The sequence below is a fragment of the Comamonas resistens genome (assembly GCF_030064165.1).
Taxonomy (GTDB): domain Bacteria; phylum Pseudomonadota; class Gammaproteobacteria; order Burkholderiales; family Burkholderiaceae_C; genus Comamonas; species Comamonas resistens.
In genome coordinates, this window is record NZ_CP125947.1 from 3,755,828 (window position 1) to 3,813,271 (window position 57,444).

Annotated in this window: 48 protein-coding genes and 1 tRNA gene (2 of these 49 only partly in view); 25 read left to right on the plus strand and 24 right to left on the minus strand. The window is 62.6% G+C overall.

Translation table 11 applies throughout. The annotated features are described in order from the left end of the window. The 3 genes in view from QMY55_RS17480 to QMY55_RS17490 are tightly spaced (each overlapping or abutting the next) and all read right to left on the minus strand, a layout consistent with a single transcriptional unit that may run on beyond the window. On the minus strand, positions 1-592 hold the 5' portion of the coding sequence (locus tag QMY55_RS17480; protein WP_283485421.1) for an efflux RND transporter permease subunit. 2,597 nt of this gene lie to the left of the window's left edge; the window shows 592 of its 3,189 coding nt (coding positions 1-592); it begins with the start codon at positions 590-592; its stop codon lies off the left edge, out of view. After that, positions 589-3,801 (minus strand): MdtB/MuxB family multidrug efflux RND transporter permease subunit, encoded by a 3,213-nt coding sequence (locus QMY55_RS17485; RefSeq protein WP_283489002.1) that lies wholly within the window; start codon positions 3,799-3,801, stop codon positions 589-591. Before QMY55_RS17485 ends, QMY55_RS17480 begins: the two co-directional genes overlap by 4 nt. Beyond that, a complete protein-coding gene (locus QMY55_RS17490; RefSeq protein WP_283485422.1) occupies positions 3,798-5,552 on the minus strand; it encodes an MdtA/MuxA family multidrug efflux RND transporter periplasmic adaptor subunit in 1,755 nt (584 codons plus the stop codon). The genes QMY55_RS17485 and QMY55_RS17490 overlap by 4 nt, the downstream gene beginning before the upstream one ends. 348 nt (positions 5,553-5,900) lie before the next feature. Here QMY55_RS17490 and QMY55_RS17495 point away from each other — a divergent pair, with 348 nt between their 5' ends. Continuing rightward, positions 5,901-6,284, plus strand: coding sequence for a nuclear transport factor 2 family protein (locus QMY55_RS17495; RefSeq protein ID WP_283485423.1), 384 nt, complete (start codon positions 5,901-5,903; stop codon positions 6,282-6,284). A gap of 220 nt (positions 6,285-6,504) precedes the next feature. Here QMY55_RS17495 and QMY55_RS17500 read toward each other — a convergent pair whose 3' ends face one another. The 6 genes from QMY55_RS17500 to QMY55_RS17525 form a co-directional block, all read right to left on the minus strand. Next, positions 6,505-7,164 (minus strand): CoxG family protein, encoded by a 660-nt coding sequence (locus QMY55_RS17500; RefSeq protein ID WP_283485424.1) that lies wholly within the window; start codon positions 7,162-7,164, stop codon positions 6,505-6,507. Positions 7,165-7,274: 110 nt separating this feature from the next. Next, on the minus strand, positions 7,275-8,504 hold the full coding sequence (locus QMY55_RS17505) for a vWA domain-containing protein (RefSeq protein ID WP_283485425.1): 1,230 nt from the start codon (positions 8,502-8,504) through the stop codon (positions 7,275-7,277). Beyond that, complete coding sequence (locus QMY55_RS17510) at positions 8,491-9,504, minus strand: AAA family ATPase (RefSeq protein ID WP_283485426.1); 1,014 nt, start codon at positions 9,502-9,504, stop codon at positions 8,491-8,493. The genes QMY55_RS17505 and QMY55_RS17510 overlap by 14 nt, the downstream gene beginning before the upstream one ends. A 90-nt stretch (positions 9,505-9,594) precedes the next feature. Further along, positions 9,595-10,377, minus strand: coding sequence for an FAD binding domain-containing protein (locus tag QMY55_RS17515; RefSeq protein ID WP_283485427.1), 783 nt, complete (start codon positions 10,375-10,377; stop codon positions 9,595-9,597). Positions 10,378-10,407: 30 nt separating this feature from the next. Then, positions 10,408-12,795 carry a xanthine dehydrogenase family protein molybdopterin-binding subunit gene (locus QMY55_RS17520; RefSeq protein ID WP_283485428.1) on the minus strand — a complete coding sequence of 796 codons (2,388 nt, stop codon included), beginning with the start codon at positions 12,793-12,795 and terminating at the stop codon, positions 10,408-10,410. Between the two features lie 41 nt (positions 12,796-12,836). Next, positions 12,837-13,307 carry a (2Fe-2S)-binding protein gene (locus QMY55_RS17525; RefSeq protein WP_283485429.1) on the minus strand — a complete coding sequence of 157 codons (471 nt, stop codon included), beginning with the start codon at positions 13,305-13,307 and terminating at the stop codon, positions 12,837-12,839. A gap of 183 nt (positions 13,308-13,490) precedes the next feature. On the opposite strand from QMY55_RS17525, the gene QMY55_RS17530 reads away from it, so the two are divergent. The 3 genes from QMY55_RS17530 to QMY55_RS17540 all read left to right on the plus strand — a co-directional run bounded on the left by QMY55_RS17530 (position 13,491) and on the right by QMY55_RS17540 (position 17,493). Beyond that, positions 13,491-14,678: a helix-turn-helix domain-containing protein gene (locus QMY55_RS17530; RefSeq protein ID WP_283485430.1), complete on the plus strand. Its 1,188-nt coding sequence runs from the start codon at positions 13,491-13,493 to the stop codon at positions 14,676-14,678. Positions 14,679-14,997: 319 nt separating this feature from the next. Continuing rightward, on the plus strand, positions 14,998-15,618 hold the full coding sequence (locus tag QMY55_RS17535) for a TRAP transporter small permease subunit (RefSeq protein ID WP_283485432.1): 621 nt from the start codon (positions 14,998-15,000) through the stop codon (positions 15,616-15,618). A gap of 18 nt (positions 15,619-15,636) precedes the next feature. After that, the gene (locus tag QMY55_RS17540) at positions 15,637-17,493 is read left to right on the plus strand and encodes a TRAP transporter large permease (protein WP_283485433.1); all 1,857 of its coding nucleotides are present in this window, start codon (positions 15,637-15,639) and stop codon (positions 17,491-17,493) included. Positions 17,494-17,704: 211 nt separating this feature from the next. Here QMY55_RS17540 and QMY55_RS17545 read toward each other — a convergent pair whose 3' ends face one another. The 5 genes from QMY55_RS17545 to xseB form a co-directional block, all read right to left on the minus strand. Next, positions 17,705-18,787: a TRAP transporter substrate-binding protein gene (locus QMY55_RS17545; RefSeq protein ID WP_283485434.1), complete on the minus strand. Its 1,083-nt coding sequence runs from the start codon at positions 18,785-18,787 to the stop codon at positions 17,705-17,707. A 187-nt stretch (positions 18,788-18,974) separates the two neighbouring features. Next, positions 18,975-20,057 carry a type 2 periplasmic-binding domain-containing protein gene (locus QMY55_RS17550; protein ID WP_283485435.1) on the minus strand — a complete coding sequence of 361 codons (1,083 nt, stop codon included), beginning with the start codon at positions 20,055-20,057 and terminating at the stop codon, positions 18,975-18,977. Between the two features lie 186 nt (positions 20,058-20,243). Further along, entirely contained in the window at positions 20,244-22,109 is a 1,866-nt protein-coding gene (gene dxs / locus QMY55_RS17555) for a 1-deoxy-D-xylulose-5-phosphate synthase (RefSeq protein WP_283485436.1), read from the minus strand. 152 nt (positions 22,110-22,261) lie between these two features. Then, a complete protein-coding gene (locus tag QMY55_RS17560; protein WP_283485437.1) occupies positions 22,262-23,203 on the minus strand; it encodes a polyprenyl synthetase family protein in 942 nt (313 codons plus the stop codon). Between the two features lie 35 nt (positions 23,204-23,238). Further along, a complete protein-coding gene (xseB, locus tag QMY55_RS17565) occupies positions 23,239-23,478 on the minus strand; it encodes an exodeoxyribonuclease VII small subunit (protein ID WP_283485438.1) in 240 nt (79 codons plus the stop codon). Positions 23,479-23,872: 394 nt separating this feature from the next. On the opposite strand from xseB, the gene QMY55_RS17570 reads away from it, so the two are divergent. From QMY55_RS17570 to flhC, 5 genes are all read left to right on the plus strand, one after another. Further along, positions 23,873-25,012 (plus strand): aromatic ring-hydroxylating oxygenase subunit alpha, encoded by a 1,140-nt coding sequence (locus tag QMY55_RS17570; RefSeq protein ID WP_283485439.1) that lies wholly within the window; start codon positions 23,873-23,875, stop codon positions 25,010-25,012. Positions 25,013-25,098: 86 nt separating this feature from the next. Further along, entirely contained in the window at positions 25,099-26,013 is a 915-nt protein-coding gene (locus QMY55_RS17575; RefSeq protein ID WP_283485440.1) for a DMT family transporter, read from the plus strand. 183 nt (positions 26,014-26,196) lie between these two features. Continuing rightward, a complete protein-coding gene (locus tag QMY55_RS17580; RefSeq protein WP_283485441.1) occupies positions 26,197-27,120 on the plus strand; it encodes a sulfurtransferase in 924 nt (307 codons plus the stop codon). 386 nt (positions 27,121-27,506) lie between these two features. After that, on the plus strand, positions 27,507-27,833 hold the full coding sequence (gene flhD / locus QMY55_RS17585) for a flagellar transcriptional regulator FlhD (protein WP_283485442.1): 327 nt from the start codon (positions 27,507-27,509) through the stop codon (positions 27,831-27,833). Positions 27,834-27,870: 37 nt separating this feature from the next. Next, positions 27,871-28,422, plus strand: coding sequence for a flagellar transcriptional regulator FlhC (flhC, locus tag QMY55_RS17590; RefSeq protein WP_218240406.1), 552 nt, complete (start codon positions 27,871-27,873; stop codon positions 28,420-28,422). Positions 28,423-28,650: 228 nt separating this feature from the next. Here flhC and ppc read toward each other — a convergent pair whose 3' ends face one another. After that, entirely contained in the window at positions 28,651-31,500 is a 2,850-nt protein-coding gene (gene ppc, locus QMY55_RS17595; RefSeq protein ID WP_283485443.1) for a phosphoenolpyruvate carboxylase, read from the minus strand. Between the two features lie 79 nt (positions 31,501-31,579). Between ppc and hemC the strand changes: the two genes are divergently transcribed. From hemC to QMY55_RS17615, 4 genes are read left to right on the plus strand one after another with little or no spacing between them, the layout of a single operon-like run. Further along, on the plus strand, positions 31,580-32,533 hold the full coding sequence (gene hemC / locus QMY55_RS17600) for a hydroxymethylbilane synthase (protein ID WP_283485444.1): 954 nt from the start codon (positions 31,580-31,582) through the stop codon (positions 32,531-32,533). A gap of 12 nt (positions 32,534-32,545) precedes the next feature. Further along, positions 32,546-33,373 (plus strand): uroporphyrinogen-III synthase, encoded by an 828-nt coding sequence (locus QMY55_RS17605; RefSeq protein ID WP_283485445.1) that lies wholly within the window; start codon positions 32,546-32,548, stop codon positions 33,371-33,373. Further along, positions 33,370-34,470: a uroporphyrinogen-III C-methyltransferase gene (locus tag QMY55_RS17610; RefSeq protein WP_283485446.1), complete on the plus strand. Its 1,101-nt coding sequence runs from the start codon at positions 33,370-33,372 to the stop codon at positions 34,468-34,470. The genes QMY55_RS17605 and QMY55_RS17610 overlap by 4 nt, the downstream gene beginning before the upstream one ends. A gap of 17 nt (positions 34,471-34,487) precedes the next feature. Continuing rightward, positions 34,488-35,798 (plus strand): heme biosynthesis protein HemY, encoded by a 1,311-nt coding sequence (locus QMY55_RS17615; protein WP_283485447.1) that lies wholly within the window; start codon positions 34,488-34,490, stop codon positions 35,796-35,798. A 148-nt stretch (positions 35,799-35,946) separates the two neighbouring features. Here the strand turns inward: QMY55_RS17615 and QMY55_RS17620 are convergent, their stop codons facing one another. The 3 genes from QMY55_RS17620 to QMY55_RS17630 are packed head-to-tail and all read right to left on the minus strand — an operon-like array spanning position 35,947 to position 40,602. Beyond that, a complete protein-coding gene (locus tag QMY55_RS17620) occupies positions 35,947-37,233 on the minus strand; it encodes a cytochrome c (protein WP_283485448.1) in 1,287 nt (428 codons plus the stop codon). Beyond that, the gene (locus QMY55_RS17625) at positions 37,226-37,795 is read right to left on the minus strand and encodes a (2Fe-2S)-binding protein (protein ID WP_283485449.1); all 570 of its coding nucleotides are present in this window, start codon (positions 37,793-37,795) and stop codon (positions 37,226-37,228) included. Before QMY55_RS17625 ends, QMY55_RS17620 begins: the two co-directional genes overlap by 8 nt. Then, entirely contained in the window at positions 37,795-40,602 is a 2,808-nt protein-coding gene (locus tag QMY55_RS17630) for a xanthine dehydrogenase family protein molybdopterin-binding subunit (protein ID WP_283485450.1), read from the minus strand. Before QMY55_RS17630 ends, QMY55_RS17625 begins: the two co-directional genes overlap by 1 nt. Positions 40,603-41,114: 512 nt before the next feature. On the opposite strand from QMY55_RS17630, the gene QMY55_RS17635 reads away from it, so the two are divergent. The 6 genes from QMY55_RS17635 (at position 41,115) to galU (ending at position 47,908) form a co-directional block, all read left to right on the plus strand. Continuing rightward, positions 41,115-41,678 (plus strand): cytochrome b, encoded by a 564-nt coding sequence (locus QMY55_RS17635; protein ID WP_283485451.1) that lies wholly within the window; start codon positions 41,115-41,117, stop codon positions 41,676-41,678. 132 nt (positions 41,679-41,810) lie between these two features. Beyond that, positions 41,811-42,374, plus strand: a complete 564-nt coding sequence (locus QMY55_RS17640) for a YceI family protein (RefSeq protein WP_283485452.1) — start codon at positions 41,811-41,813, stop codon at positions 42,372-42,374. A gap of 84 nt (positions 42,375-42,458) precedes the next feature. Then, positions 42,459-43,034 carry a YceI family protein gene (locus QMY55_RS17645; protein WP_283485453.1) on the plus strand — a complete coding sequence of 192 codons (576 nt, stop codon included), beginning with the start codon at positions 42,459-42,461 and terminating at the stop codon, positions 43,032-43,034. Between the two features lie 173 nt (positions 43,035-43,207). Then, positions 43,208-43,855 carry a VOC family protein gene (locus QMY55_RS17650; RefSeq protein WP_283485454.1) on the plus strand — a complete coding sequence of 216 codons (648 nt, stop codon included), beginning with the start codon at positions 43,208-43,210 and terminating at the stop codon, positions 43,853-43,855. A gap of 190 nt (positions 43,856-44,045) precedes the next feature. Beyond that, entirely contained in the window at positions 44,046-46,949 is a 2,904-nt protein-coding gene (locus tag QMY55_RS17655) for a valine--tRNA ligase (RefSeq protein ID WP_283485456.1), read from the plus strand. Between the two features lie 71 nt (positions 46,950-47,020). After that, positions 47,021-47,908 carry a UTP--glucose-1-phosphate uridylyltransferase GalU gene (gene galU / locus QMY55_RS17660; RefSeq protein ID WP_283485457.1) on the plus strand — a complete coding sequence of 296 codons (888 nt, stop codon included), beginning with the start codon at positions 47,021-47,023 and terminating at the stop codon, positions 47,906-47,908. An 88-nt stretch (positions 47,909-47,996) separates the two neighbouring features. Here galU and QMY55_RS17665 read toward each other — a convergent pair whose 3' ends face one another. The 3 genes from QMY55_RS17665 to cysM form a co-directional block, all read right to left on the minus strand. Then, complete coding sequence (locus QMY55_RS17665) at positions 47,997-48,224, minus strand: sulfurtransferase TusA family protein (protein ID WP_099736099.1); 228 nt, start codon at positions 48,222-48,224, stop codon at positions 47,997-47,999. Positions 48,225-48,292: 68 nt separating this feature from the next. Next, positions 48,293-48,916 (minus strand): NUDIX domain-containing protein, encoded by a 624-nt coding sequence (locus QMY55_RS17670; RefSeq protein ID WP_283485458.1) that lies wholly within the window; start codon positions 48,914-48,916, stop codon positions 48,293-48,295. A gap of 197 nt (positions 48,917-49,113) precedes the next feature. Next, complete coding sequence (gene cysM, locus QMY55_RS17675; RefSeq protein WP_283485459.1) at positions 49,114-50,019, minus strand: cysteine synthase CysM; 906 nt, start codon at positions 50,017-50,019, stop codon at positions 49,114-49,116. Positions 50,020-50,058: 39 nt separating this feature from the next. On the opposite strand from cysM, the gene QMY55_RS17680 reads away from it, so the two are divergent. After that, positions 50,059-50,143, plus strand: a tRNA-Leu gene (locus QMY55_RS17680). 107 nt (positions 50,144-50,250) lie between these two features. On the opposite strand, the gene QMY55_RS17685 is transcribed toward QMY55_RS17680, so the two are convergent. Next, positions 50,251-50,469, minus strand: coding sequence for a hypothetical protein (locus tag QMY55_RS17685; protein WP_283485460.1), 219 nt, complete (start codon positions 50,467-50,469; stop codon positions 50,251-50,253). Positions 50,470-50,664: 195 nt separating this feature from the next. On the opposite strand from QMY55_RS17685, the gene QMY55_RS17690 reads away from it, so the two are divergent. Then, positions 50,665-51,048: a CidA/LrgA family protein gene (locus QMY55_RS17690; RefSeq protein ID WP_283485461.1), complete on the plus strand. Its 384-nt coding sequence runs from the start codon at positions 50,665-50,667 to the stop codon at positions 51,046-51,048. Further along, the gene (locus QMY55_RS17695) at positions 51,045-51,785 is read left to right on the plus strand and encodes an LrgB family protein (RefSeq protein WP_283485462.1); all 741 of its coding nucleotides are present in this window, start codon (positions 51,045-51,047) and stop codon (positions 51,783-51,785) included. Before QMY55_RS17690 ends, QMY55_RS17695 begins: the two co-directional genes overlap by 4 nt. A 52-nt stretch (positions 51,786-51,837) precedes the next feature. On the opposite strand, the gene QMY55_RS17700 is transcribed toward QMY55_RS17695, so the two are convergent. Beyond that, positions 51,838-52,761, minus strand: a complete 924-nt coding sequence (locus QMY55_RS17700; RefSeq protein WP_407650534.1) for a DMT family transporter — start codon at positions 52,759-52,761, stop codon at positions 51,838-51,840. 87 nt (positions 52,762-52,848) lie between these two features. Between QMY55_RS17700 and QMY55_RS17705 the strand changes: the two genes are divergently transcribed. Further along, the gene (locus QMY55_RS17705; RefSeq protein ID WP_283485463.1) at positions 52,849-53,802 is read left to right on the plus strand and encodes a LysR family transcriptional regulator; all 954 of its coding nucleotides are present in this window, start codon (positions 52,849-52,851) and stop codon (positions 53,800-53,802) included. Between the two features lie 370 nt (positions 53,803-54,172). On the opposite strand, the gene tenA is transcribed toward QMY55_RS17705, so the two are convergent. Next, on the minus strand, positions 54,173-54,844 hold the full coding sequence (tenA, locus tag QMY55_RS17710) for a thiaminase II (RefSeq protein ID WP_283485464.1): 672 nt from the start codon (positions 54,842-54,844) through the stop codon (positions 54,173-54,175). Positions 54,845-54,996: 152 nt separating this feature from the next. Between tenA and QMY55_RS17715 the strand changes: the two genes are divergently transcribed. Together QMY55_RS17715 and QMY55_RS17720 are read left to right on the plus strand one after the other, a co-directional pair. Then, the gene (locus QMY55_RS17715) at positions 54,997-56,514 is read left to right on the plus strand and encodes a DUF2779 domain-containing protein (RefSeq protein ID WP_283485465.1); all 1,518 of its coding nucleotides are present in this window, start codon (positions 54,997-54,999) and stop codon (positions 56,512-56,514) included. A gap of 72 nt (positions 56,515-56,586) precedes the next feature. Further along, on the plus strand, positions 56,587-57,444 hold the 5' portion of the coding sequence (locus QMY55_RS17720) for a helix-turn-helix transcriptional regulator (RefSeq protein WP_283485466.1). The gene runs 108 nt beyond the window's last position; only the first 858 of its 966 coding nucleotides appear in the window; the start codon lies at positions 56,587-56,589; its stop codon lies beyond the right edge, outside the window.

The window sequence follows — 57,444 nt, forward strand, 5'->3', positions numbered from 1 at the left end:
CATTCGCCGCCAGCCGCACCGGGTCCAGCTCCACGCGCACGGCCGGCAGAGCGCCGCCGTTGATCGTGGCCTGGCCCACGCCCTCGACCTGGGCCAGCTTCTGCGCCAGCACCGTGGAAGCCGCGTCGTACATCTGGCCGCGCGTGAGCGAGTCCGAGGTCAGCGCCAGCATCATGATGGGCGCGTCGGCCGGGTTGACCTTGCGATAGGTCGGGTTGCTGGGCATGCCAGAAGGCAGCAAGGTGCGCGCCGCATTGATGGCGGCCTGCACATCATGGGCCGCACTGTCCACCGTGCGTGTCAGGTCGAACTGCAAGGTGATGCGCGTGTTGCCCATGCTGGAGCTGGAGGTCATCTCGTTGACCCCGGCAATCGCACCCAGCGCCCGCTCCAGCGGCGTGGCCACGGTGGCGGCCATGGTGTCCGGCGCGGCGCCCGGCAGGCTGGCCGTGACGGAGATGGTCGGATAGTCCACCTGCGGCAGCGGCGCCACGGGCAGCAGAAAGTACGCCATGCCCCCCACCAGCGCCACGCCTATGGTCAGCAGCATGGTGGCAATGGGGCGGAAGATGAAAGGCGTGGAGATGCTCATGACTGGGCCTCACCAGGCCGATCCTCGCCCATGACCTCGGCTTCGGAATGCGGCATATGCTTGACCGCAGGCAGGCCGCGCCTGACACGCCAGCGCTCGGCCCAGTTCTCGAACGTCAGATAGATCACCGGCGTGGTGAACAGCGTCAGCAACTGGCTCAACAGCAGACCGCCCACCAGCGTCACGCCCAGCGGGTGGCGCAACTCGCTGCCCACTCCGCCGCCTATCATCAGCGGCAGCGCACCCAGCAGCGCGGCCAGCGTGGTCATGATGATGGGACGGAAGCGCAACAGGCAGGCCTGATGAATCGCTTCGCGCGCATTCATGCCTTCGTCGCGCTGGGCCTCCAGCGCAAAGTCGATCATCATGATGGCGTTCTTCTTGACGATGCCGATCAGCAGCACGATGCCGATGATGGCGATGATGTCCAGATCAAGCCCCGCCATCAGCAGCGCCAGCAAGGCGCCCACACCTGCCGACGGCAGGGTGGAGAGAATCGTGAGCGGGTGGATCGTGCTTTCATAGAGCACGCCCAGCACGATGTACATGGTGATGACGGCCGCCAGCACCAGCAGCAGCGTGTTGGACAGCGAAGCCTGGAAGGCCAGCGCCGCGCCCTGGAACTGCGAGTCCACCGATAGCGGAATTTGCCCCTCGTCGCGCAGTTGCTGAATGACTTGCTGAGCCGCATCCACCGCATGGCCCAACGACACGCCGGCAGCGGTGTTGAACGAGATGGTGGCCGCCGGCAGCTGGCCCACATGGTTGACGGCCAGCGCCATCGGGCGCTCGCTCACCGTGGCAATCGAGGACAGCGGCACCGGCGCACCATTGCTGGATGCGGCATAGACGCTTTGCAGCGCCTCAGGGCCGATCTTGAACTGCGGCGCCACCTCCAGCACCACGCGGTACTGGTTGGACTGGGTGAAGATGGTGGAGATCAGGCGCTGGCCGAAGGCGTTGTAGAGCGCCGAGTCCACCGAAGCCACCGTCACGCCCAGGCGGCTGGCCTGGGCGCGGTCGATCTGCACATAGGCCTGACGCCCCTGGTTCTGCAGATCGCTGCTGACGTCCAGCAACTGCGGCAGCTGCTGCAGGCGCTCCACCAGCGTCTTGGTGCTGGCCGTCAGCTGATTCATATCGGGCGAAGACAGCAGCAACTGGTACTGGGTACGGGCCTGACGGTCTTCGATCGTCAGATCCTGCACGGGCTGGGCATAAAGGCGTATGCCGGCCACCTTGTGCGCATCATCTGCCAGCCGGTTGAGCACCACATTGAGGGCGTCGCGCTGGCCATGGGGCTTGAGGTCGATCTGGATACGGCCGGTGTTCAGCGTGGTGTTGGTGCCATCGACGCCGATAAAGGACGAGATGGAGGCCACGGCGGGATCCTTGAGCAGTTGCTCGGCCAGCGCCTGCTGGCGTTCCGCCATGGCCGCGAACGAGATGGACTGATCGGCCTCCGTGGTCGCGGCAATCGTGCCCGTGTCCTGGTCGGGGAAAAAGCCCTTGGGAACGGCAAAGTACAGCAGCACCGTCACGGCCAGTGTGGCCAGAAACACCAGCCAGGTCAGCTTGCTGTGATCCAGCACCCAGGTCAGCATGCGGCCGTACCCGGCAATCACCTTGTCAAAAAAACGGGCGACCGCGGCCCCCACGCCCTTGGACTCGCGCAGCTCGCCCTCGGGATGGTGGCGCAGCAGGCGAGCACACAGCATGGGGGTCAGCGTGAGCGAAACCACGGCCGAAATCAGAATAGCCACCGTCATGGTGATGGCGAATTCGTGGAACAGACGGCCCACCACATCGCCCATGAACAGCAGCGGAATCAGCACCGCGACCAGGGAGATGGTCAGCGAGATGATGGTGAAGCCGATCTGCTTGGCACCCTTGAGCGCGGCCTGCAGCGGCGGCTCACCCTTTTCCACGTAGCGGGCGATGTTCTCGATCATCACGATGGCATCGTCCACCACAAAGCCCGTGGACACCGTCAGCGCCATCAGCGTGAGGTTGTTGATGGAAAAACCCGCCAGATACATGATGCCGAAGGTGCCCACCAACGACAGCGGCACGGCCACGCTGGGGATCAGCGTGGCAGAGGCGCTGCGCAGGAACAGGAAGATCACCATCACCACCAGTGCGATGGCCAGCGCCAGCTCGAACTGCATGTCCTTGACCGACTCGCGGATGGTGACCGTGCGATCGGTCAGCACCTGCACGTCGATCGAAGCGGGCAGGGTTTCCTGCAACTGGGGCAGCAGCGCCTTGATCGCGTCGACCGTTGCAATCACATTGGCGCCGGGTTGGCGGCGGATATTGAGAATCACCGCGGCCTTGGAACCCGTCTCCGGCGTGCCCGACCAGGCGGCCAGGCGCGTGTTTTCAGCGTCATCGACGGTCTGCGCCACATCGGACAGGCGCACGGGGTTGCCGTTCTTGAAGGCGATGATGAGGTCGCGGTACTCGGCCGCCGACTGCATCTGGTCATTGGCATCTATGGTGGAGGCCCGGTTCGGGCCGTCAAAGCCGCCCTTGGCGGTCTTGACGTTGGCAGCCGAGATGGCGGTGCGCACATCGTCCAGCGTCATGCCGAAGCTGGCCAGCGCGGCAGGATTGGCCTGAATGCGCACGGCCGGTCGGCGCGCACCGGCAATGGCGACCAGGCCCACACCCTTGACCTGGGACAGCTTGGGTGCGAGCCGGTTTTCCACCAGATCGTTGATCTTGATGACGGGCAGCGAGGGCGAGCTGATGGCCAGTGTCAGCACCGGCGCATCGGCCGGATTGACCTTGCTGTACAGCGGGGGCATGGGCAGGTCGCTGGGCAGCAGATTGCTGCCCGCGTTGATGGCGGCTTGCACCTGCTGCTCGGCCACGTCCATGGACATATCGAGCGAGAAGCGCAGGCTGATGACCGATGCCCCGCCCGAGCTGGTCGAGGACATCTGATCCAGCCCGGGCATCTGGCCGAACTGCCGCTCCAGCGGCGCCGTGACATTGGAGGTCATCACATCGGGGCTGGCGCCCGGATACAGCGTGGTGACCTGGATGGTGGGGTAGTCCACCTCGGGCAGGGCCGAGATGGGCAGCAATCGATAGGCAAGAATGCCCGAAATCAGCACCGCCACCATCAGCAAGCTGGTGGCGATGGGTCTGAGAATGAAGATACGGGAAAGATTCATGGTGGCCGCCGGCTTGAAGTTGCTCAGCGGCCCGCGCCGTTATTGCTGCTGTTATTGCCGCTACTGCTATCCGCACCACTTGCGCCCTCCGCACGTGCAGCACGCTCGGCACGCAGCTTCTGGAAGAAGGCTCGACGCTCTTCGGGCGACAGGGCTTCCAGCTTGGCGCGCTGCTCGGGCGTCAGCTGGGGCCTGTCGTCTCGGCCTTCTCCAGGCTCGCCGCGTGCTGAAGCTGCCTGCTCGGCCGCAGGCCCTGCCGCTGCAGCGCTCTTGCCCTGCTCCTGCTGGCCCTTGGTTTGGTCGCCCGCACCCGCTTTTTCCTGCTGCGCAGGTGCCGTAGCGGCGGCTCCATCTGTACCGGCGGCGCCTCCCTTGGCGCCACGCTCGGCACGCAACTTCTGGAAGAACTCCTTGCGCTCTTCCGGCGACATCTTGGCAATCTTCTCGCGCTGCTCTGGCGTGAGATTGCGCATGGCGCCGCGCGGCTGGCTGGCTGCGTCCTGCACGGCCTGATCGACCTTCTTGACCTTGTCCGAATCGACCACGTTGACCTGCGCGCCTTCGCGCAGACGGTCGATACCGTCGGTCACCACCTTGTCGCCGGGCTGCAGATCGCCACGCACGCTGACATAGTCGCCATCGGCCACGCCCACGGTGATCTTGCGCTGCGTCACCGTGTTGTCGGGCTTGACCAGATAGACATAGTTGTTCTGCACCGCGTTCGCTGGCACGACCAAGGCCTGGTCAATCTGCCGCACCTGCAGCTTCACATTGACGAACTGGTTGGCAAACAGATGGCCGTCGGCATTGTCGAAAGCGGCCTTGGCCTTGACGGTGCCCGTCGTCGTGTCGATGGTGTTGTCCAGCGCATTGAGCTTGCCCTTGGCCAGCATCTTCTTTTGTTCACGGTCCCACAGCTCCACCGGCATGGTCTGGCCCGCGCGCAGCTGTTCGGCCAGCGTGCCGACATGAACCTCTGGAATGGAGAAAGCCGCGTCAATGGGCCGCACCTGGGTGATGGTCACCAGGCCGTTGGCGTCCGAAGGGTTGACCACATTGCCCAGATCCGCTTGGCGCAAGCCCAGGCGCCCCGAGATGGGCGCCGTGACCTTGGTATAGCTCAGTTGCAGCTTGGCCGCATCGACCTGACCCTGGTCTGCCGCCACCGTGCCCTGCAGTTGGCGCACCAGCGCTTCCTGGGTATCGACCTGCTGGCTTGCGATGGAATCCTGCTTGAGCAGCTCACGATAACGCTGCAGGTCCAGCTGCGCATTCTTGAGCTGGGCCTGATCCCGGGCCAGAGAACCTTGCATCTGGGCCAGAGAAGCCGCAAAGCTGCGCGGGTCGATCTCGGCCAGCAACTGGCCTGCCTTGACCTCATCGCCTTCCTTGAAATGCAGCTTGAGCAACTCGCCCGAGACCTTGGCGCGCACCACGGCCGTGGCCCGTGCGCTCATGGTGCCGATGGCGCTGATGAGTACCCGCATGTCGCGCTGCTCCACCACTCCCACGGATACGGGCTGGGCCTGAGCCATGCCGCCCGGGCCTCCCGGCCCCATGCGGCCGCCACGACCACCGCGTCCACCCGGCGCCTGCGCTCCTGGTTTTGCAGCTGTTGACGTAGATGGGTCAACGGATGCAGCCTGTTTTTGCTGATACCACCAGGCTCCGCCACCGGCCACGGCCAGCAAGGCGATCACGCCCGCCAGAACGCCGGGCTTGACCTTGCCCCGCTGTAATGAATGGAAGAAGGGAGTCTGAGGAGTTGTTCTGGGCATGGTGATGGGCAGGATGTACGAGCCTGGACAGGACTTACACAAACAAGGATGTACAACGGGTATTTCTATCGACGAAACGCCATGCCTGATCCGAATTTGCGTAAGTCGTACTGGATTGCGCCCAATGGTAGCCATTTGCCCGATGCCTGCCGGTCGGCCCACATCGGCTTTGCCTGCATTTACCCTTGCTTTACCGATGGTTTACCTGCCCGCACGCGGGTCTAAACAGTGCTGACCCTCATAGCAGCAATACCCGTACACATACAAGGCATGCTCTGAAGCTATTGAACCTGCCCATGGTGGGCCTGCACCGCCATGGCTATGACTCTGGCTCCAAGGAGAATATTCATGACCACCGAACGCCTGACCAACCACCCCGAAGAAGCCGCAGTGCGTGTGCCACTGGAGCTGTATATGCGCGGCCATGCCGAAGACAATGCAGACCACATGCGCGCAGCCTTCATGCCTACGGCCCGTCTGGAGTCCGTGCGCGAAGGCCCTCTGACCTCCTGGGATGTGGATTTCTACTGCCAGCGCTTCAAGAACACGCCCGCCGCCGACGAAGCCACGCGCCGCCGCGTGATCGACTCGCTGGACATCGTGGGCACAGCCGCCATGGCCAAGGTCACGCTCTATCACGGTGCCGTGACCTTCACCGACTACTTTGTGCTGCTCAAGACAGAGCAGGGCTGGAAGATCGCCAACAAGGCCTTCCACGCCCAACCCCAATAATCAGCCCAACTGATTGCAAAGCCCCGCAGCCCCAGGCTGCGGGGCTTTTTCTTTCACGACTTCCGCAAATCAGGCGCAGGCAAGACGTTTGACCTATGGGCATGTTCCTTGTGCATCCGCATCGGCGGCCCGGCGCAGCGGCGCCCGGCTTGTTTGCCTAAGCCCTATCTTTGAAAGCCTAGAACACAGCCCGGCAAACTGGATGCTTGTGTTCGTGGCTCTATTTGCTCAGCAGCCAGAGCGCACCCAGCACGACCACGGCCCCCAGCACCCAGGCCCAGACCGGTACGCCGCTTTTCTCCCGTGGCGGAGCCACCGGTGCGGCATCCAGCTGAACCTGCACGGCGCTGGCCGCATCATGTTCCCAGGAGCGCGTATCGAGCTCGGCCAGCTCCGGGTCGGCTTCTGAAGGGTCAGGAGCTTCCTCTGCGGGATAGCGCTCCTGCATCAGCGCCTCGAAGCGGGCAAAGAAATCCTCGGCCATGTTTTTGGCAGCGCCATCGATCAGCCGCTGCCCCAGCTGGGCAATCTTGCCGCCAACCTGGGCCTGCACGTCGTACTGCAGCTCGCAATGGCTTTCGTCCACGGGAGTCAGACCCACCTTGGCCTGCCCTTTGCCAAAGCCTGCCACCCCGCCCTGACCTTCAAAGGCAATCGTGTAGCTCTGGGGGGGGAGCACATCGGACAAGGTGACCTTGCCATTGAACTTGGCGGAAACCGGACCGATCTTGACAGCCATGGTCACGGCATAGGAGCCGTCTTCGGCAGGCTCGAATTTTTCACAGCCCGCCAGACATTGCTTGAGCGCCTGCGGATCATTGAGCGCCTCCCAGGCCTGCTGTTGGCTCACGGCTAGAGGACGGCTGGCATGCATTTCCATAAAGGATCTCCTTGTAGTCCAAGCTATTCAACACGGCTTGCGCAAATCGGGTTCAAGCAAGAGCTTCGCCTCAGAGAAACAGACTTGGCGCATGCTTGTCTGCGTAAGACTTATCCATGACTGGCCGCCGGTGTCTGCAGCAGCCGCGCCAGATGAATCGCCAGCTGCTGCAGCGACTCCAGGTTGTGCACGGCCAGCATGGCATCGCTGTGACGATGCAACACACCAGCCCCTTGGGCCAAGGGGGCATACCCCTCAAAGCGCAACAAGGGGTTGAGCCAGACAAGGCGGGCGCTGTGGCGCCTGATCCATTGCAGCTCCCGCTCCAGCTGCTGCGGCTCCCCCGTGTCCAGCCCGTCGCTGATGAGCAGCACCAGCGTGCGCCGCCCCACGAGGTGGCGCCCCGCTTGCCGCCGCAGCTGAGCCAGACATTCCCCCAGACGCGTGCCACCGCCAAAATCGTCGATATCGCTGCTGGCACGCAGCAGCATGGCATCGGGGTCGCTGAGCGCAAAAGCACTGTTCAGATCACGCAAGCTGCTGCCCACGCTATAGACATGGCGGCGCAGTTGTGGATAGCGCTGCGGGCTGCTGGCCTGGTGCAGAAAAGCCAGCAGCAGGCGCGCATAGCGCTCCATCGAGCCCGAGACATCGACCAGCGCCAGCCAGGGCATGGGCAGCTTGCGGCGCCTGCGCCACCGCAGACTGGCCAGCTCGCCACCGGTACGGGCGGCAGCCTTGAGGCTAGCGGGCCAGTGCACGCTGGCCCCCGAAGGCCTCAGCTGCGTTCTGCGGCTGCGGTAGCTGGGCAGCGGCAGGCGTATGTCGCGCACCAGCTGCTGCACCAGCCGGTACTCGCTGGCGCTGAGCTGATTGAAGTCCGCATGCTGCAGTCTTTGCCGGTCGCTGGCCGACATGGCGGCATCCAGCTGCAGATCTTCCTTGGCTGGTCTCTGCTTCTGCGCGCAGCGAATGGCAGACAAGGCTTCCTGCACGCGCGGCCTATGACGCTGCTGAGCTGCTTCGGGCGAGCGCGGCAGCAACTGGCTCAGCAGTTGCTGGGCCACCTCGGGGTTGCGAAAGTAGGCTTCAAACAACTCCCGAAAAATCGCCAGATCCTGCTGGCGCGAGACCAGCACGGACTCCAGCGCGGCGGCCACATCGGCCTTGTCCAGGCCCACCAGCATCAGGCCTTTCTGGGCCAGCACCATGCGCTCGGCATCCACAGCCACGCCGGCACGGCGCAGCGCACGGCCAAAGCCCAGCAGATTGAGCGGCAGCTTGCCGCTGCGCGCATCGCCCCACCAGCTGACGGTGGCAGCAGCGTCAGCCGCCTTCATGGGCTTCGGGCTGGAGCAGTTGCTCCAGCCTCTCGGGTGTCAGCGCGGCCACGTCTTCGCGCTGCTTGAACAAAATGCCTGCGGTCTCGTGTACCAGTTCAGGGTCTATGACCAGGGTGTCGAGCGCCACCAGGGCTTTGGCCCATTCCACGCTCTCGGCAATGCCCGGAGCACGCGAGAAGGCATCGGCAAACGGGCGGCTGCGCAACCGGCCCACGAAATCGGCAATCTGCGCGGTCAGCGCCTGGCCGGCCTCTGGCACGCGGGCCTGGACTATGGCCAGCTCGCGTTCGCGCTCCGGGTAGTCCAGCCAGTGGTAGAGGCAGCGGCGCTTGACGGCATCATGCAGGTCGCGCGTGCGGTTGCTGGTCAGAATGGTGACCGGCGGCACCTGGGCGCGGATCACGCCCAGCTCGGGAATGCTGACCTGGTACTCGCCCAGGTATTCGAGCAAAAAGGCCTCGAAGGGCTCGTCGGCGCGGTCCACCTCGTCCATCAACAGCAGCGCACCGGGCTCCGGCGCCTGCAAGGCCTGCAGCAGTGGCCGGCGCACCAGATAGCGGCTTTGATAAAGCTCCTGCTCGATGCTGTCGATATCATTGCGGCTGCGCGTCGAGCTGCCGCCGGGCCGCCCCAAGGCTGCGAGCGCCCCCTCGGGGGGCAGCGAGGACACATCAGTGCCGAGCGTGGGGGCCCTCATTTCTGCGGCACGCAAATGCAGCAACTGCGCCGCGTAGTTCCATTCGTAGAGCGCCTCGCGCTGCTCCATGCCGTCATAGCACTGCAGGCGAATCATCTGGCGTGACAGCACCTGGGCCAGTGCCTGCGCCAGAGCGGTCTTGCCCACGCCAGGCTCGCCCTCCAGCAGCAGCGGGCGCTGGAGCTTGAGCGCCAGAAACACGGCCGTGGCCAGCCTGCGATCGGCAAAATAGCCCACGCTCTGCAGGTTCTGCAGCAGAGCATCGACCGATTGGCAGGCCACATTCACTTCACTATTCATAGCTGTTTGCGCTTATCCATAAAGCGTCTCAGGCCTTTTTCATTCAAAGCCCTCTACAGCAGCGCTTGCCCGCCGCAGAGGGTTGCGACCTCAACCCAGCATCTGGGTCACTGCACGCTGGGCTTGAACGCTGATGAGCTGAGCCCGGTAACGTGCACTGGCATGCAGATCGCTGTTGAGCTCGCTGTCGTCTATCTTCACGGCCGCTGCGGCCTCGGGCGTGAAGCTCTGGTTGAGCGCGGCCTCCAGCCCTTCGTGCCTGAACACCGACAGGCCCGCACCCGTAATGGCCACACGCACGCCTTGTGCCGTCTGGGCCACAAACACTCCCACCAGTGCAAAGCGCGAAGCCGGTTGTTTGAACTTCAGATAGGCCGCTGCCCTGGGCACGGGAAAGCGCACGGCGGTAATCAGCTCGCCCTCTTGCAGCGCCGTGGTGTACATGCCCTGAAAGAAGTCATCGGCGGCAATCTCGCGCTGGTTGGTGACCACGGTGGCACCCAGGCCCAGCACGGCACTGGGGTAGCAGGCCGCAGGGTCGTTATTAGCCAGAGAGCCGCCAATCGTGCCGCGTGCGCGCACCTGGCGGTCGCCAATGCCGCCGGCCAGCTGGGCCAGCGCGGGAATCGCAGCCTGCACCTCACGGCTGGCGGCCACATCGGCATGGCGCGTCATGGCGCCGATCTCGAGCTGCGCGCCGCTGACGCGGATGCCAGCCAGTTCGGCCACACCGTTGAGATCCACGATCGCGCCGGGCTGGGCCAGGCGCAGCTTCATGGAGGGAATCAGGCTTTGCCCACCGGCCAGGAACTGGCCACTGGCAGCAGCAGCCTCGCCCGCTGTCTGAGGGTTGGAATAGCTAAAGGCGTACATATTCTTGTCTCCTTTTCATCAGCCACTTTTTCAGGTTCGCGCTGCGTCAATCGCTTCCCACACACGGTGGGGGCTGGCGGGCATGTCCAGATCCTTGACGCCCAGCGAATGCAGGGCATCGAGCACGGCATTGATGACGGCGGGTGGCGAGCCAATCGCCCCGGCTTCGCCGCAACCCTTGGTGCCCAGCGGGTTGTGGGTGCAAGGCGTGCAGACCGTGCCCAGCTGAAAGTCGGGCAGATCGTCGGCACGCGGCATGGCGTAGTCCATGAAGCTGCCGGTCAGCAGTTGGCCCGAGTCGCGGTCGTAGACGCAGTTTTCCAGCAGTGCCTGGCCGATGCCCTGGGCCAGACCGCCATGAACCTGGCCCTCGACGATCATGGGGTTGATGATGGTGCCGAAGTCGTCGACGGCGCTGAAGCGGTCCACGCGCACCACGCCCGTGGCGGGGTCCACTTCAACCTCGCAGATATAGGTACCGGCGGGGAAGGTGAAGTTGGTGGGATCGTAGAAAGCGGTTTCGTCGAGACCGGGTTCGAGCTTGTCCAGCGGATAGTTGTGCGGCACATAGGCGGTGAGCGCGATCTGGGCAAACGGGATCTTCTTGTCCGTGCCTCGCACCGTGAACTCTCCTCCCTCAAAGTCGATATCGGTGTCGCTGGCTTCCATCAGGTGTGCGGCAATCTTCTTGGCCTTGGCCTCGATCTTGTCCAGCGCCTTCATGATGGCCGCCCCGCCCACGCTGATGGAGCGCGAGCCATAGGTTCCCATGCCGAAGGGCACGCGGCCCGTGTCGCCATGAACGATCTCCACATGCTCGACGGGAATGCCCAGGCGTGCTGCCACCACCTGAGCAAAAGTCGTCTCATGCCCCTGACCATGGCTGTGCGAGCCCGTGAACACCGTCACGCTGCCCGTGGGGTGTACGCGTACTTCGCCGCATTCGAACAGACCGGCGCGTGCCCCCAGCGCCCCGGCAATATTGCTGGGCGCCAGGCCGCAGGCCTCGATATAACTGCTGTAACCCAGGCCACGCTTGAGGCCCTTGGCCTCGCTGGCCGCCCGGCGGGCCGCAAAGCCCGCCACATCGGCCAGTTGCTCCGCCTGGTCCATACAGGCATGGTAGTCGCCAATGTCGTACTGCAGCGCCACCGGTGTCTGATAGGGGAAGCTGGTGATGAAGTTGCGGCGCCGGATCTCGGCCTGCGACAGATTCATGTCCCAGGCACAGCGGCTGACCAGACGTTCGAGCAGATAAGTGGCCTCGGGCCGGCCCGCCCCGCGATATGCATCGACGGGCGAGGTGTGGGTGAACCAGGCATCGACCTCCACATAGACCTGCGGTGTGGTGTACTGGCCCGCCAGCAGCGTGGCGTAGAGAATCGTGGGCACAGCGCTGGCAAAGGTGGACAGATAGGCCCCCAGATTGGCATCGGTATGTACGCGCATGGCCAGAAACTTGCCGTTGGCATCCATGGCCATCTCGGCATGGCTGGCATGATCGCGGCCATGGGCATCCGTCAGAAAGGATTCGCTGCGGTCGGCCGTCCACTTGATATTGCGGTTGAGCTTTTTGGCGGCCCAGGTCAGGCAGACATCCTCGGCATACAGGAAAATCTTGGAGCCGAAGCCTCCGCCCACATCAGGCGCAATCACGCGCACCTTGCTCTCGGGCAGGCCCATGACAAAGGCCGTCATCAGCAGGCGCTCGACATGCGGGTTCTGGTTGGCCACGTACAGCGTGTACTCGTCCATGGCACGGTTGTAGCTGCCAATGGCCACGCGCGGCTCCATGGCATTGGGGATCAGGCGGTTGTTGATCAGGTCCAGCTTGGTGACATGGGCCGCAGTGGCGAACACGCTATCCACGGCCGCCTTGTCGCCTATCGCCCATTTGTAGCAATGGTTGTCGGGAGCAATATCGTGCACCACGGCACCGGCCTTTTGGCCACCTGCTGCATCGGCCACGTTGACCACGGCAGGCAGAACCTCGTAATCAACCTCCACCAGTTCGGCCGCATTGCGGGCCTGCTGCAAGGTCTCGGCCACCACCATGGCGACCTGGTCACCCACATAGCGCACGGTATCCAGCGCCAGTATCGGGTGCGGCGGCTCTTTCATGGGTTCGCCATTGGTGCTGGTGATCAGCCAGCCGCAGGGCAAACCATTGATGCCTGCTGCGGCTACATCGGCCCCGGTCAGCACGCCTACCACGCCGGGCGCAGCCTTGGCAGCATCAATGTTGACGCTGCGCAGCCTGGCATGGGCGTGGGGAGAGCGCACAAAGACCGCATAGGTCTGGGCGCCCAGCGTGATGTCGTCGGTGTACTGGCCGGCGCCGGTCAGAAAGCGTTCGTCCTCGCGGCGCAGAATGGGCTCGCCGATATGCGGCAGCTTGGAAAAGTCAGATGCACCCATGGTGTGTCTCCTCTTCTGATATCGAGATGCGCTTATGTCGATCAAGCGGCGGTCATGCCTTCGCGGCCTTTTTTGACGGCAGCGACGATGTTCTGATAGCCGGTGCAACGGCAGATATTGCCCTCGAGCAGCTCGCGGATTTCGCCATCGCTGGCCTGGGGGTTCTGCCGGCACAAGTCCACCGCGCTCATCACCATGCCTGGTGTGCAGAAGCCGCACTGCAGGCCGTGGCACTGCTTGAAGGCCGCCTGCATGGGGTGCATGGTTCCATCGGCTGCCGCCATGCCTTCGATGGTCTTGACCTCTGCGCCTTGGGCCTGCACGGCCAGCATGGTGCAGGACTTGATGGCCTTGCCGTTGACCAGCACGGTGCAGGCGCCGCACTGGCTGGTATCACATCCCACATGGGTGCCGGTCAGGTGCAGATGCTCACGTAGCGCCTGTACCAGCAAGGTGTTGGGGGGAACGTCAATGCTGGCCGCGCGGCCATTGACCGTGAACTGAACATTCATCGTGCTGCCTCCTGCCGGTGTCCGGCTTGATGTGCGTGGGAATGTGCTTGGAGCCCGGATAAGCAGCATTAATGCTCGCCCGGCCCGCCTCAAACATCGCTAGGGTTGACCCCCAGGGCAAGGGCAGGGCAGACAGATATTCTCAAACTGAGACACCCGCAGAGCCACATCCCGGAGCCACGCATGTCCCCCGCCCATCCCACAGCACCCATGCCTGTCATCTCCCACATGGGAGAACGCCACGCATTGGTGAGCCAGGCCCGCCTGCAGTTGCAGGAGCCCGCAGCAAGCCATGCGCTGCTGCCCGCTGGCGTGGCACCCTGGTTATGGCGTTCCTGGCAGCGCTGTCTGTTGCAAGACCGCCATCCGGCGGAAAGGGTGGAGTTCGAAGCGGTAGGGCCCCACGCATTGAACAGAGCCCAGGAGCAGCAGCACGCGTTGCTGCAGGCGGCCAGGCCCGTCATGGCCCAGCTCGTGGGTGCGGTCGGCGCCATGCACTATTTCTGCCTGCTCACCGATGCCGCTGGAACGGTGCTGGAAGTACAAGGCCCTGTGGACCAGCGCGATATGCGCGCCCTGGCGATAGGCCGGGTGGGCGTGGACCTGTCCGAGCTTTGCGTAGGCACATCCGCCATTGGCGCCGTGCTGGCCGAGCATGCCCCGGTATGGCTGCACCGGCACGAGCATTTTTTTGACGACCTGCGTGACTACAGCTGCGCCGGTGCCCCCATCTTCGGCCCGCAAGGCCAATGCCTGGGCATGCTGGACATCACGGGCATCGATGTTCCCGAACGCCCCGAGCTGCTGCACCTGGCGCTGCGCTGCTCCAGGGCGATCGAAGACCGGCTGCTGCGCACCCTGCCCCATGCCTTGCTGCTGCATGTGAACTGGCCCGGCGGCCCGCTGGGCCAGGAGGGCGAAGGACTGATGGCCTTTGATAACGACGGCTGCCTGCTGGGCAGCAACAGCGTCGCACGCCAGCTGGTGCCCCGTCCTGCACAGCCACCAGGCATGAATCAGCCCACCCACAGCCAGGAGTTGCTGGCCCTTCCCTGGGCCCATCTGGTGGAACACGCGCGCCGGCGGCCCGATGCGCTGATGCAGCTGCCGCTGTGGTCTGGCCTGCGTCTGCAGGCCCTGGTTCAGCCCGGGCCGCAGCTGCATCCGCCCCTACCGACAGGGGTGGCAGCGACACCCGTCGCCATGTCTTCTGCCCATCCATCGCTGCTGCGCACCAGCGAACATCTGCTGATACAGCAGGCCCTGCAAGAAGCACAGGGCAATGTCAGCCAGGCCGCCAAGCGCCTGGGCCTGAGCCGTGCCACCCTTTATCGACGGTTGGGTAACAAACGCAATGGGTCGGCCCGTTGAAAGAAGCTCCCCCGGATTTGCCCTAGTACGCGCTCGCTCACACCACCAATCCAGACTGAAAAACCGATGCACAAAGCGCATCCGTCCAGTCCCAAACATCAATAAAACAATGCTTTAGCATTCACCCACGCTGCGGAAGAAGCTATCACAAATGTAGCAACACCGCCCGACGCGCACCCACCACATTTGCTGCAGTATTTGTAAAAAACACGATACAGCGGTCCGTAGAATCTCATCCTTGGTTCATAACTCAGATCGCTCCCGAGGCTTACCAGCCCCAAAAACGCGACGCATACACAGCCTACTTTTTGGAGACACCATGCAGGCTTTACTTGCCCTGTCCAGGGCTATCGACAGGCTCAACGCCTTTGTCGGCAAATATTCCATCTGGCTGATATTTGCCGCAACCTTCATCAGCGCCGCCAACGCCATCGTACGCAAAGCCTTTGACACCAGCTCCAACGCCTTCCTGGAAGTGCAGTGGTATCTGTTTGCCTGGTCGTTTCTGATTGCCGCTGGCTACACCCTGCTGCACCGCGAACATGTACGCATCGACGTCATCAACTCCCGCCTGTCCAAGAAGGCCCAAGTCTGGATCGACATCATCGGCTTTGCCTGCTTTCTCACGCCGCTGTGCCTGACCATCCTGTGGCTTTCCACCCCCGTGGTAATCCAGATGTACCAATCGGGTGAAGTCTCCGGCAACCCCGGTGGCCTGATCCGCTGGCCCGTCTGGGCGGCCATCCCCGTGGGCGTCACGCTGCTGATGCTGCAAGGCTGGTCTGAACTCATCAAGCGTATTGCCTTCCTGACCGGCAACGGCCCGGACCCCATGGGCAAGCTGAGCGACAAGAGCGCAGAAGAAGAACTGGCCGAGGCCCTGCGTGCCGAAGCCGATCGCAAACAGGCCGAGGCCATGGCCTCACAGGCCAAGGCTTGAAGGTAGCGGGAGATACAGATGGAATTTATCGCTACCAACTACGCCCCCATCATGTTTGCGGGGCTGATCTGCTTTCTGCTGCTGGGCTTTCCCGTGGCTTTCAGCCTGGGCGCGGCAGGCCTGACTTTTGGCTTTCTAGGGATAGAGCTGGGAGTTTTCCCTTCCTCCGTGATGGCATGGTTGCCCCAGCGCCTGATCGGCATCATGGCCAACGACACCTTGCTGGCCGTGCCCTTTTTCACCTTGATGGGCCTGATTCTCGAACGCTCCGGCATGGCCGAGGACCTGCTCGACACCGTGGGCCAGGTGTTCGGCCCGATCCGCGGCGGTCTGGCACTGGCCGTGATCTTCGTGGGCGCGCTGCTGGCCGCGACAACCGGCGTGGTGGCAGCCTCCGTGATTTCCATGGGCCTGATCTCGCTGCCCATCATGCTGCGCTACGGCTATGACCGTCGCCTGGCATCAGGGGTGATTGCAGCATCCGGCACTCTGGCACAGATCATTCCACCCTCGCTGGTACTGATTCTGATGGCCGACCAGTTGGGCAAGAGCGTGGGCGATATGTACAAGGGCGCCTTCATTCCCGGCTTCATGCTCATGGGCCTGTATGTGCTGTGGGTGGTAATTCTGGCCATCTTCAAGCCCAAGATGGTGCCAGCCCTCCCCGTTGAGGCTCGTATCTACCGCGAAGCCAATGGCAACTCCGGCTATATCTCCCTGGCCGTGGTTATGGGTATCTCGACCATCGTTGCGATCTTCCTCGCCAATCACATGGCCGACCTGCACACCTGGTGGCAGGGCAAGGAAGTGACCGAAGTCGCCACCGACGAGAAGATCGTCACCGCCATGTGCGGCGGCACCTTCATCGCCTTTGTGCTGGCATCGTTCAACCGCATCTTCAAGCTGGGCCTGCTCTCGCGCCTGGCCGAGCGCGTGACTTTCGTGCTGATCCCGCCGCTGCTGCTGATCTTCCTGGTGCTGGGCACCATCTTCCTGGGCATTGCCACACCCACCGAAGGCGGCGCCATGGGAGCCATGGCAGCGCTGATCATGGGCTTTGCCCGCAAACGCCTGAACATGAGCCTGCTCAAGCAGGCCCTGGCCTCCACCACCAAGCTGGCCAGCTTCGTGATGTTCATCATGATCGGCGCCACCACCTTCAGCCTGGTGTTCCAGGCCGCAGACGGCCCCAAGTGGGTCGAGCATCTGCTGACCAGCCTGCCCGGCGGCCAGGTGGGCTTCCTGATCGTGGTCAACATCATGATCTTCTTCCTGGCCTTCTTCCTGGACTACTTCGAACTCTCGTTCATCGTGGTGCCTCTGCTGGGTCCCGTGGCAGAGAAGATGGGCATTGACCTGATCTGGTTCGGCGTGCTGCTGGCCGTGAACATGCAGACCTCGTTCATGCACCCGCCGTTCGGCTTTGCATTGTTCTTCCTGCGTTCCGTGGCGCCCGAGAAGCAATATGTGGACCGCGTGACGCACAAGGTCATCGAGCCTGTGACCACCATGCAGATCTACAAGGGTGCCGTGCCCTTTGTGCTGATCCAACTGGTGATGGTTGGCGTGCTCATCGCCTTCCCCGGCATCGTGACCGGTGCGCTGGACAAACCGGTGGTGGTGGACATGAACAAGGTCGGCGACGAAATGCTCAACCAGCTCAATGACACTGGCGGCGGCTACGGGGCAGACAACCCGTTTGGTGCACCCGAAGGCGGCGAGGAAGGCTCTGCAGCCCCTGCACCTGGAGCCCAGCAACCCGCGACACCCGATACGCCCGACGCTCCTCCAGCCCCCGATGCAGGCGCTTATGGCTCGGATGATCCGGCCAAGGCCTTGATGGACTCGCTGGGCACAGCCCCTGCCAGCAAGTAAGCCTTCTGGTCTGCCGCTTTGAAGCGCAAAGCCCTGACTCTTACCGGTCAGGGCTTTTTTCTTGGCCGCGACCGACAGGGGGTTGAGGCCGGCGCCATTCCGGGGACACCGGAAGCCATTCCCATCGCTGCCTGAAACAGACATAAAAAAACCGCAGCAAGCTGCGGTTTTGATAGCTGCCAGCGCATGACACTGGCGGGCTGGAGATCAATCAGATCTTGGCTGTAGCCATGTACTGGTTGAAAGGGAATTCCGAGAAGCGGTTCCACAGAATCTGGTCGCGCTGGAAGGCCCGCATGTCCTGGTGGATCTTCTTGAATTCGGGCGACTTGGCTTCGTGCTCGGCAAACACTTCCATGGAAGCCTTGAAGCCAGCGTCCATCAGCGCCTTGGGGAACATCTTGAGCTGAGTCTTGTTGGCCACCAGCTTCTTGATGGCGATGGGGTTCAGCACCTGGTACTTGCTGGTCATATCGGCAGCGGCCACGCGGGTCGCGGCGTCCAGAATGGCCTTGTTCTCGGGCGAGAGCGCGTTGTACTTCTTGATGTTGATGAAGAACTCCAGGTCGGCGGAGCCTTCCCACCAGCCGGGGTAGTAGTAGTAAGGCGCAACCTTGTTGAAGCCCAGCTTTTCATCGTCGTAGGGACCGACGAACTCCACGGCATCCAGCGTGCCCTTTTCCAGAGCCTGGTAGACATCGCCAGCGGGCATATTCTGCGCCACCACGCCCAGCTTGGCCATGGCCTCGCCGAACACGCCGCCGCCCAGACGCATCTTCAGACCCTTGAGGTCTTCCACGGTCTTGATTTCCTTGCGATACCAGCCACCCATCTGGGTCGTGGTGTTGCCGGCCGAAGCGGTCTTGAAGTTGTACTTGGCGAAGAAAGCGTCCAGCAGCTTGCGGCCATTGCCATGGTCCTTCCAGGCATTCATCTGCAGCGTGGTCAGGCCAAAGGGCACGGCGCAGCTGAAGGCGAAGATGGGGTCCTTGCCGGTGAAGTAATAGGCAGCGGTTTCCGCCATATCGATGGTGTCGGCCTGCAGGGCGTCGACCACACCGAAAGCGGGCATCAGCTCGCCCGCAGGATGGACCGAGATTTCAAACTTGCCGCCCGACAATGCCTTGACGGTTTGCGACAGTTTCTCGGCGCTGCCGAAAATCGTGTCCAGCGACTTGGGGAAGCTGGAGGCCAGGCGCCAACGCACAGCAGCCTGAGCATGCACGGCAGGAGCCGCACCTGCGGCCAGTACGCCGGCAATACCAGCATTTTTGAGGATGGAACGACGATCCACTTATGTCTCCTTGAGGAACGGATTGGGCTGACACAGACCACTGATCTATGCCAGCTTGATTTATGTAACAGGGACAAAATGTACACGAGCAAAACGTTCGACGTGCACCAAAAAGTGACCGTTCGCTTAAGAAGTTCTACCTAGTGAGCTGCATCAAGTCTGCTGCCGCCCCATAAGCAATCGCCCACTACAGGCGTACTGCGCTCATATAGCTGACATAGCGAAATTCCGAGAAACGGTCCCACAGCAGTTGATCGTGCTGAAAGCCTCTGAGGCTGCGGTGGATTTTCTTGAACATGGCGGACTTGGCCTCGTGCTCGGCCATGGTTGCCATCACGACCTTGAAGCCCGCATCCATGAGCTCGCGTGGAAAGGCACGCAGCTGAACACGCTCGCTGAGCAGCTTCTTGAGCGCCGCGGGATTGAGTGCCAGATACTTGGCCGTCAAATCCTTGGCCGCCAGTGCGGCAGCGCCTTCCACCATGGCACGCAACTCGGGCGTCAGCGCCGCAAAGACCTTGGCATTGATGAAGTAGGCCAGCTCGGCCCCGCCTTCCCACCAGCCTGGGTAATAGTAGTAAGGCGCGATCTTGCCAAAGCCCAGCTTCTGGTCGTCGTAGGGGCCCACGAACTCCACCACGTCCAGGCGCCCTTTTTCCAGCGCCTGGTAGGCCTCGCTGATGGGCATGTTGTAAGCCTGGACTCCCAGCTTTTGCAAGGCTTCCACCAGCAGCCCGCCGCCCACACGCATGCGCAGGCCCTTGAGATCGGCCACTGCCTTGATTTCCTTGCGATACCAGCCGCCCATTTGCGTGCCGGTATTGCCCGCGCTCAGGCTTTTGATGTTGTACTGACCATAGAAGTCATCCATGAGCTTGCGGCCGTTGCCGTACTCCATCCAGGCATCCATCTGGCGCGCCGTCAGGCCGAAGGGAACGGCACAGCCAAAGGCAAAGCAGGGGTCCTTGTCGGTGAAGTAATAAGGTGCCGTGAGCGCCATCTCGGCCGCGCCGCTCTGCACGCCCTCCATCACGCCAAAGGCAGGCATTGCCTCGCCTGCAGGCTGGACGATGACTTCGATCTGCCCGTTCGACATCAGCTTGAGCATCTGCCCGAACTTTTCAGCCGCACCGTGGATCGCGTCCAGCGATTTGGGGAAGCTCGTGACCAGGCGCCACTGCATCAATTCCTGGGCGCGCACCGCAGGTGCCATTCCCGCAGCCAGCACACCAGCCATGCCCACATGTTTGACGAGTGAGCGACGGTCCATGAATATCTCTCCGCTAGTAGTTGTTGATTGCCTTGGCTGTCATCGCAGTCCGGGCGCAAACCTCGGCCATTCTAGGAACGCACGCGCGGCCCGCGGAAAGATTCGCGGCCGCCGTCAGTTTTCTTTCCCGCACGGTGCAAGAAAAAAGGCTCTTCGGAAAAGAGCCTTGATTCAGTCGCCGCGCAATCAGTCTGCCAGACGCTTGCGGATCGATGCCTCGATGCCTGCGGCGTCCAGACCCTGCAGCGCCAGCAGCTTGGCGGGGTCGCCATGCTCGATGAACTGATCGGGCAGGCCCAGTTGCAGCACGTTCTTGCTCAGCCCATGGGCGGCCAGGGCTTCGAGCACGGCACTGCCGGCTCCGCCCATGATGCTGCCCTCTTCCAGCGTGACGATCAGCCCGTGCTCGGCCGCAATCTGCAGCAGCAGCTCCTCGTCCAGCGGCTTGGCCCAGCGCATATTGGCGACCGTGGCGTCCAGTGCTTCGGCGGCTTGCAGGGCCGGGTACAGCAGCGTGCCGAAGGCCAGGATGGCAATCTTCTTGGCTGCGGATTCACGGCGGATTTCGCCCTTGCCGAAAGGCAGGCCTTCCAGACTCTCCAGCGGAGCCACACCCACACCGGCACCGCGCGGATAGCGCACGCAGACAGGGTGGTTCTGCTCATAGGCTGTGCTCAGCAGCTGGCGTGTTTCGCGCTCGTCGGCCGGGCAGGCCATGCTCATGTTCGGGATGCAGCGCACAAAAGCGATGTCATAGGCACCGGCATGGGTCGCACCATCGGCACCGACCAGACCGGCGCGGTCCAGTGCAAACACCACGGGCAGATTCTGCAGCGCCACATCGTGGATCAATTGGTCATAGGCGCGCTGCAAAAAGGTGGAGTAGATGGCCACGACAGGCTTGACACCTTCGCAGGCCATGCCGCCCGCAAAGGTCACCGCATGCTGCTCGGCGATGCCCACGTCGTAGTAGCGGCCGGGAAAGCGCTTGTGGAACTCCACCATGCCCGAGCCTTCGCGCATGGCCGGTGTGATGCCCACCAGGCGCTGGTCCTTTGCGGCCATGTCGCACAGCCACTGACCGAAGACCTGGGTGAAGGTCTGCTTGGGCGGCGTGGCCGGCTTGACCAGGCCCACGCTGGGGTCGAACTTGCCGGGGCCGTGATAGGCGATAGGGTCGGCCTCGGCCAGCTTGTAGCCCTGGCCTTTTTTCGTGACCACATGCAGAAACTGCGGGCCCTTCAAGCCCTTGATGTTTTCCAGCGTGGGGATCAGCGAGTCAAGGTCATGGCCGTCGATGGGGCCGATGTAGTTGAAGCCGAACTGCTCGAACATGGTGGCAGGCACGACCATGCCCTTGGCCTGCTGCTCCAGACGCTTGGCCAGCTCCAGCAAGGGCGGCACCTGCTTGAGCACGCTCTTGCCCACATCGCGGGCCTTGGCGTAGAACTGACCGCTCATCAGCTGGGCCAGATAGCGATTGAGCGCGCCCACGGGCGGGCTGATGCTCATGTCATTGTCGTTGAGGATGACCAGCAGATTGGCGTCATGCACGCCGCCGTTGTTCAGCGCCTCGAAGGCCATGCCGGCCGTCATCGCACCGTCGCCAATCACGGCAATGGCGCGGCGGTCCTCGCCTTTTTGCTTGGCCGCCAGGGCCATGCCCAGGGCCGCCGAGATGCTGGTGGACGAGTGGGCCGTGCCGAAAGTGTCGTATTCGCTCTCCACGCGCTGGGGAAAGCCCGAAAGACCGCCCAGCTGGCGCAGCGTACCCATGCGATCGCGGCGACCGGTCAGGATCTTGTGCGGATAGGTCTGGTGGCCCACATCCCAGACGATGCGGTCATAGGGCGTGTTGAACACCGTGTGCAGCGCCACCGTCAGCTCCACCGTGCCCAGATTGGAGCTCAGATGGCCGCCCGTCTTGGAGACGCTGTCGATCACATAGGCGCGCAGCTCTGCCGCCAGGGTCTTGAGCTGGGCACGCGACAGGCGGCGCATGGCTTCAGGATCATCAATGTTCTGCAGCAGAGAATAAGTGTTCGTGGGCATGATCTATATTTTTAGTAGCTGCTCGCGCTTGCCAGCATTGGGTTTAAGGGCTTTTTGACGAATATTTATAGAACTTGCGCAAACAAGGATGAGTCAAGATGGTCTTCTTGTGGAAAAGCACTTGCCTGAGCCTGATTTGCACAAGTCGTGATTCAGTGCGTGCGCTGCACCACCATATCCGCCAATGCCGCCAGTGCCTGTGTATCGGGCAGGCCGCTGCGCGCCAGTGCCGCATGGGCTTGCAGACGCAGCTCCTCCGCATGGGCTCTGGCTCGCTCCAGCCCCAGCAGCGAGACATAAGTGGGCTTGTCGTTGGCCGCATCCTTGCCCGCCGTCTTGCCCAAGGTGGCCGAGTCCGCCACCACATCCAGAATATCGTCGACCACCTGGAATGCCACGCCCAGGGCCTGGCCGTATTCGGTCAGCGCCTCCAGCGCCTGTGCCTCGGTCCTGGCATTGCAGGCAGCCCCCATCAGCACGCTGCCCAGCAGCAAGGCGCCAGTCTTCAGGCGGTGCATCTCGCGCAGCTGTGCTTCCGTCAGCTGCTTGCCCACGCTGGCCAGGTCAATGGCCTGACCACCGGCCATGCCCTGGCTGCCTGCAGCGGCGCCCAGCAGACGGCACAGCCTGGCCTGCATGGAGCAAGGGACTTCTTCGCCTTCCGGCAGCAACAACTCGAAAGCCAGGGCCTGCAGGGCATCGCCCGCCAGCAAGGCAGAGGATTCTCCGAACTGCACATGCACGGTGGGCTTGCCACGGCGCAGCACATCGTTGTCCATGCAGGGCATGTCGTCATGCACCAGCGAATAGGCATGGATCAGCTCGACCGCGCAACCGGCGCGCAGCGTGGCCGCGCCCTGGCCGCCCACGGCTTCGGAAGCCGCCCAGACCAGCAGCGGGCGCAGGCGCTTGCCGCCGTCGAGCACGGCGTAGCGCATGGCTTCGCCCAGACCGGCGGGCGCACAGACGCCCACCCAGCGCGACAGTGCCTCCTCGGTGCGCGCCAGGCGCTCTGTCATCCAGGAGGGAAAATCCAGGGCTGTCGCGCCCATGTTCAGAGAAGGCTGCTGTTCGGCAATCATTGATTCATTCATGGCTGATGCTGGGCTGTTTCAGAGAGCGAAGTCGGCTAGTCCTGTGTCCAGGCCGACAACTGGCCCTCATCCAGCACCTTCACCTGCTCCTGCACCGCCTCGAGCTGGCTGCGGCAAAAGCCCAGCAACTGGGCCGCACGCTGGTAGCCACTGAGCATCTGCTCCAGCGGCAACTGTCCGGACTCGATCTGCGCAATCAGCTGCTCCAGCTCCTGCAAAGCGGCTTCGTAGCTGGCGGGTTGATCGGCTTTTTTTGCGGCAGCGGCCTTGGGCATGGGCGATGTGGGGCTGTGTTGGACGGAAACGACGATTTTAGGCGCCCCCGCCCCATCGGTGCGCAATGCCCGCAAACTCACCGGCGCAACAAGAAAATCCCCGATTGCGAATCCGCCGCACAGTCCGCTGTGACAGGGCTGCGCCACGGTTGACATCAGGCTGACCTGCGCTGGCCCGCTCAATACACGCACCGGAAAAACGGAAATAACCCCACCAGCTATAATCCCATTCCCGTCAAGCCGGCCCCATGCTTGGTCATCCTGGTCGGGCACTGAGTCAAGGCCGTTGCCCTGAGCTCTTGCCTGAACCTCATGTCCAGTCAAGGCCGGTTTCGTTTTTTACCGCGTGCGCACGTGCACCCTCCCTGTGGGGAGTCTTTAGGTCAGGTCATCCATGTCTGATTTAAGTCTTCAACTGCAGCAGGCCGCAAGCCAACTACCAGTTTCAAGTTATTTCGACCAAGCGCTGTTTCAGCGCGAGTTGGAAACCATTTTCAAGCGCGGACCGCGCTATGTCGGCCATGAGCTTGCGATCCCCGAGATAGGCGACTACTACGCTCTTCCTCAAGAGAAGGAGGGGCGCGCGCTGGTGCGCAATGCCAAAGGCGAGATCGAGCTGATCTCCAACGTCTGCCGCCACCGCCAGGCCGTGATGCTCAAGGGCCGCGGCAATCTGCTGTCCGAAGGCAAGGGCCATGCTGGCGGCAATATCGTCTGCCCGCTGCACCGCTGGACCTACAGCACCAGCGGCGAGCTGCTGGGCGCCCCCCATTTCAGCCACGACCCCTGCCTGAACCTCAACAACTACCGGCTGCGCGAGTGGAACGGCCTGCTGTTCGAGGACAACGGCCGCGACATCGAGGCCGACCTGGCCGGCATGAAGCTGCGCGAGCAGCTGAGCTTCGACGGCTTCGTGCTCGACCATGTCGAGATGCACGAGTGCAACTACAACTGGAAGACCTTTATCGAGGTCTATCTGGAGGACTATCACGTCGGCCCCTTCCACCCCGGTCTGGGCAATTTCGTGACCTGCGACGATCTGAAGTGGGAATTCGCCAAGGAATACTCGGTGCAGACCGTGGGCGTGGCACCCAGCTTCGGCAATCCAGGCTCGGACATCTACAAGAAGTGGCACGAGGTGCTGCTGAACTACCGGGACGGCAAGCTGCCCGAGCGTGGCGCCATCTGGCTGACCTACTACCCTCACATCATGGTGGAGTGGTACCCGCATGTGCTCACGGTCTCGACCCTGCATCCGGTTGCCGTGGACAAGACGCTGAACGTGGTGGAGTTCTACTACCCCGAGGAAATCGCGGCCTTCGAGCCCGAGTTCGTGCAGGCGCAAAAGGCCGCCTATATGGAGACCTGCATCGAGGACGACGAGATCGCCGAGCGCATGGACGCGGGCCGCAAGGCCCTGTATGAACGCGGCGACAACGAGGTCGGTCCCTATCAAAGCCCCATGGAAGACGGCATGCAGCACTTCCATGAGTGGTATCGCAGTGCCCTGGGTGACGCCGTGCCCCAACGCTGATTAGAGAAAATCTCTACAAAAACAATAGCTGCTAGCGCATACCAGATAAGCGCAGCAGCTATTTTTTATGCTGAATTGAGTGAGTTATGAGAGCCCTGTGGATGGTGCTGGCCGCGCTGATTTTTGCGGTCATGAGTGTGTGTGTGAAGTTTGCATCCAGGGACTTCAATGCAGCAGAGATCATTTTCTATCGCGGCCTGGTCAGTATGGCCCTGCTGGCCCTGTTGGCGCGCCACAGCGGCGTGACGCTGGCCACCCGGTACCCGCGTGAACATGCCTGGCGCAGCCTTGTGGGCGTGATCTCCATGGGTGCCTGGTTCTATGCCATCGGCCATCTGCCGCTGGCCACGGCCACCACGCTCAACTCCATGAGCAGCATCTGGATGGCCGTCCTTCTGATTGCCCAGGGCCTGTGGATGCGCCATACCTTGCGCAAATCCTACGCCGCCCAGCCCGAGACGCGCCGCGCCATCCCGCCCTTTCCCTGGGCACTGGTCAGCACGGTCTTCCTGGGTTTTGTCGGCGTGCTGCTGGTGCTGCGCCCCACCAGTGCACCGACCAGCGAGTGGATTGCCGCCACGGGCGGCCTGTTTGGCGGCATGTTCGCAGCCATGGCCTATATGCAGGTGAGCACGCTGTCGCGCCTGGGCGAGCCCGAAACCCGTGTGGTCTTCTATTTCTCCATGGGCTCGGCCATTGCCGGCGGCATCACCATGCTGTTCACCGGCGTCTCACCCTTCCCCGGCTGGAGCGCGCTGTGGCTGCTGCCCGTGGGCGTGCTGGCCGCCGTGGCCCAGGTCTGCATGACCAAGGCCTATGCCTCCGCAGAGACCAAGCGCAACACCCTCGTCGTCGCCAATCTGCAGTATTCGGGCATCGTGTTCGCCGCCCTGCTGAGCCTGATGCTGTTTGGCGAGAGCATTCCCCTGATCGGCTGGGCCGGCATTGCGCTGATCGTCATCAGTGGCGCTGCGGCAACTGCGCTGCGGTCTAGAAGTTGACCCCCTGAGCGGCTGCGCCGCTTCCCCCTTGAAGGGGGACGACACCTTCGGTGCGGGGCGGCCCTTGCTCGGTGTCCCTGACGAAAGAGACGATGCTTGCAATGCCGGAAGGTTCAGGCAGGCGCCCACTAGCCCATGGCTTGGCGCCCGCATAATGAACCGTAATTTCCGGAGCGCTCATCCATGACCACCACGCCTTCCCTGCCCGCATCCGGGCGCTATGACACCCTGATTTCCGTCGAACAACTGGCCCAGATCCAGGCCAGCGGCAAGCCGCTCATGGTGTTTGATTGCAGCTTTGACCTCATGAACCCGCCTGCCGGACATGAGCAGTACCTGCAGGCCCATATCCCCGACGCCGTTTTTGCCGACCTCGACAAAGACCTCAGCGCCGCGCATGGCGTGCCCGGCGAAAACGGCCAGGTTGCCACCAGCGCCCAGGCGGCCTCGGGCGGACGCCATCCACTGCCCAGCCGCGAGCGCTTTGCGGTCTGGCTCTCTTCGATCGGCTTTGCCAACGATATGCAGGCCGTCGTCTATGACCGCAACGGCTGCAACTACTGCGGCCGCCTGTGGTGGATGCTGCGCTGGGCCGGCCATGACGCCGCGGCCGTGCTCGACGGCGGCCTGCAAGCCTGGCAGGCCGGTGGTCAGGCAGTCAACAGCGGTGAAGAGCCCTGCCGTTTTCAGGCCAACTTCGAGCTGGGCCAGCCACTGGAGACGCTCAAGACCGTCGCTCAGGTCGAGTCGGACCTGGGCCAGCCCAGCCAGACCTTGATCGATGCCCGCGCCCCCGCCCGTTATCGCGGCGAGGTCGAGCCTCTGGACCCGGTGGCCGGTCATATCCCCGGTGCGCTCAACCGCCCGTTCGGCAGCAATATCGCTGCCGACGGCCGCTTCAAGCCTGCGGCCTTGCTCAAGGCCGAATTTGACGAATTGCTGGCAGGCCGAGACCCAGCCACCGTGGTCCACCAATGCGGCAGCGGCGTCAGCGCCACGCCCAATGTGCTGGCCATGCGCATTGCCGGTTTCGCCCCTACGGCCCTGTTTGCCGGCAGCTGGAGCGAATGGTGCAGCCAGCCTGGGCGCCCTGCAGAACAGGGGTAATAGCGCGCAGGGAATGCATGGGCGCATCAAGCCTTCAGGACAGACCTCGGGTCCCGGCAAGCCGCCCATGCTCCCAGATAAGGAGCAAAAACCGGTTTATTCATGCCATAGGCATTGCTCATGAAGGCTCACAATTGCAGCAGGTAGTCAAAAAACCGTGCATTGCGCCCCTTTCAGCCGAGCAGACTCTTGATGTCATCCAGAAGGAAGACCCCGAAGTAAGGTAAATCCTACGAGCGCGCTTGTGCAACCAGACAGACTGCACCGCTGCAACCCGACTTCAGTTCGGTCCTGGCCTACAACACAATTCAAACCAACAGATCGAAACATTTTTTGACGTTTTGTTCCCGACAAAACGCGGTCTGTAGAGATTGAAAGGACAGACCATGACCAACGAACAACTGCTCGCCGAGATCCGCGAAGCCAACCTCACTTACCTGATGCTGGCCCAGACCCTGATCCGCCAGGACAAGGCCGAAGCCGTGTTCCGCCTGGGTCTGAATGAAGAATCATGCGACCTGCTGGGCTCGCTGTCCTCGGCGCAAGTGCTCAAGCTGGCATCGCGCAATACCCTGCTGGCCAGCTTCCGCGCCGACGATGAAATGGTCTGGAGCCTGCTGACCAACCACAGCAGCAACAAGATAGCCAACGCCGCCACCAACACCTTGCACGCCAACATCCTGATGGCCAGCCGTGTCTCCGAAGTGCTCTGAGCACCTCTGAACCACCCACTGTTTTCAGGAGAGACACATGCCCGCTGCCAAGACTGCCGTGAAAAGCGTTCTGAACGAATCCAAGCAAATCGAGCGCGCCGCCATGCTCATTGAGATGGGCGCCCGCATGCAGGTGCTGGAATCGGAAACCACCCTGTCCTACGAACGCCTGATCCGGCTGTACAAGGAAATCTCGGGCAAGTCCCCCTCCAAGGGCCAGTTGCCGTTTTCCACCGACTGGTTTCTGACCTGGCAGGAAAACATCCACAGCTCGCTGTTTCTGAACATCTACGAATACCTGTCCAAGGGCGTGGAACTGGATTCGGCCGAGCAGCTGACCAAGGCCTACCGCCTCTATAGCGAGCAGATTCAGGCCGCCGAGCTGGACGTGTTGCTGTCCTTCACCCGCGCCTGGCGTCTGGTGAAATTTGTCGATGCGCAGATGCTGACGCGCACGCAATGCTCGGTCTGCAAGGGCCAGTTCGTCACCGAGCCCTACGAGAATGCACGCCACTATCAGTGCGGCCTGTGCAACCCTCCCGCACGTGCCGGCAAGAGCAAGGCCGCGGGCTCCTTGATGCTGCACTAAGTGCTCCCCCTGAGCCGCTTTGCGGCTTCCCCTGAGGGGGACGGCAGCCTCGCAGCGAGGCGGCTCTTGCTCGCTGCCTCTCGCTTGGAGCGCGCCGGTCTCAAAGATCAGCTTACTATTTCATAGCTGGTCACGCCTTATACAAAAGGGTTTGAAGCATTCATATACCTCAAACCCTTTATGCATTGGCGCAAGCAGCTCCTGTTTCAAGAGCTGCTGCGATGTACCTCAACCCGTGTTGCGCACACCGGCCGCAATGCCGTTGATGGACAGATGGATGCCGTTCTTCACGCGGTCGTCGGTCTGGCCTGCGCGCCAGCGGCGCACCAGTTCCACCTGCAGATGGTGCAGCGGATCGATATAGGGGAAGCGGTGGCGGATGGAGCGCGCCAGCGCCGAGTTGTGTTCCAGCCGCTGCTTGTCGCCCGTGATGCTGTTCAAAGCTTGTACCGTGCTTTGCCATTCGGCCTCGATGGCGCCGAAGATGCGGCGGCGCAAGCGCGTATCGGTCACCAGTTCGCTGTAGCGCGAAGCCAGATTCAGATCGCTCTTGGCCAGCACCATGTCCATATTCGAGAGCAGCGTGCGGAAGAACGGCCACTGGCGGTACATCTTCTGCAGCAGGGCCAGTTGCGCCTTGGCATCCTTGCCCGGGCGGTGGATGAAGGCCTGCACCGCCGCGCCAAAGCCGTACCAGCCCGGTAGCGTCAAACGGCATTGCCCCCAGCTGAAGCCCCAGGGAATGGCGCGCAGGTCTTCGATGGCCTGGGTCGCCTTGCGCGAGGCCGGGCGCGAACCTATGTTGAGTTCGGCGATCTCGCGGATCGGCGTGCTGCTGAAAAAGTAATTGGTAAAGCCAGGGGTCTCGTAGACCAGGGAGCGGTAGGCCCCCATGCTGGCTTCGGACAGAAAAGCCGCAGCCTCGAGAAACGCCTTGGTCGCGGGCTTGGTGGGCTGCAGCAGGGTCGCTTCCAGCGTGGCAGCCACCAGGGTCTCCAGATTGCGGCGCCCGATCTCGGGATTGGCGTATTTGGAGGCAATGACTTCGCCCTGCTCGGTCAAGCGGATCTGGCCGCGCACCGTGCCCGGCGGCTGGGCCAGAATGGCCTGATAGCTGGGGCCGCCGCCCCGCCCCACGGTACCGCCACGGCCGTGGAACATGCGCAGCTGGATACCAAACTGGTCGGCCAGGTCGTCGAACAGCTCGACCAGTGCAATCTCGGCGCGGTACAGCTCCCAGTTGCTGGTAAAGATGCCGCCATCCTTGTTGCTGTCGCTGTAGCCCAGCATGATGTCCTGCTCACCACCGCTTTTCTTCATCATCTCGGCAATGCCGGGCAGCTGGTAATAGCGGCGCATGATGGGCTCGGCGTTTCGCAGATCCTCGATGGTCTCGAACAGCGGCACGGCGATCAGATCGCATTGCGCACCGTCCTGAAGCGTTCCGCGCAGCAGCCCCACTTCCTTTTGCAGCAGCAGCACTTCCAGCAGGTCACTGACGGTTTCAGTATGGCTGATGATGCAGTGGCGGATGGCCTCACGGCCCTGCAGCCGAAGCAGGCGGTGCGCAGCCTCGAAGATGGCCAGCTCGCTGCGCGCATGCTCGGAATACTCGGCCCCCATGACGCGCAGCGGCCGTGCATCTTCGAGCAGGCGCACCAGCAGCGCGCATTTGGCGTCTTCCTCCAGGCCGCTGTAATCGGACTCCAGCCGCGCCACCGACAGCAGCTCCTGCACCACGGCCTCGTGCTTGTCCGAGCTTTGGCGCAGGTCCACCGTGGCCAGATGAAAGCCGAATACCTGTACCGCACGCATCAGCGGATGCAGGCGCTGCGGTGCCAGCATGTCGCCATGGAAGCGCGAGAGCGAGTCGTCGATGACCTGCAGATCGTTCAGAAATTCCTCTGCCGTGGCATAGGCGTTTTGCGGTGCCACGGCGTGGCGTGCGGCCTCGCCGCCGCTGAGCACCTTGAGCGTGGCGGCCAGCCGTGCATACATGCCCGTCAGCGCGCGGCGATAAGGCTCGTCGCTGCGGTGCACATTGCCGTCGGGCGAGGCATCGGCCAGAGCCTGCATTTCGGGCGTGACGCCCACCAGATTGTCCGACAGCGACAGCTCGCCGCCCAGCCAATGCACCTCGCGCAGATAGTGGCGCAGCGCCACATCGGCCTGGCGCGACAGGGCCAGTTCCAGGCTCTCGGCCGTCACAAAGGGGTTGCCGTCACGGTCGCCGCCAATCCACTGGCCCATGCGCAAAAAGCTGTGGGCAGACAGTTTCTGACCCAGCTCCTGCTCCAGCTGGGTGTAGATCTTGGGAATCTCGTGCAAAAAGGTCGCTTCGTAATACGACAGCGCGTTCTCGATCTCGTCGGCCACGGTGAGCTTGGAGTGGCGCAGCAGCCTGGTCTGCCACAACTGGGCCACACAGGCACGCAGCTGCGCATCGACGCGGGCCAGCTCACGCGGGGTCAGCGCGTCCTTGGCACTGTTGTAGAGCTGGGCACGCATCTCGATATCGTCACGCTCGGCCATCAGTTGGGCGATGCGGCGCTCGGCCATCAGAATGCTCTGGCGCTGCACCTCGGTCGGATGGGCAGTCAGCACCGGAGAGATAAAGCTCCTGGTCAGCATCTGGGCCACCGAGCCCGAGGAAATGCCCGCCCAGCGCAACCGGGCCAGCGCCACTTCGATGCTGCCTTCCTGCGTATTGCCGGCACGCTCGTGCACGGCGCGGCGGCGGATATGGTGGCGGTCTTCGGCCAGATTGGCCAGATGCGAGAAATAGGTGAAGGCGCGGATCACGCTGACGGTCTGGTCGCTGGACAGGCCCTTGAGCAGCTTCTTGAGCGCCTTGTCGGCCGCTTCGTCGGCATCGCGGCGAAACGCCACGGAAAGCTGACGTACCTGCTCCACCAGAGCAAATGCCTGCTCGCCCTCCTGCTCCCGAATCACATCGCCCAATATCCGGCCCAGCAGGCGAATGTCTTCGATCAACGGCAAATCCTTGTCCTTGGACTTGTCCGTCGTGCGCAAGGGCTTGTCGGCACTGGCGGATTTCGAGGCTCGGGCAGAAGGCATTGAGTATTCTCCTTGGGCTCTGTATAGGTCAACTTGCCATGCTAGCATCCCCTGTTACCTGCCAGATACAGCGTCCGTTATGAATTCCGCATCGTCCAAACCAGCATCCATCGTCATTGCCACACGCGAAAGCCAGCTGGCCATGTGGCAGGCCGAACATGTGCAGGCGATCTTGCGCAGCCGCGGCCATGAGGTCGAACTGCTGGGCATGACCACCAAGGGCGACCAGATCCTGGACCGCGCACTGTCCAAGGTGGGCGGCAAGGGCCTGTTCGTCAAGGAGCTGGAAGTGGCGCTCGAGGAAGGCCGCGCCGACATGGCCGTGCATTCACTCAAGGACGTGCCCATGGAGCTGCCCGAAGGCTTTGTGCTGGCCTGCGTGATGACGCGCGAAGACCCGCGCGATGCCTTTGTCTCCAACAAATATGCATCGCTGGACGAGCTGCCTCAGGGCGCCGTGGTCGGCACTTCCAGCCTGCGCCGCCAGGCCCTGCTGCAGGCCCTGCGCCCCGATCTGAAGATCGAGCCGCTGCGCGGCAACGTCAACACCCGCCTGCGCAAGCTCGATGAAGGTCAGTACGACGCCATCGTGCTGGCCGCAGCCGGCCTGATGCGCCTTGGCATGGCCGACCGCATCCGCATGAAGTTCGATCCCGCCCAGATGCTGCCGGCCGCTGGCCAGGGCGCCCTGGGCATCGAGGTCTGTACCAATCGCCAGGACATCATGGAAGCCCTGGCACCGCTGGCCGACATGCCCACCTGGCTGACCGTGACGGCCGAGCGTGCCGTCAGCCGCTGCATGGGGGGCAGCTGCTCCATGCCTTTGGCCGCTTTCGGCCGCTTTGAGGGCAACACCCTGCACATGGATGCCGCCTGGGGCGATATCGAAGGCCAGAAGCCTCTGGTGCGCGTGCAAGCCAGCGCCACCGTCACCGACTTTGCCACCGCCAATGCGCTGGGCGAAAGCCTGGCCGCACAGCTGCAGGCCGCAGGTGCCATACCTGCCAAGGTCTCCGCCACCAAGCAAGCCTGAGCGGCCACAGCCATGCGCGCGCGCATTCTGGTCACCCGCCCGCAGCACGATGCCCAGCCCTGGGTGAGCGCGCTGCAATCGCGGGGCTGGGAAGCCCATGCCCTGCCGCTGATGGGCATAGGCCCTTGCAGCGACGAAGCAGCCCAGCAGGCGCTGGCCCAGGCCAGAGCCTGTGCCCTCACCCCAGCTCACTACCGCGCCGTGATGTTTGTCAGCGGCAACGCGGTTCAGTATTTCTTTGCATCAAATTCGCCCGAAGCGCTTACCCATCAAGCGCTGTTAGCTCCCGATACAAGAGCATGGACACCGGGCCCCGGCACGGCGCGCGCGCTGCTGGCCGCAGGCATTCCCGCCGGCCAGATCGACGGCCCGGCCGCAGATGCTGCGCAGTTCGAATCCGAAACCCTGTGGCAACGCGTGCGCAAGCAGATTCGCCCCGGCGACCGCGTGCTCATAGTGCGCGGCGACAGCCCGACGCCTGAAACTGCGCCCCCATCCACCCAGGGCGCGGGCCGCGACTGGCTGGCCGCACGCCTGCGCGAAGCGGGTGCCGAGGTGGAGTTGCTGGCCGTCTACCAGCGATTGCTGCCGCAATGGACGCCGCAACAGCGGGAGCTGGCCCGCAATGCCGCCACCGACCGCAGCCTGTGGCTGTTCAGCAGCTCCGAAGCTGTTGCCAACCTACAACAGATGCTGCCCGGTCAAAGCTGGCAGCAGGCGCGGGCACTCACCACCCACGCTCGTATTGCCGCCAAGGCCGAAGCCGCCGGTTTTGGCCTGGTACTGCAAAGTCGTCCAACACAGGATGAGGTGCTCGCGTCTATAGAATCGGCTCTATGAGCTCCGACGCCATCCCCACTCCTGACACCCCACACCAACCGCCTTCACCCCAGACATCCGCTGCAGCCGGCAACGGCGCGCCCATGCCCTTGGTGCTGACGCTGGGCGCAGTCGCCATCGCCGCCCTGGTGGCCTGCGGCATGCTGTGGCAGCGTGTGGGCAATATGCAGGAGCAGTTGGCGCGCCAGTCGGCCCAGTCCGGCGCCCAGTCGGTGGAGGCCCGCACCCTGGCCAAGGATGCCCAGGATCTGGCCCGCGACAGCGCAGCCCGAGTCTCCGTGATGGAAGCGCGCGTGGGCGAACTCAGTCTGCAGCGCAACCAGCTCGAAGAACTGATGCAAAGCCTCTCGCGCACGCGTGACGAGAATCTGGTGGCCGATATCGAGTCCTCCGTGCGCATGGCTCAGCAGCAGGCCGAGCTTTCGGGTAGTCTGCAGCCCCTGGTTGCCACCCTCAAATCCGCACAGAAGCGCGTGGAAAGTGCAGCCCAGCCGCGGCTGGCTCCGGTCATCCGGGCCATTGACCAGGATCTGGACAAGCTCTCGCGCATGAACGTGACCGACACCAAGGGCGTGCTCTCTCGCATCGAGGATCTGACACGCCAGGTGGACGACCTGCCCCTGATCAACGATGTGGGCCGTGCCCGCAGTCGCAGCGCCGCCCCCGACAAGAACGGAGCCCAACCAGCGGCAGCCGACAACAGCCTCACAATGACCCAATGGGCCTGGTGGCAGGGGCAGGGCCAGCAGCTGTGGGAAGCTTTGCGCGATGGCGCGGCCGACCTGGTACGCGTGCGCCGCATCGAGCACCCCGAAGTCGTGCTGCTGGCACCCGAGCAAGGCTATTTCCTGCGCGAGAACCTCAAGCTCAAGTTGCTCAATGCCCGGCTGGCACTGCTTTCGCGCCAGTGGGAATCGGCCCGCATGGACCTGAACTCGGCCAACGTCATGCTGGGCAAGTACTTCGACACGCGCGCCCGCCGCACCCAGACCGCACAGGCCCAGCTGCAGCAGATTCAGGACAATCTGCACAGCACGGATCGCGTGCAGCTCGATGACACACTGACCGCACTGGCCACAGCTGCGGCAGGCCGCTAAGCCAGGAGGACACCCCAATGCGTGCTGCCTTGTGGTTGATGGGTCTGTTTGCCGTGGCCGTGGCCACGGCCCTGTTCGCCGGCAACAACCAGAGTTCCGTGACCTGGTTCTGGTCGCCCTACCGGGTGGACATGTCGCTGAATCTGGCCATCGTCCTGATTTTTCTGGCCTTTGTGCTGCTCTACGCCGCCCTGCGCGCGCTGGCCACCCTGCTGCAGATGCCGCACCAGGCACGCCGCTGGCGCATGCAGCAGAAAGAGCGCAGCATGAACCAGAGCCTGCTGGAGTCGCTGTCGCATCTGCAGGCCGGTCGTTTTCTTCGCGCCCGCAAGGCGGCCATGACGGCCCTGTCCACCGAACAGTCGCTGCGCGACGCCAAGGCAGCCATTCCCTATGGCGAGCGCCTGAGCGCCACCGCCCATCTGCTGGCGGCCGATGCCTCGCATGCGCTGCAGGATTCGGCCCTGCGCGACAAGCACTGGCAGCAGGCCATGAGTGCCCTGCCCGAACCCGGCACTACCCAGGACCAGGAAATCCGTGAGGGCGCGCAGATGCGCTCGGCCCGCTGGGCGCTGGACGATCGCGACGCCACCGAGTCCATGCGCCGCCTGGGCGATCTGCCCCAGGGCGCCGGCCGCCGCACAATTGCCCTGCGCATCAAGCTCAAGGCTGCCCGACTGGCGGGCAACACCCAGGTAGCTCTCGACACCGCGCGCCTGCTGGCCAAGCACCGCGCCTTCTCTCCGGCCGCCTCGGCCAGCGTGGTACGTGGCCTGCTGCTGGCCAGCATTCGCGATGCACGCGATACCTCGTCACTGCAGCAGTTCTGGCTGTCGCTGGACGAAGACGAGCGAGCCATGCCCGAAGTCGCCATCCCCGCAACCGAGCGTCTGGTCGCACTGGGCGGAGAGGCCACCCAGGCACGTGCCTGGCTGCTGCCCGTGTGGGAACATCTGCTGCCACAAGCCAGCCCTCGTACCGAAGCCCACCTGCCCCAGCTGGTGCAGGTGCTGCAGTCATGCCTGGGCAAGCTGGATGCGGCCTGGCTGGCCCGTTTCGAGACAGCAGCCAACGCCAACCCGCGCGAGCCGCGCCTGCAATATCTGGCCGGCATGGCCTGCGTGCAGCGCCAGCTATGGGGCAAGGCCCAGCAATTGCTGACCCGCGCCGCACCACTGTTGCAAGACGCCCAGCTGCGCACCCGCGCCTGGCAACGTCTGGCGCTGATGGCCGAGCACCGTGGCGATATGGAAGCCTCGGCCATTGCCTGGAAGCTCGCGGCCCAGGCCATGGTGATATTGCCGGACAATCCCGCCCAGGACGAATAGGCGTAGATAGACACGGATAGGCGCGAGCAGGCGGAGCGCTCCACCCAAGCTCAGGCCATGCTGCACTCGTGAATTCCTGACCTGCAAAACAAAAGGCCACGGCCGCTGCGGCAAACCGCGCGACCGTGGCCTCAAGACAGGTCCGGACTTACTTGCTGTGCTCTATGGTCTTCACATGCTCGGCCACCTGCGCGGCGGTCACGTCGCCGGGACGGCCCCCCCAGGTCTGGCGCATGTAATTGACCAGGTCAGCCATCTCCTCGTTGCTGAGCTTGTCGGCATAGGCCGGCATGGTCTGCATGCGCTCGCCCTGGGCCAGATCGCGCTCATGCACGCCTTCGCGGATCACGCGAATCAGGTTGATGGGCGTGGGGAACATGGCCGTGGTATTGGTGCTCATGGGCACCGACGAATGCGGCTGGCCCGCGCCCTGCGCACCGTGGCAGCCCGCGCACAGGCCCAGGTAAAGGTTCTCACCCTTGACGCTGGTCTGTGCTTCGGCAGCCTTGACCTTGGGCCCCGGCATCTCGCGATTCTGGGTCAGATAGGCCGCCATGGCGCGCACATCGGCTTCCGGCATGCGCGAGGTGGAATGCTCAAGCACCGAGGACATGCGGAAAGTCATCACCCCTTGCGGCGACAGGCCAGTGCGGAAGAACTTGACCAGATCATCCTTGGTCCAGCCGCGCTCACTCAAGGCATCGGGAGTCAACGCCGGAGCGTACGAGCCTTCGATGGTGTTACCTTCCAGATAGTGCGAGCCATCCATGGCGAACGTAGCCTTGGTGCGCGGGCTGTGGCATTCGGCACAGTGACCCAGCACATCCACCAGATACTTGCCGCGCACCAGCTCGTCCACCGACATGTCGAACTCCTTGGCAGCGGGGCGATTGAGCGTATTCCACATGGCCACGGCAGGACGGATGTTGAACGGGAAGTTCATCTCGCTGGGCTTGTTGGCGACTTCCACGGCCGGCTGCTTCATCAGCCACACCCAGAGTGCATCGACATCGGCACGCGTGATCTGGTGGTAGCTGGCATAAGGCATGGCCGGGTACAGGTTCTTGCGCCCCGGCGCCATGCCGGCGGCCACTGCCCGGTACAGATCGTCGGCCGTCCAGTTACCTATGCCGTGTTCCTTGGAAGGCGAGATATTGGTACCGTAGAGCGTACCCATGGGCGTGACCATGGGCACGCCGCCCGCCAGTTCCGCCCCCGTGGTCGGCGAGCTGTGGCAGGCCGCGCAGTCACCCGCACGAAACACCTGCTCGCCGCGCTTGTACAGTGTGTCGAACTCCTGCGGGCCCAACTTGGCAAAGTCCACCGTGGCTGGCGGGACGTCGCCGCTTGCGCTGCCGTACAGATACATGCCTCCGGCCACGAGCACACCCAGCACGGCGGCTGCGCCCAGGCCCTTGATCCAGGTCTTAGCCATTGTTGACGACCTCCTTGCTGCGCTTGCCCGTGGTCAGGCCCGGCGTCTTCAGGATCACGTCGCGCACGGCGTTGTAGTAGCGCACATAGCCGGTGCAGCGGCAGATGTGGGGCTCGAGTTGATCTTCGATGGCTTTTTCCACCTCATCGGCGGGCACGGGGTGCTTCTCGAGCTTTTCCATCAGCACGGTGGCCGAGTTCACAAAGCCCGGCGTGCAGTAGCCGCACTGGAAGGAATAGTGTTCCAGAAAGGCCTTCTGCACAGGCGACGGATGGACCACACCCTTGTCGTCCACCGAGGCGATGCCCTCGACGGTACGAATGGTCTTGCCGTTGAGCCAGGTCACGCCGGTCACGCAGGCGGGCACGGTCATCGAGCCCTTTTCGGGGTCGTCCACGATGATGGTGCAGGCGCGGCAAACGCCCTGGCCGCAGCCCAGGCGGGTGCCGTTCATGCCTGCGTATTCCTGCAGGAACTCGATCATCATCAAGTCCTTGGGAACGTCGACGGGGCCTACTTTTTTACGATTGATGGTGGCGGAGAATTGGATACGGTCCTGCATCACAGTGCCTCTTTGATCTTGTCGGGGGTCACGGGGGTGGCATGGAAGCGCTTGCCCGTGGCGTGGGCGATGGCATTGACGCAGGCGGCAACCACCGGAATCATCACCACCTCGGCCATGCCCTTGGGCGGGTCGGTGCGCGACAGCGGCGGCAGCACCACGCCCTCGGCCTTCCACACGGCCACTTCGCTGGCGCGCGGCACGTGGTAGCGGTTCAGGCTCCACTGGCCATTGCCAGGGCCGGTCTCATGAAGCGGCAGGTCTTCGTACAGCGCATGGCCTATGCCCATGACGACACCGCCCTGGATCTGGCCCGAGACCAGTTCGGGCACGATCTGCGTGCCACATTCCAGCCAGGTCTTGTGCGAGAGAAGGTTCACCTTGCCCGTGCCCGGGGACACCGACAGCTCCACCATGGTCGCGCAGGGCGCGTAGTACACCGTGCCCGCGTTGTTACGCTGCACCGGTGGGTAGTAGACCTTGTCGCGTGCGATAAAGGCATAGCCGCCGGATTTCATCGCGGCCTTCTTGGCCTCACTGGCACCATTACCGTACTGCACGGACAGCGCATCGACCATGGCCTGGAACTTCTTGCCATCGACGGTGAAGTCGGCCTTGGCCCAGGCCCAGCGGTTGAAGGCATGCACGCACACGCCGGTCACGATGCCCAGCTCGTGCGCGCGAGCGGCCAGGCGCTCCAGGCTCAGCGGCTCCAGGCCTTCGGCCACGAGCATGCGGTCGCGCCACTCCAGCATGTCTTCGGTGACGGTGCTGGGCAGCAGTTGGCCGCCGCCTTCCTTGCTGGACCAGATGGACTGGGCCGCGGGCCACAGGCAGAGCTTGAGCAGCAGCTGCGCGGCCTGCTGCGTGGCGTGGCGGAAGTAGTAGGCTGAGTTCGAGGCCGACACCGGCGACACCAGGCGCGGCGTCCAGGTCGGGTCTTTGGCGAGCTCGTCTTCCTTGGCCTGGGGCGTGGTGTAGGGCTCGTCCTTGGTGTGCAGCGGCAGGTTGTCCCAGTGGTTGACCGCGAATTCCACATCGTCCGCCGGGCGGCCCAGGAAGGGCTCGACCGCCACCAGCTGCGCCGTGGTGCTGCCGGTGCCGATCTCGGTGGTGATATGGCGCATCTTGATGCGGCCCTCTGGCGTGATCTCAAGCTGAGCGATCGAGGCTTCCGCACCCGTGCCGAAGTCCTTTTGCACCGCACCGAAGCCTATGCCATAGAGCAGGCCGGGGTTGGCCGCCTCGAAGTCGGCCTTGCGCTTGGCACGCTCGGTCCACATCGGGTCCTTGGCTGCCATGTCGAGGATTTCACCTATGCGCAGATGGCCCGAGGGCGAGGCGCCCTGGGTGTTCTTCATGCTGCTCTTGAGCACGTTGCGCTGGCGCAGCTCGATGGCGTCGAGCCCGATTTCCTGGGCGATCTCGTCGACCAGCATCTCGGTATAGGCCATGGACTGCACCGTGCCATAGCCGCGCATGGAGCCGGCCGTGACGCCGATGGAGGGATGGACCTCGGTCGACAGGTCGCTCTCGGGGAAGTAGTAGATGGACTGCGCCGCCGTCACCGCCACCGTACCCACCGAGGGACTGAAGTTGGTCACGCCGCCGCCATCGCCCACCATATGGCAGGTCAGCGCATGGAACTTGCCGTCCTTGTCCACAGAGATCGCGGTCTCCACGTCGAAGGGGTGACGCTTGAGCGCGAACTGGAAATGCTTCCAGCGGTCCAGCGCCAGCCGCACCGGGCGGCCCTGGGCATACAGCGAGGCCAGCGCCACGTAGAACGGGAAGGGATGGTGCTCCTTCTGACCGTAGCCCACGGTGTAGGAGCTGATGTAGTCCAGCTTGTTCAGCGGCAGCTTGCTGTCCTTGAGCATGTGCATCACATGCTCGGCCGTGCCGTAGGGGGCCTGGCTTGCGGCCACCATATGCAGCGCACCGCTGCCCTGCTCATACCAGGCCAGCCCGTTTTCCATCTCCATGGCCATGTGTTCGATGGACTGGCTGTAGTACTTGCGAGCAAAGGCGCGCAGCCCTTCCTTGGGCTGCTTCATCTCGGCCTGGATGCGGGCCGACTCGCCCATCAGCGCGCCGAAGGCCGGGTGGCTACGGTCGGGCCAGTGCACGCCTTTTTCATCGAGCTGCGGCCAGATGACGGTGTTCTTCATCGGCGAGAACTTGTCCTCGCCGTAGGCATCCTCACCCTGTACGCGCACATAGCGCGCGGCCACATAGGGCGCACGCGGCGGCTGGGCGGCCTCGGCGCCGAAACGGAAGATGGCGTCGTTGAAGCGCAGGCGCTGGTTGGCCACGCGGAACTTCTCGTAGTCATGCCAGATGGCCACGGCCACCGGGTGACCCAGCATGGGCGAAACTTGGCCCTTCTTGACGAAGAACTCGCCGTAGAAGCCGGGATCGGGCATGCGCAGTCCGTCGGCGGCGATGGACTCTGCGTCGATCAGCACATCGGGCTGGTAATCGCTGCCCAGCACCGACAGGTCCAGGCCTTCGTAGATGCGGTCGGCGCGCGGGATATGGATGGTCAGTGCATGCGACTGCTGCTCGGGCCAGCCCTGCATGTCCCGGGCGCGCAGGTCGATGGCAAAGACCTTCTGCCCGGTGACCTTGGCCAGGCCGTCGCGGCGGTAGTTGAGCGTGTTGCCGCTGATCCAGTGGGTCTCCTGACCCCCTGCGGGCGTGATCAATTCCGCAAGCGCATCTTTGACCGGGCGCACACTTGCGATCACGCCCATGGCAGCGGCAGCTTTCAGAAAACTGCGCCGATTCAAGTCCAGTTTGGACACGGTTCCAACTCCTTGCTGCAATGCGCACAGCAACAGCAAGGACTGGCGTGGGCACATCGCTAGATGACTATGTATTCCTGAACGTTGTATGCGTCCAAGAGTCAAAAAGCAGGTGATAACGGCTGCAGTTGTTGTCGGCATTCCTGCCCACCTATCGCCAGCCTAGGCCGTCCGCCACGCTTCGGTCTTTAAAAGACTAAGAGGCGCGGAGTATAGAAACAGTGGCTCGCATGACTGTTTGTGACTTTTAATCACAAGTTAATTACTCGGAAAATTGATATCCATCAACACCAACTTCCGGCATTGGTGCTTGTCAGACAGAGCGAAGCACAGCTTTCTCTCCACGCCGAAACGGCATATGGCCCCTGCAGAAACCGTCTGTTTGCGGCTCGGGCATTCAGCTTTTTTGAATTGAAACCTCAAACCTGCTGAACCTTTTTGCACTTTCAGCTTCATACACTGCAACCCGTGCTTCGCTGATCAGGCAAGCCGCCCCAATGATTGCAGTTTCCATGAACTCCGCTTCCTCATCCTCCATCAGCCGGTACGGCTCTACAGCGATTGCCCTGCACTGGGTGCTGGCCCTGGCCTTGATCGGTATTTTCGGCTTTGGTCTGTATATGACAGGCCTGCCGTTCTCGCCCGCTCGCCTCAAATACTTCAACTGGCATAAATGGGCCGGCATGACGATTCTGATTCTGTCGGTGCTGCGCCTGGTCTGGCGCATCACCCATCGCCCGCCGGAGCTGCCCGAAGCCGTCACCCGCACCATGCCCGGCTGGCAACGCATGGCCCACCATGGCGTGCATCATCTGATGTATGCGCTGTTTTTTGCCATCCCTGTCGTGGGCTGGATGTACAGCTCGGCCGCCGGTTTCCCCATCGTGCTGTTTGGCCAGATCCCCCTGCCAGATCTGGTGGGCAAGAGCCCCGAACTGGCCGAAGCCCTCAAGCCCTGGCATGGCTATCTGGCCTATGCGCTGGCCGCCCTGGTGGTGATGCATGTCGCTGCCGTCATCAAGCATCAGGTCATTGACCGCGACGGACTCTTGTCTCGAATGATTCCGGGGAAATAACCCCCCCTGAGCGGCTTTGCCGCTTCCCCCCAAGGGGACAACACCGTCGCTGCGGGGCGGCCCTTGCTCGGTGTTTCTCGCTTGGATCGCGCCAGTTTTTAAATTTTCTCTGTTCATCACAAGGAGTTTTTGATGAAAGTCCTTTTTTCCTCTGCACTGATCGCCACCGCCCTCATGGGCACTGCCGCCCAGGCTGCCCAGACCCTGGTGCCCGCGCAAAGCGCCGTCAACTTTGAAGCCAAGCAGATGGGTGTGCCGCTCAAGGGCCAGTTCAAGAAGTTCGACGCCCAGATTGCCTTCGACGCTGCCAAGCCCGAGAACAGCAAGATCCACTTCACGGTCGACACCGGCAGCGCCACCATGGGCGCCAAGGAAACCGATGCCGAGCTGCCCAAGGCGGACTGGTTCAACATCGCCAAATTCCCCCAGGCCACTTTTGCCTCCAGCGCCGTCAAGGCTCTGGGCGCAGGCAAGTTCCAGGTGGACGGCACGCTGACCATCAAGGGCAATGCACAGAAAGTCAGCCTGCCCGTGACACTGACCCAGTCCGGTGGCACCACCATGGCCACCGGCACCCTGCCGCTCAAGCGCCTGGCCTTCAAGATCGGCGACGGCGACTGGAAGGACACCTCCATGGTGGCCGACGAGGTCAATGTTCAATTCAAGCTGGCGTTGACCGGCGTCGGCAAGATTTAAGCGTTTTTCGGCTCCAGCGCTTGATGGTCAAGCGCCTGCAGCTCATGTTTTGATAGTTTCAATCCATCAATAGGAGTTCTCACCATGCGTTCTGCCCTGTTCGCCCTGGCCGCTGCTTCCGTGCTGGCCTCTGCCGCTCACGCCGCACCTGCCACTTACGCCATCGACCCCACCCACACTTTCGCCACCTTCGAGATCGACCATTTCGGCGCCTCGACCAACCGCGCCCGCTTTGACAAGAAGAGCGGCAGCGTGCAGTTCGACAAGGCTGCCAAGACCGGCAAGGTGGAAGTGGCTCTGGACATGACTTCGGTCAACTCCGGCACCCCCGCCTTCAACAAGCACCTGCAAAGCGCCGACATCTTCAACGTGGAAAAATTCCCTGAAGCCAAGTTTGTCTCCGACAAGTTCGTCTTCAACGGCGACAAGCTCAAGGAAGTCACCGGCCAGCTGACCTTGCTGGGCAAGACGGCCCCCATCACCATCAAGGCCAACAAGTTCACCTGCTACGAAAGCCCCATGCTGCAAAAGCGTGAAGTCTGCGGCGGCGACTTCGAAGCCACCATCGACCGCACCCAGTGGGGTCTGGACTACGGCATTGCCTACGGCTTCCCCAAGGAAGTGCGTCTGGTGATGCAGATCGAAGCCGTGAAGCAGTAATCCGCTCCATAGCTCCTCACGAGCCGGGCTCATTCGAGTCCGGCCCTGGCCCGGTCCGTGAAAGCGGTCCGGGCTTTTTTGCATCTGTGCAATCCCCTTACTCAAAAATTCCCTTTAGGTTAATTAATTACGAATAGTAGAATTCATAAAAACCTTCCCAAGGAGACAGATTGATGAGCACCGCCCCCACCCCGGTCTATTCCCAGCCTCGTCGCGTTGACCTCAGCGGTCTGCCCCAGCCCGCGGCCGTGCAGCAGCTGCATCACTATGCCTACAAGGCCAAGGATGCGGAGGAGACCCGCCACTTCTACGAAGACATCCTGGGTCTGCCGCTCTATCACATCATCCAGAGCGACTACGTGCCCTCCACGGGCGAGTACTGCCCTTACACCCATTTCTTCTTCCGCCTCAAGGATGGCTCCTTCATCGCCTTCTTTGACATCGGTGATGACGAAGCGGCCCTGCCCTCGCCCAACACCCCCATCTGGATCAATCACATCTCTTTCCGCGTCGATACCGTGGAGGAACTGGAGAACACCAAGGCCCGCCTGCAGGCCTGCGGCGTGGAAGTGCTGGGCGTGACCGACCACCACATCTTCAAGAGCATTTACTTCTTTGACCCCAATGGCATCCGCCTGGAGCTGACGGCTCAATTGGCCGACGCCGTCCAGATGCAAAAGGAAAGCACTACGGCCCACGCCCGCCTTCAGGAGTGGACGGCGCGCAAAGAACAGTGGCGCAAGGAGCGTGCCGAAGGCAAGACGGCAACGCCTCTGAAGCCACAATCCAACGACCGCCCGGAATTCGTCCCTGGGAAATAACAGCTCTATCGCTACGTCTTTAATAGCTGCCAGCTCTTGGTAAATAAGCGCCATCGCCTGAAATAAGACCTACCGCGCTCATCAGCGGATCGGATCGCTAAAATCATTGGCAATCCGTCCCAATTTCCATGCAGACGGCATCCCTCTTCTGGATGCCGTTTTCATTTTCAGAACTCTTTGCCACGCAGCCATGAGCGACACCCTTCAGCAGCCCGGCCTCGACAGCCTCTCCAAGTCTTTTGAACCCGCTTCCATCGAAGCCCATTGGGGGCCCGAGTGGGAAAAGCGCGGCTATGGCAATGCCGGCTATCGCGGCACAGGCAAGCCCGGTGCCGAAGCCACCGCTGCCGGCAACAACTTCGCCATCCAGCTGCCCCCACCCAATGTGACGGGTACGCTGCACATGGGCCATGCGTTCAACCAGACCATCATGGACTCGCTGACGCGCTACCACCGCATGAAGGGCTACAACACGGCCTGGATTCCCGGCACCGACCACGCCGGCATCGCCACCCAGATCGTGGTGGAGCGCCAGTTGCAGACCCATGGCGTGAGCCGCTATGACCTGGGCCGCGAAGAGTTCACCAAGAAAGTCTGGGAGTGGAAGGAAAAGTCCGGCAACACCATCACCACGCAGATGCGCCGCATGGGCGATACCGTGGACTGGAGCCGCGAGTACTTCACCATGGACGACAAGCTGTCCAAGGTGGTGACCGAGACCTTTGTGAAGCTGTACCAGCAAGGCCTGATCTACCGCGGCAAGCGCCTGGTGAACTGGGACCCGGTGCTGCAATCGGCCGTGTCCGACCTGGAAGTGGAAAACCAGGAAAAAGACGGCTCGCTCTGGCATATCGCCTACCCGCTGAGCAGCGGTGAGGGCCAACTGGTGGTGGCCACCACCCGCCCCGAAACCATGCTGGGCGACGTGGCCGTGATGGTCCACCCCGAGGATGAGCGTTACAAGCACCTGATCGGCCAGACCGTGACCCTGCCGCTGGTGGGCCGCGAGATCCCCATCATTGCCGACGAGTATGTGGACAAGGAATTCGGCACCGGCGTGGTCAAGGTCACGCCTGCGCACGACCAGAACGACTATCAGGTCGGTATTCGCCACGGCCTGCCCATGATCACGGTGCTGGACCTGACCGCCAAGGTCAACGATGAAGCGCCCGAGAAGTACCGCGGCATGGACCGCTTTGTGGCCCGCAAAGCCATCGTGGCCGACCTTGAAGAGCTGGGCCTGATGGTCGAGATCAAGAAGCACAAGCTGATGGTGCCGATCTGCGATCGTACCGGCCAGGTGATCGAGCCCATGCTGACCGACCAGTGGTTCATCGCCATGAGCAAGGTCAGCGACCAGGACCCTACAGGCAAGAGCATTGCACAAAAAGCCATCGACGCCGTGGCCTCTGGCGAGGTGCAATTCGTGCCCGAGAACTGGGTCAACACCTACAACCAGTGGATGAACAACATCCAGGACTGGTGCATCTCGCGCCAGCTGTGGTGGGGCCACCAGATTCCCGCCTGGTACGACGAAGAAGGCAATATCTACGTTGCCAAGAACGAAGCCGAAGCCCAGGCACAGGCTCCCGGAAAAAAACTGCGCCGCGACGAAGATGTGCTGGACACCTGGTATTCGTCCGCCATGGTGCCTTTCTCGACCATGGGCTGGCCCGGGCAGAGCGATGCGGCCGATGATGACTTCAACCTCTACCTGCCCTCCTCGGTGCTGGTGACGGGCTACGACATCATCTTCTTCTGGGTGGCGCGCATGATCATGATGACCACGCACTTCACGGGTCGCGTGCCGTTCAAGCATGTCTACATCCACGGCCTGGTGCGTGACGCCCAGGGCAAGAAGATGAGCAAGTCCGAAGGCAATGTGCTGGACCCCGTGGATCTGATCGACGGTATCTCGCTGGAGCCTCTGCTCGAAAAGCGCACCACCGGCCTGCGCAAGCCCGAGACAGCGCCCCAGGTGCGCAAGAACACGCAAAAGGAATTCCCCGAAGGCATTCCCGCCTACGGCGCCGATGCGCTGCGCTTCACCTTTGCCGCCCTGGCTTCGCTGGGTCGCTCCATCAACTTTGACAGCAAGCGCTGCGAGGGTTATCGCAACTTCTGCAACAAGCTCTGGAACGCCTCGCGCTTCGTGCTGATGAACTGCGAAGGCTACGACTGCGGCCTCAAGGAACACACCAAGGAGCAGTGCCAGCCCGGCGGCGAGTTCGCCGGCTACATGCACTTCAGCCAGCCCGACCGCTGGATCGCCTCGCAGCTGCAGAAGGTCGAGGCCGAGGTCGCCAAGGGCTTTGCCGAGTTCCGCCTGGACAACGTGGCCAATGCCATCTACGACTTCGTCTGGAACGAGTTCTGCGACTGGTACCTGGAAATCGCCAAGGTGCAGATCCAGACTGGCAACGAAGCCCAGCAACGCGCCACGCGCCGCACATTGATCCGCACGCTGGAAGCGATTCTGCGTCTGGCCCACCCCATCATTCCGTTTGTGACGGAAGAGCTGTGGCAGCAAGTCGCCCCTGTGGCCGGCCTCAAGGGCGAATCCATCGCCGTGGCCCGCTACCCCGAGGCCCAGCCTGCCAAGATCGACGAAGCCTCGATTGCCTATGTAGCCCGCATCAAGCAGATGGTGGACGCCTGCCGCGCCCTGCGCGGCGAGATGGGCGTCTCGCCCGCCCAGCGTCTGCCGCTGCTGGCCATCGCCGGCTCCGCCGAAGGCTCCGAGTTCCTGCGTGCCAATGCCGCCGTGCTCAAGAACCTGGCCAAACTCAGCGACGTCAAGGTCTTTGACGACGAGGCTGCCTGGGCCGCCGAAGCTCAGCACTCCCCCGTCTCCGTGGTGGGCGATGCCCGTCTGGCGCTGTTCGTGGAGATCGACGTGGCTGCTGAGAAAGCCCGTCTGTCCAAGGAGGCCAAGCGCCTCGAAGGTGAAATCGCCAAGGCCAATAGCAAGCTGGGCAACGAGGCTTTCTGCGCCAAGGCCCCCGCCGCCGTGCTGGAGCAGGAGCGCAAGCGCCTGGCCGACTTTGGCGCAACCCTGACCCGCATCAACGAGCAACTGGCTCGACTGGGCTGATCCCTAGTAAACTTTCGCGATCACAAGGCGCAGGCAACTGCGCCTTTTTTCCATCCAGAAAAGACAAGCACATGAGCAATCAAACCCGCGTCCGCAAAGCCGTGTTCCCTGTTGCAGGCCTGGGCACCCGTTTTCTGCCAGCCACCAAGGCTTCACCCAAGGAAATGCTGCCCGTGGTGGACAAGCCGCTGATCCAGTACGCCGTGGAAGAGGCCTATGAGGCCGGCATCCGCGACATGGTGTTCGTCACCGGCCGCAGCAAGCGAGCCATCGAAGACCATTTCGACACCTCGTACGAACTCGAGAACGAGCTGGAGAATGCCGGCAAGCAAGCCATGCTGGACCTGGTGCGCAGCGTCAGCCCGGCCGATATGAACTGCCTGTTCGTGCGCCAGCCCCGCTCCCTGGGTCTGGGCCATGCCGTGCTGTGTGCCGAACCCCTGGTCGGCAACGAACCCTTTGCCGTGATTCTGGCCGACGACCTGATGACCGGTGAGAACGGCGGCCCCGGCGTGATGGCGCAGATGACGGCCGCCTTCCAGAAGCAGGGCCGCTCGCTGCTGGCCGTGCAGGAAGTCCCGCTGGATCAAACCAAGCGCTACGGCATCGTCAAGGGCCAGCCCGCAGGCGGTCCACTGATGCGTATCGACGAGATCGTGGAAAAGCCTGCCCCCGAAAAAGCCCCGTCGCGCATGGGTGTGGCCGGCCGCTATGTGCTGACGCCAGCCATCTTTGACGAAATCCGCAACCAGCCCAAGGGCGTGGGCGGCGAGATTCAGCTGACCGATGCCATCGAACGGCTGATGCAGCACGAGGCCGTCTATGCCTTCCAGTACGCCGGCAAGCGCTACGACTGCGGCAGCAAGGAAGGTTTTTTGGAGGCCACGGTGGAGCTGGCGCTACAGCACCCCGATGTGGGTGACAGTTTCCGTGACTATCTCAAAAACCTGAGCATCTGACGCACGCCAGTTGCCAGTCTCCAATATAAAAGGCCTGAAATTTCAGGCCTTTTATACGTTAGCAGCTCCTGCAACAGAAGCACCGAGCTCAGCGTCGCTTGAGAATATGGATGAATTCATCGCCCACGGTCTGCTGCTCGACCAGCTCGTTGCCCGTCTGCTTGGCAAAGGCCTGAAAGTCGCGGATAGAGCCGGTGTCGGTGGCCACCACCTTGAGCAGCTGACCACTTTGCATGGCGGCCAGTGCCTTCTTGGCCTTGAGAATGGGCAGCGGACAGTTCAGGCCGCGGGTGTCAACTTCTTGATCTACTTGCATGGGGTGGATTCCTCGTCTGCACCGATTGTAGAAAAACCGGGCGCTGGCAGCAGCAGCGCGGTCTTTACTCAATCCAGAGCCGGCGCCACCATGAAGCGAGTGTCTTCGGCCCAGCGTCGCACAGGCCATTTGGCAGGATCAGGCTCGGGGTTCTGACCGGGACGGAAAGCGCCAAAACGCGGCTCAAAGCCTTTTTGCTTGATCCACTCTGCCAGGGCATAGCCCGTGCCTGCAGGCCAGCACAGCGACTCCTCGGCGGTCTGCCAGCGGTATTCCAGCAACTCGGGCGACAGCCGCACATCCTCGGGCCTGCCCTCCACACGCACATGGTAGGCAATCAGCACCTGGTTCATGCGCAGAAACTCCGAGCAGCACAGCAAGCGCAGCGCCTTCACACGCAGCCCTGTCTCTTCGAGAACCTCGCGGCAGATTCCCGCTTCCGGTGATTCACCCGCTTCCATAAAGCCTGTGATCAGGCCGAAAACACCCTCCTGCCACAATGCATTGCGCGCCAGCAGCACGCGGCCATCGTCGCCTTCCACCACAGCTGCCAGTACTGGCGTGGGATTGCCCCAGTGCGTGAACCCGCAGCTCTGGCAGCGCAGACGCTGCACCTCGCCGCTGTCCTCGGTGGCCACAATCCATTGCAGCTCAGTCGCGCAGTTGGAACAAAAGCGGACTTCATAAGCCATGAGGCTCTCCGTATTCTTCACGACTTACGCAAAACGGGTTCAGGCGAGGCGTCTGTCTCATAAGGCAGGCCGCTGCTGCATTCTTGTTTGCGTAAGTCCTATTCTTGATATTGATAGCAGTCAGCGCTTGATGGATAAGCGCTGACTGTCATTTGGAGCGTTGATTCTCTTTTGCGCTATCACGCAAAAGACATTGCTCATGCCGGAAACACGCCTGTAGAGAGGTAGCGATCACCACGGTCGCACACCACAAACACGATGGTGGCGCTCTGCTCGCGTTTGGCAATTTCCTGGGCCACCCACAGGGCACCGGCAGCCGAGATACCCGCGAAGATGCCCTCTTCGCGCGCCATGCGGCGGGCCATGTCTTCGGCATCGTCCTGCGTCACATAGACCAGCTCGTCGACCAGCGAAGCGTCATAGATCTTGGGCAGATACTCCTCGGGCCATTTGCGGATGCCGGGAATGCGCGACCCCTCGGCGGGTTGGGCGCCGATGATCTTGATGTTGGGGTTCTTTTCCTTGAGGAACCTCGCCACACCGGTAATCGTGCCCGTGGTGCCCATGGCACTCACAAAGTGGGTGATCTCACCACCGGTCTGCTCCCACAGCTCAGGCCCCGTGGTCTCATAGTGGGCACGTGGATTGTCGGGGTTGGCAAACTGATCCAGCAACACGCCCTTGCCCTGGACCACCATCTGGTCAGCCAGATCACGTGCATATTCCATGCCGCCGCTCTTGGGCGTGAGGATCAGCTCGGCACCATAGGCCTTCATGGTCTGGGCTCGTTCGATGGACAGGTCCTCGGGCATGATCAGAATCATGCGGTAGCCCTTGATGGCAGCCGCCATGGCCAGGGCAATGCCGGTATTGCCCGAGGTCGCCTCAATCAGCGCATCACCAGGCTTGATCTCACCGCGCTCTTCCGCACGCTGGATCATGGAGAGTGCCGGCCTGTCCTTGACCGAGCCTGCGGGGTTGTTGCCCTCGAGCTTGCCCAGCACCACATTTCCGCGCTCACGGTTCGCTTCTGCGCCGATACGCTGCAATGCCACCAGCGGCGTGTGACCGATAGCATGTTCGATGGTCAAATAATTTTTCATGTCCAATACTGTGCCATAATTCCTGCCTGCGCTAAGCCAGCCCGGGTGGTGAAATTGGTAGACGCAGGGGACTCAAAATCCCCCGCCGCAAGGCGTGCCGGTTCGATTCCGGCCCCGGGCACCACATACAAAAAAGCCGCTAAGTTTTCAAGAACTTAGCGGCTTTTTCTTTGCCTGTTTATTGCCGTTCAAACACATGGTCACCGACCATGTTTTGCGGGCCCTAGGTGCCTAGAAAGTGCGGCGAATCACCGTGCGTCCAGCTTCCGTGATATGCCAATGGCGCTCCGCATCCTGTGTGACCAGCCCGCGCTCCAACAGTCGTTTGGACAGATACTCCTTGGCGGCAGACCACAAAGAGACGTCCTCACCCATTTCCAGCTTCTTGAGTGTCTCCAATTCATCGACCGTTGGTTCATACACTGGTGCGCGGTAGACTGCGGTTTGCATGATGATTTCTCCTAAGCTCGTTCGATGACGCTGGCCGCTCCGGCCCCGGAGCGCCTGAGGCCCAAGATAGACCTGCTGGCAGCATCGCGCAATAGCCGACTTCCGGCTTTACCTAACTTCATTCCTCTTTTCAGATTCTTGACAGAGCGCTGATCGCTGCGCTCTGTCACTTTCATTTTGGAGCCAGCTGCCGCCATGCTGTACGCGCTTGCCACTCTTTTCGCTTTCAATTTGCTGGGGGAGCTACTGGTGCGTGCCACGGGCTTGCCGCTGCCAGGCGCTCTGGTGGGCACCTTGACGCTGCTTATCGGCCTGCTGTTCTACAAGCGTTTGCCCAAGCCGCTGGAGGACACGGCCAGTGTGCTGCTGCAGAACATGATGCTGCTGTTCATCCCCGTGATTGCGGGCGTGATGCTGGAGTTTGATCATCTGCGCCGCGAATGGCTGCCCTTTGTACTGGCCTGCGTGGGCGGAGCGGCCATCACTTTTGCAGCAACGGCGCTGACCTTTCACTATTTCCTGCAACGCCAGCGCGCCAAGGAAGAAGCGGCCACCGGTAACAAGCAGGAGGCCGCATGAATACCCCATTGCTGGAGCGCCTCTCCGCTGCCTGGACAGGGCTGGCCCATGCCTCACCACTACCCTGGCTGGTGCTGACCATGGTGGTCTATCTGGTGGCCATGGCCATCTACAGGAAAAGCGGCAACCGCCCCACTCTGATCCCCGTGTTCACTGGCGTGCTGGTCATCGTGGGCATCTTGCTGCTGACAGGCACACCCTATGAAACCTATCGCAGCGGCGTGTCTTTGCTGGGCCTGATGATTGGCCCTGCCACCGTGGCCCTGGCAATTCCGCTCTATGCCCAGCGCGAGCGTATCAAGCAACTGTGGCTACCGGTCAGTGTGGCCCTGCTGGTGGGCTGCCTGGTGGCTCTGTTCTCTGCGCTGGGCATTGCCTGGGCATTCAACGGCTCGGAAGCCACGCTGATCGCCGTTGCCCCCAAGTCCGCGACCATCCCCATTGCCCTGCCCATGGCCGAGCGCTTTGGCGGCAAGCCGTCGCTGGCCGCCGTGGCCGTGGCCATCACCGGCATCAGCGGCACCATGATGACGCCCCTGCTGTGCCGCTTTCTGCGCATCAAGGACCCCGCCGTACAGGGCTTTGCCATAGGTCTGACGGCCCATGCCATTGGCACGGCACGCGCCATTCAGGTCAACCCCACAGCCGGAGCCTTTGCCGCCCTGGCCATGGGCTTGAACGGCGTGGCCACGGCCGTGCTGATGCCTCTGGTGCTGGCCATCACACCCTGGATTTGATTTTTTGATGGCTTTCCGCGCTCTATCCATAAAGGCTTGAGCCGGAAAGCATCTAACTTTTTCCTTTTCGATACGCCCAGACCGCCAGCAGGATCAGCACCATGCCCAGTGCCTGCAAAGGCGCCGGATGGTGGCCAAACCACAGCAGATCCACCAGCACAGCCACCACCGGGTAGATGAATGACAAACCCGCAATCGCCTGTGCGCTCAGCCGCTGAAAGGCCGCATACATCAGCGTGTACATCCAGGCCGTATGCACCAGACCCAGCACAGCAACAGCGGCCCAGGCCTTCGCCGAAAACTGCGCACTTGCCGCCAGTTGCCAGGCTGGCACGGCCAGTGCCAGCACCCCCATCACCATCTGCAGCATGGCGATCTGCGCGGCAGACAACCGCTTGAGACGCTGGGTTGCCAGGGTCGCCACGGCATACAAGCTGGCCGCAGCCAGCGCCAGCAGCACGCCGGCCCAGGATGCGGCATGGCCGCCCTCCAGCAGACCGCTGCTCAAAGCCACGCCGACCAGCGCCAGCAGCAGCCAGGGCAGCTTGCGCACAGGCATGGCTTCCTGCCCCAGCATCGCGGCCAGCAACAACAGGATAAAAGGCTGAACGTGATAGACCACGGTCGCCACGGCAATCGAGCTATGGCCATAGGCCGTGAACAGGCAGACCCAGTTCAACACCAATGCCAGCCCCCCTACGGCCAGCCACCCGACTTCAGCCCGTGTGGGCCGCAGCCATTGCCGCGAATATGCCACCCAGGCCGCCAGCCCCAGCGCCCCCAGCAGGCAGCGCAGCCAGACCACCAGCATTACGGGCAGGCCGCTTTCCACCACCAGCAGGCCAATGGTGCCCGACAGCAACATGGCCAGCACCATGCGCCAGCTGCCGCCGGAGGTATCGAAAGATTGCGGCGGCATGGCCAACGCCGGATTGGGAGCCAACGCTTGCAGCGAGGAAGATGTCTTGGAAGTCATGGTTGCATCGTCCATCAAACCTTTTTATGCATCAATACAGCTTGATTCCACTTACTATTACCTGTAGTTCAACAATAAACCTCTGCCATGAGCATAGAACCAGGTCTGGTCCCTGAAATGCTGGTGTTTGCCAAAGTGGTGGAGCTGCGCAGCTTTGCCGCCGCGGCACGCCAGCTGAATCTGACCACTTCAGCCGTCAGCCGCAGCGTGGGTCGACTGGAGGCTCACTGGGGCGTGCAACTGCTGCACCGCACGACCCGCTCCCTGTCATTGACCGAGCTGGGTGCTGAGGTCTATGCCGCCTGCAGCCAGCTGGCGCAGACGGCCAGCGACATTCACGCCATTGCCGGCCATTACAGCGGCGTGCCGCGCGGCACGGTACGGCTGACGGCGCCGACCATCTTTGGCGAGATCTGGCTCAGCGCCCAGTTGCCAGCGCTGCGCCGCCAATGGCCCGAGCTCGAGATCGCAGTGAGCCTCAGCGATCAGATGCAGGATCTGGCGCAGCAAGGCCTGGATCTGGCCATCCGACTGACCCGCCCCGAACAGTTGCCACCCCATATGGTGGCGCGTGCGCTGCGTCAGGTGCGCTATATCGCCGTGGCCTCGCCAGCCTATCTTCAAGGTCTGATCAAGCCACCCGAGCACCCTCTGGAGCTGGGACGCCAGCATGGTGTGGCCTGCATCACGCTGGGTTATGGCGACTTTCAAAGCCGATTGCAATGGACGCATGGCGAAGACCGCGGGAAGGAACCGGCAGTGACCGAAGTCGCCGTCCATGCACCGCTGTCCATGGACAGCAGCACGGGCATCATCAATCTGGCGCTGCAGCATCAGGGCATAGGCCTGGTGGCAGACTTTGCCGCCCAGGCCGTGCTGAGCAGCGGCGCGCTGGTGCAGGTTCTGCCCGACTGGCTGCTGACGGGCAACTACGCACCGCGCACCGCTTATGCGCTCTATATGCCGTCACGCCATCTGCCGCTCAAGGTGCGGGCACTGATAGACCATCTGGTCGAGGCGGGCCAGCGCCACCCCAGCTGAGAGCCAAGAACCGATATCCTCACCAAGCAAGTTCTCCCCACCGGAGCGCTACAAGCTTGTGGACAAAGCTCGACAGTCAGCAGGATAAGCAGACCAAGTCATTGTTTTCAAACAACTTCCCAATACACGCTTAATTTTTAGGCAAATCACACTCTGCAAGGCTCAGAACTCTCAAACTCTTCATTTCATAGCAACTCACGCATGTCTGAATTGGGCTGCAAAGCAGTTCTCCCCACTAAATCGCTACAAGCTTGTGGACAAGCCCAAGCAAGCACTTGAATAAGCAAGTTAAGTCTTTGTCACATCAGAAAAAACGGGGTACTGATTATTTTTTAATCAGCACCCCGTTTGTACCTCAAAATCTCAGCACTCAGCGCAGCGCCTCTTGCCAATCGGCCAGACGATAGGCGCTGTCCCAGAACATCCATTCCAGTCTGGCCGCGTCCTTGTAGGCAGCATGCATGGCCGCGCGCGTGGCCTCGGTCGTTTCTTCGGCCAGGCGGTCCACCGTGGCGCAGACGCCGCGCACGGCCGCGTGGAATTCCTCGCTGGCATAGGTATCGACCCAGGCCTGATAAGGATTGTCCTTGGCCGAGCGCGCATGAATGTCACGCCCCACCTCCGCATAGATCCAGAAGCAGGGCAGCAGGGCGGCCACGGCCACCGGGTAAGTGGCGCTCCAGGCCGTGGCCAGCAGATAGCTGGTGTAGTGATGGCAGGCTGGCGTGAGCGGCGTGGCCGCAAACTGCTCGGGCGTGATGCCAAAGTCGCGCATAAAGCCGCCATGCAGGGCGCGCTCCACCACCACAGCCTCATTGGCGGCATTGGCAAACTGCACCACGCCCTCGGCGTTATCGGACTTGGCCGCCGTCACGGCCAGTGCACGGCCATAGGCAACCAGGTAATGCGCATCCTGAATCATGTAATGGCGAAAACGCTCCTGGCTCAGGGTACCGGCCGCCAGCTCCTGGTTGAAGGGCAGCTCCAGCGTGCTTTGGAACAGCGCCTGGTTGGCTTGCCACAGGTCTTGACTGAACGACATGAATCTGACTCCTCTTTAATTCATAGCAGGTAGCGCCCTTGGCACCTGCGTTGTATGGCATTTTGGCTGCGAATTTGAGACTTCCGGTGTGCGACACATTTTGTCGCACACCTCGGGATGATCTAGCTATCCCGAGAAATTGCCGAAGCCCCATGCAGCGCACCCTGTCCAAATCCAAGCTCCTCGCCTACCGCCAATGCCCTAAGCGCCTTTGGCTGGAAGTCCACCTGCCCGAAGCCTGCGAGGACTCTGGCACCATCCAGGCCGCTCACGCAGCCGGCCACCAGGTAGGTGAGGCAGCGCGGCAAATCTACGACCCACTGCGCCGCGGCAAGTTGATCGACCCGCAGGCCGAAGGCCTTGACGCCGCCGTGGCACGCACCCAAGCCCTGCTGCAGACCGCCCAGCCTATCTTTGAAGCAGGTTTCCGCGCCGAAGGCGCGCTGGCCTTTGCCGATGTGATGCTGCCAACGGGCCGAGGTAGCCGCGTGGGCTGGCACATGGTGGAGGTCAAGTCCGCTACCTGCGTAAAGGACTACCACCGCGACGACGCCGCCATTCAGGCCTTTCTGGCCCGTGCCAGCGGCGTGCCGCTGCGCTCCGTCGCGCTCGCGCACATCGACAGCAACTGGACCTACCCAGGCAATAGCGACTACCAAGGCCTGCTGGTGGAAGAAGACCTGACCGAGGAAGCCTTTGCGCGGGCCGGCGAGGTGCGTGGCTGGATTACGGAGGCCCAGGCCATTGTGGCGCGCAAACAGCCGCCGCGCATCGCAACCAGCGAACAGTGCAGCGCACCCTACGAATGCGGTTTCATCGCCCACTGCCAAAGCCAGGAGCCCCAGGCCCAGCATCCCGTGCACTGGCTGCCTCGCCGCAGCCAGGCGCTCAAGGCACATATTTCCAAGCACTACATCCGCGAACTGAGTGAGCTGTCCAATGACCTGCTCAACAGCACCCAGCAGCGCGTCAAAGCCGCCACCCTCGCGGATCGGGCCTATTTCGACCAGCACGCCGCCTCGCAAGCGTTGGCAGCACACAAGCTGCCGGGCTACTTCATCGATTTCGAAACCATCCAGTTCGCCGTCCCCATCTGGAAAGGCACCCGGCCCTACCAGCAGATTCCGTTCCAGTTCAGCGTGCACCGCCTCGGGCGCACGGGACTGGCCACCCATCATGCCTTTCTTGATCTTTCCGGCAACAATCCCTCTCGGGCCTTTGCCCAGGCCCTCATAGCCGCCTGCGGCGAACGCGGCCCGGTATTCGTCTACAACGCCGCATTCGAGACCACCCGCATCCGCGAGCTGGCCGAACGCCACCCGCGCCTGGCCCCGGCGCTGCAAGCCATCAACGCGCGCGTGGTGGACCTGCTGCCCGTGGCCCGCCAGCACTACTACCACCCCAGCCAGCAAGGCAGCTGGAGCATCAAGGCCGTGCTCCCAGCCTTATGCCCCGATCTGCGCTACGAGCAACTGGACGGCGTACAGGATGGGACCGCAGCACAACAGGCCTATCTGGAAGCCATCGCCCCCGCCACCGGCGTGGCACGCAAGGCGCTATTAAAGCGGCAGTTGCGCGCCTACTGCCATCTCGACACCTGGGCCATGGTGCGGCTGTGGGCCGCATTCACCGGCAACACCGTCAAGGCTTGGGCAAAACAGGATGCATGAGAGTCGTTTCCATCAAAAAACATCGCGCCTGAGTTCGCCTTGCGCAAGTTGTAACCATGAGAAACTGAACGCATGCCTGCACGCCCAGACACGCTAGAGACCGTCCGCCTTGCCGTTGAGTTGCTGCGCCGCATCCCGCGCGGGCGCAAGATCACTACCGGCGAGTTGCACCGCCAGCTCAAGGACGCTGGCATGGAGCGCGATTTGCGCACCATCCAGCGCCAGCTGGAAATGCTCTCCACCCATTTCGAAATCGAACGCGACGACCGCAGCAAGCCCTATGGCTACCGCTGGAAAGAGCAGGCCCACAGCCTGGCCGTGCCCCACCTCACGCCGCAGGAATCGCTGCTGCTGCAACTGGCCCAGGAACAGCTCAAGCATCTGCTGCCCGCGCGGCTCAAGCAGTCCATGGATGGCTTTTTCACGCAGGCCCGACGCAATCTCAGCGACGCACCCGGCACCGCTCTGGAACGCCAATGGCCGCACAAAGTGCGCGTGGTCGCCACCAGCCAGCCGCTGCTGCCGCCCGCCATCGTCCCCGGCGTGCTGGAAGAGGTCAGCGAAGCCCTCTACGCCAACCGCTGGCTGGAGCTGGACTACCGCAACGCCGCCGGCAGCTGCAAATCCGCCAAGGTCATGCCCCTGGGCCTGGCCCAGCAAGGCCCGCGCCTGTACCTGGTCTGCCGCTACGACGGCTTTGACAACGAGCGCAGCCTGGCCCTGCACCGCATCCTGAAAGCCCAGGCCTCCACCCTCACCTTCGAGCGCCCGGAGGAATTTGATCTGCAGCAATATGAAGACGACGGGCGCTTCGGTTTTGGCGAAGGGCAGCGGATAGCACTGTCTTTCCAGATTGAAAAAGAAGCCGGTTTTCATCTGCGCGAAACGCCGTTGTCCCCAGACCAGCAGATCCGGGACATTGATGAGGAC

Coding starts and splice junctions, on each gene's coding strand:
- QMY55_RS17490 (WP_283485422.1), bottom strand. CDS start 5,552: ATGCCCAGAACAACTCCTCAGACTCCCTTCTTCCATTCATTACAGCGG.
- QMY55_RS17495 (WP_283485423.1), top strand. CDS start 5,901: ATGACCACCGAACGCCTGACCAACCACCCCGAAGAAGCCGCAGTGCGT.
- QMY55_RS17500 (WP_283485424.1), bottom strand. CDS start 7,164: ATGGAAATGCATGCCAGCCGTCCTCTAGCCGTGAGCCAACAGCAGGCC.
- QMY55_RS17505 (WP_283485425.1), bottom strand. CDS start 8,504: ATGAAGGCGGCTGACGCTGCTGCCACCGTCAGCTGGTGGGGCGATGCG.
- QMY55_RS17510 (WP_283485426.1), bottom strand. CDS start 9,504: ATGAATAGTGAAGTGAATGTGGCCTGCCAATCGGTCGATGCTCTGCTG.
- QMY55_RS17515 (WP_283485427.1), bottom strand. CDS start 10,377: ATGTACGCCTTTAGCTATTCCAACCCTCAGACAGCGGGCGAGGCTGCT.
- QMY55_RS17520 (WP_283485428.1), bottom strand. CDS start 12,795: ATGGGTGCATCTGACTTTTCCAAGCTGCCGCATATCGGCGAGCCCATT.
- QMY55_RS17525 (WP_283485429.1), bottom strand. CDS start 13,307: ATGAATGTTCAGTTCACGGTCAATGGCCGCGCGGCCAGCATTGACGTT.
- QMY55_RS17530 (WP_283485430.1), top strand. CDS start 13,491: ATGTCCCCCGCCCATCCCACAGCACCCATGCCTGTCATCTCCCACATG.
- QMY55_RS17535 (WP_283485432.1), top strand. CDS start 14,998: ATGCAGGCTTTACTTGCCCTGTCCAGGGCTATCGACAGGCTCAACGCC.
- QMY55_RS17540 (WP_283485433.1), top strand. CDS start 15,637: ATGGAATTTATCGCTACCAACTACGCCCCCATCATGTTTGCGGGGCTG.
- QMY55_RS17550 (WP_283485435.1), bottom strand. CDS start 20,057: ATGGACCGTCGCTCACTCGTCAAACATGTGGGCATGGCTGGTGTGCTG.
- dxs (WP_283485436.1), bottom strand. CDS start 22,109: ATGCCCACGAACACTTATTCTCTGCTGCAGAACATTGATGATCCTGAA.
- QMY55_RS17560 (WP_283485437.1), bottom strand. CDS start 23,203: ATGAATGAATCAATGATTGCCGAACAGCAGCCTTCTCTGAACATGGGC.
- xseB (WP_283485438.1), bottom strand. CDS start 23,478: ATGCCCAAGGCCGCTGCCGCAAAAAAAGCCGATCAACCCGCCAGCTAC.
- QMY55_RS17570 (WP_283485439.1), top strand. CDS start 23,873: ATGTCTGATTTAAGTCTTCAACTGCAGCAGGCCGCAAGCCAACTACCA.
- QMY55_RS17575 (WP_283485440.1), top strand. CDS start 25,099: ATGAGAGCCCTGTGGATGGTGCTGGCCGCGCTGATTTTTGCGGTCATG.
- QMY55_RS17580 (WP_283485441.1), top strand. CDS start 26,197: ATGACCACCACGCCTTCCCTGCCCGCATCCGGGCGCTATGACACCCTG.
- flhD (WP_283485442.1), top strand. CDS start 27,507: ATGACCAACGAACAACTGCTCGCCGAGATCCGCGAAGCCAACCTCACT.
- flhC (WP_218240406.1), top strand. CDS start 27,871: ATGCCCGCTGCCAAGACTGCCGTGAAAAGCGTTCTGAACGAATCCAAG.
- ppc (WP_283485443.1), bottom strand. CDS start 31,500: ATGCCTTCTGCCCGAGCCTCGAAATCCGCCAGTGCCGACAAGCCCTTG.
- hemC (WP_283485444.1), top strand. CDS start 31,580: ATGAATTCCGCATCGTCCAAACCAGCATCCATCGTCATTGCCACACGC.
- QMY55_RS17605 (WP_283485445.1), top strand. CDS start 32,546: ATGCGCGCGCGCATTCTGGTCACCCGCCCGCAGCACGATGCCCAGCCC.
- QMY55_RS17610 (WP_283485446.1), top strand. CDS start 33,370: ATGAGCTCCGACGCCATCCCCACTCCTGACACCCCACACCAACCGCCT.
- QMY55_RS17615 (WP_283485447.1), top strand. CDS start 34,488: ATGCGTGCTGCCTTGTGGTTGATGGGTCTGTTTGCCGTGGCCGTGGCC.
- QMY55_RS17620 (WP_283485448.1), bottom strand. CDS start 37,233: ATGGCTAAGACCTGGATCAAGGGCCTGGGCGCAGCCGCCGTGCTGGGT.
- QMY55_RS17625 (WP_283485449.1), bottom strand. CDS start 37,795: ATGCAGGACCGTATCCAATTCTCCGCCACCATCAATCGTAAAAAAGTA.
- QMY55_RS17635 (WP_283485451.1), top strand. CDS start 41,115: ATGAACTCCGCTTCCTCATCCTCCATCAGCCGGTACGGCTCTACAGCG.
- QMY55_RS17640 (WP_283485452.1), top strand. CDS start 41,811: ATGAAAGTCCTTTTTTCCTCTGCACTGATCGCCACCGCCCTCATGGGC.
- QMY55_RS17645 (WP_283485453.1), top strand. CDS start 42,459: ATGCGTTCTGCCCTGTTCGCCCTGGCCGCTGCTTCCGTGCTGGCCTCT.
- QMY55_RS17650 (WP_283485454.1), top strand. CDS start 43,208: ATGAGCACCGCCCCCACCCCGGTCTATTCCCAGCCTCGTCGCGTTGAC.
- QMY55_RS17655 (WP_283485456.1), top strand. CDS start 44,046: ATGAGCGACACCCTTCAGCAGCCCGGCCTCGACAGCCTCTCCAAGTCT.
- galU (WP_283485457.1), top strand. CDS start 47,021: ATGAGCAATCAAACCCGCGTCCGCAAAGCCGTGTTCCCTGTTGCAGGC.
- QMY55_RS17665 (WP_099736099.1), bottom strand. CDS start 48,224: ATGCAAGTAGATCAAGAAGTTGACACCCGCGGCCTGAACTGTCCGCTG.
- QMY55_RS17670 (WP_283485458.1), bottom strand. CDS start 48,916: ATGGCTTATGAAGTCCGCTTTTGTTCCAACTGCGCGACTGAGCTGCAA.
- cysM (WP_283485459.1), bottom strand. CDS start 50,019: ATGAAAAATTATTTGACCATCGAACATGCTATCGGTCACACGCCGCTG.
- QMY55_RS17685 (WP_283485460.1), bottom strand. CDS start 50,469: ATGCAAACCGCAGTCTACCGCGCACCAGTGTATGAACCAACGGTCGAT.
- QMY55_RS17690 (WP_283485461.1), top strand. CDS start 50,665: ATGCTGTACGCGCTTGCCACTCTTTTCGCTTTCAATTTGCTGGGGGAG.
- QMY55_RS17695 (WP_283485462.1), top strand. CDS start 51,045: ATGAATACCCCATTGCTGGAGCGCCTCTCCGCTGCCTGGACAGGGCTG.
- QMY55_RS17700 (WP_407650534.1), bottom strand. CDS start 52,761: ATGACTTCCAAGACATCTTCCTCGCTGCAAGCGTTGGCTCCCAATCCG.
- QMY55_RS17705 (WP_283485463.1), top strand. CDS start 52,849: ATGAGCATAGAACCAGGTCTGGTCCCTGAAATGCTGGTGTTTGCCAAA.
- tenA (WP_283485464.1), bottom strand. CDS start 54,844: ATGTCGTTCAGTCAAGACCTGTGGCAAGCCAACCAGGCGCTGTTCCAA.
- QMY55_RS17715 (WP_283485465.1), top strand. CDS start 54,997: ATGCAGCGCACCCTGTCCAAATCCAAGCTCCTCGCCTACCGCCAATGC.